The 57,671-nt window shown below is 59.9% G+C and carries 48 protein-coding genes, 1 tRNA gene and 1 pseudogene (1 of these 50 running past the window's edge); 19 read left to right on the forward strand and 31 right to left on the reverse strand.

The features are described from left to right. Window positions 1-331 precede the first annotated feature (331 nt). Complete coding sequence (locus tag C8K66_RS08490) at window positions 332-1,513, reverse strand: PD-(D/E)XK nuclease family protein (protein WP_046382618.1); 1,182 nt, start codon at window positions 1,511-1,513, stop codon at window positions 332-334. A 134-nt stretch (window positions 1,514-1,647) separates the two neighbouring features. Between C8K66_RS08490 and C8K66_RS08495 the strand changes: the two genes are divergently transcribed. Further along, window positions 1,648-1,794, forward strand: coding sequence for a DUF2986 domain-containing protein (locus C8K66_RS08495; RefSeq protein WP_017849362.1), 147 nt, complete (start codon window positions 1,648-1,650; stop codon window positions 1,792-1,794). A 24-nt stretch (window positions 1,795-1,818) separates the two neighbouring features. Here C8K66_RS08495 and C8K66_RS08500 read toward each other — a convergent pair whose 3' ends face one another. The 9 genes from C8K66_RS08500 to C8K66_RS08540 form a co-directional block, all read right to left on the reverse strand. Further along, the gene (locus C8K66_RS08500) at window positions 1,819-3,876 is read right to left on the reverse strand and encodes a methyl-accepting chemotaxis protein (RefSeq protein WP_108524621.1); all 2,058 of its coding nucleotides are present in this window, start codon (window positions 3,874-3,876) and stop codon (window positions 1,819-1,821) included. 241 nt (window positions 3,877-4,117) lie between these two features. Next, window positions 4,118-4,813 (reverse strand): tRNA (adenine(22)-N(1))-methyltransferase TrmK, encoded by a 696-nt coding sequence (locus C8K66_RS08505; RefSeq protein WP_108524623.1) that lies wholly within the window; start codon window positions 4,811-4,813, stop codon window positions 4,118-4,120. A 38-nt stretch (window positions 4,814-4,851) separates the two neighbouring features. Beyond that, window positions 4,852-6,003: an acetylornithine deacetylase gene (gene argE / locus C8K66_RS08510; protein ID WP_108524625.1), complete on the reverse strand. Its 1,152-nt coding sequence runs from the start codon at window positions 6,001-6,003 to the stop codon at window positions 4,852-4,854. Further along, entirely contained in the window at window positions 6,000-6,677 is a 678-nt protein-coding gene (locus C8K66_RS08515; RefSeq protein WP_108524627.1) for a DUF1028 domain-containing protein, read from the reverse strand. The genes argE and C8K66_RS08515 overlap by 4 nt, the downstream gene beginning before the upstream one ends. 9 nt (window positions 6,678-6,686) lie before the next feature. Then, window positions 6,687-7,418, reverse strand: a complete 732-nt coding sequence (locus C8K66_RS08520; RefSeq protein WP_046382614.1) for a class II aldolase and adducin N-terminal domain-containing protein — start codon at window positions 7,416-7,418, stop codon at window positions 6,687-6,689. A gap of 50 nt (window positions 7,419-7,468) precedes the next feature. After that, on the reverse strand, window positions 7,469-8,299 hold the full coding sequence (locus C8K66_RS08525; RefSeq protein ID WP_057005960.1) for an ABC transporter substrate-binding protein: 831 nt from the start codon (window positions 8,297-8,299) through the stop codon (window positions 7,469-7,471). 28 nt (window positions 8,300-8,327) lie between these two features. Then, entirely contained in the window at window positions 8,328-9,200 is an 873-nt protein-coding gene (locus C8K66_RS08530) for a phytanoyl-CoA dioxygenase family protein (protein ID WP_017849369.1), read from the reverse strand. A gap of 25 nt (window positions 9,201-9,225) precedes the next feature. Then, the gene (locus C8K66_RS08535) at window positions 9,226-10,743 is read right to left on the reverse strand and encodes an amino acid ABC transporter permease/ATP-binding protein (protein WP_108524629.1); all 1,518 of its coding nucleotides are present in this window, start codon (window positions 10,741-10,743) and stop codon (window positions 9,226-9,228) included. Window positions 10,744-11,065: 322 nt separating this feature from the next. Continuing rightward, the gene (locus C8K66_RS08540; protein ID WP_017849371.1) at window positions 11,066-12,040 is read right to left on the reverse strand and encodes a LysR family transcriptional regulator; all 975 of its coding nucleotides are present in this window, start codon (window positions 12,038-12,040) and stop codon (window positions 11,066-11,068) included. Window positions 12,041-12,236: 196 nt separating this feature from the next. On the opposite strand from C8K66_RS08540, the gene C8K66_RS08545 reads away from it, so the two are divergent. From C8K66_RS08545 to C8K66_RS08570, 6 genes are all read left to right on the forward strand, one after another. Next, window positions 12,237-12,659 carry a RidA family protein gene (locus tag C8K66_RS08545; protein WP_017849372.1) on the forward strand — a complete coding sequence of 141 codons (423 nt, stop codon included), beginning with the start codon at window positions 12,237-12,239 and terminating at the stop codon, window positions 12,657-12,659. A gap of 54 nt (window positions 12,660-12,713) precedes the next feature. After that, window positions 12,714-13,163 (forward strand): type II 3-dehydroquinate dehydratase, encoded by a 450-nt coding sequence (locus tag C8K66_RS08550; protein ID WP_046382611.1) that lies wholly within the window; start codon window positions 12,714-12,716, stop codon window positions 13,161-13,163. Between the two features lie 88 nt (window positions 13,164-13,251). Next, entirely contained in the window at window positions 13,252-14,502 is a 1,251-nt protein-coding gene (locus C8K66_RS08555) for an NAD(P)/FAD-dependent oxidoreductase (protein ID WP_046382610.1), read from the forward strand. 75 nt (window positions 14,503-14,577) lie between these two features. Continuing rightward, a complete protein-coding gene (locus C8K66_RS08560; RefSeq protein WP_017849375.1) occupies window positions 14,578-14,934 on the forward strand; it encodes a VOC family protein in 357 nt (118 codons plus the stop codon). Window positions 14,935-15,275: 341 nt separating this feature from the next. Next, complete coding sequence (locus C8K66_RS08565; RefSeq protein WP_057005958.1) at window positions 15,276-17,297, forward strand: FIST N-terminal domain-containing protein; 2,022 nt, start codon at window positions 15,276-15,278, stop codon at window positions 17,295-17,297. 145 nt (window positions 17,298-17,442) lie between these two features. Next, complete coding sequence (locus C8K66_RS08570; protein WP_108524631.1) at window positions 17,443-18,483, forward strand: alpha/beta fold hydrolase; 1,041 nt, start codon at window positions 17,443-17,445, stop codon at window positions 18,481-18,483. A 54-nt stretch (window positions 18,484-18,537) separates the two neighbouring features. Here C8K66_RS08570 and C8K66_RS08575 read toward each other — a convergent pair whose 3' ends face one another. Then, window positions 18,538-19,749 carry a YeeE/YedE family protein gene (locus C8K66_RS08575; RefSeq protein WP_046486823.1) on the reverse strand — a complete coding sequence of 404 codons (1,212 nt, stop codon included), beginning with the start codon at window positions 19,747-19,749 and terminating at the stop codon, window positions 18,538-18,540. 139 nt (window positions 19,750-19,888) lie between these two features. Here C8K66_RS08575 and C8K66_RS08580 point away from each other — a divergent pair, with 139 nt between their 5' ends. Together C8K66_RS08580 and dmeF are read left to right on the forward strand one after the other, a co-directional pair. Continuing rightward, window positions 19,889-20,164 carry a metal/formaldehyde-sensitive transcriptional repressor gene (locus tag C8K66_RS08580; RefSeq protein WP_017849380.1) on the forward strand — a complete coding sequence of 92 codons (276 nt, stop codon included), beginning with the start codon at window positions 19,889-19,891 and terminating at the stop codon, window positions 20,162-20,164. After that, complete coding sequence (gene dmeF, locus C8K66_RS08585; RefSeq protein ID WP_017849381.1) at window positions 20,161-21,081, forward strand: CDF family Co(II)/Ni(II) efflux transporter DmeF; 921 nt, start codon at window positions 20,161-20,163, stop codon at window positions 21,079-21,081. Before C8K66_RS08580 ends, dmeF begins: the two co-directional genes overlap by 4 nt. Window positions 21,082-21,105: 24 nt before the next feature. Here dmeF and C8K66_RS08590 read toward each other — a convergent pair whose 3' ends face one another. From C8K66_RS08590 to C8K66_RS08610, 5 genes are all read right to left on the reverse strand, one after another. Further along, window positions 21,106-21,903, reverse strand: coding sequence for a DNA/RNA non-specific endonuclease (locus tag C8K66_RS08590; protein WP_046382606.1), 798 nt, complete (start codon window positions 21,901-21,903; stop codon window positions 21,106-21,108). A gap of 168 nt (window positions 21,904-22,071) precedes the next feature. Next, window positions 22,072-23,037, reverse strand: coding sequence for a fimbrial protein (locus C8K66_RS08595; protein ID WP_108524633.1), 966 nt, complete (start codon window positions 23,035-23,037; stop codon window positions 22,072-22,074). A 13-nt stretch (window positions 23,038-23,050) separates the two neighbouring features. Continuing rightward, complete coding sequence (locus tag C8K66_RS08600) at window positions 23,051-25,579, reverse strand: fimbria/pilus outer membrane usher protein (RefSeq protein ID WP_256590915.1); 2,529 nt, start codon at window positions 25,577-25,579, stop codon at window positions 23,051-23,053. Window positions 25,580-25,712: 133 nt separating this feature from the next. Next, window positions 25,713-26,393, reverse strand: a complete 681-nt coding sequence (locus tag C8K66_RS08605) for a molecular chaperone (RefSeq protein WP_057005953.1) — start codon at window positions 26,391-26,393, stop codon at window positions 25,713-25,715. A 94-nt stretch (window positions 26,394-26,487) separates the two neighbouring features. Then, window positions 26,488-27,009: a fimbrial protein gene (locus tag C8K66_RS08610; RefSeq protein WP_017845895.1), complete on the reverse strand. Its 522-nt coding sequence runs from the start codon at window positions 27,007-27,009 to the stop codon at window positions 26,488-26,490. Window positions 27,010-27,471: 462 nt separating this feature from the next. Between C8K66_RS08610 and arsA the strand changes: the two genes are divergently transcribed. Then, window positions 27,472-29,232 (forward strand): arsenical pump-driving ATPase, encoded by a 1,761-nt coding sequence (gene arsA / locus C8K66_RS08615; protein WP_108524635.1) that lies wholly within the window; start codon window positions 27,472-27,474, stop codon window positions 29,230-29,232. A 147-nt stretch (window positions 29,233-29,379) separates the two neighbouring features. Here the strand turns inward: arsA and C8K66_RS08620 are convergent, their stop codons facing one another. Beyond that, window positions 29,380-29,655, reverse strand: a complete 276-nt coding sequence (locus tag C8K66_RS08620) for a hypothetical protein (protein WP_046382602.1) — start codon at window positions 29,653-29,655, stop codon at window positions 29,380-29,382. A gap of 299 nt (window positions 29,656-29,954) precedes the next feature. On the opposite strand from C8K66_RS08620, the gene C8K66_RS08625 reads away from it, so the two are divergent. Further along, a complete protein-coding gene (locus C8K66_RS08625; RefSeq protein ID WP_017845892.1) occupies window positions 29,955-30,185 on the forward strand; it encodes a hypothetical protein in 231 nt (76 codons plus the stop codon). Between the two features lie 221 nt (window positions 30,186-30,406). Here C8K66_RS08625 and C8K66_RS08630 read toward each other — a convergent pair whose 3' ends face one another. From C8K66_RS08630 to C8K66_RS08640, 3 genes are all read right to left on the reverse strand, one after another. Further along, window positions 30,407-31,420 carry an isocitrate dehydrogenase gene (locus C8K66_RS08630; RefSeq protein ID WP_079444408.1) on the reverse strand — a complete coding sequence of 338 codons (1,014 nt, stop codon included), beginning with the start codon at window positions 31,418-31,420 and terminating at the stop codon, window positions 30,407-30,409. 548 nt (window positions 31,421-31,968) lie between these two features. Further along, window positions 31,969-33,213: a malic enzyme-like NAD(P)-binding protein gene (locus tag C8K66_RS08635; RefSeq protein ID WP_046382600.1), complete on the reverse strand. Its 1,245-nt coding sequence runs from the start codon at window positions 33,211-33,213 to the stop codon at window positions 31,969-31,971. Between the two features lie 485 nt (window positions 33,214-33,698). Beyond that, window positions 33,699-33,929, reverse strand: coding sequence for a hypothetical protein (locus tag C8K66_RS08640; protein WP_017845889.1), 231 nt, complete (start codon window positions 33,927-33,929; stop codon window positions 33,699-33,701). Window positions 33,930-34,070: 141 nt separating this feature from the next. On the opposite strand from C8K66_RS08640, the gene C8K66_RS08645 reads away from it, so the two are divergent. Continuing rightward, window positions 34,071-35,732: a SulP family inorganic anion transporter gene (locus C8K66_RS08645; protein WP_108524637.1), complete on the forward strand. Its 1,662-nt coding sequence runs from the start codon at window positions 34,071-34,073 to the stop codon at window positions 35,730-35,732. A gap of 60 nt (window positions 35,733-35,792) precedes the next feature. On the opposite strand, the gene C8K66_RS08650 is transcribed toward C8K66_RS08645, so the two are convergent. From C8K66_RS08650 to C8K66_RS08660, 3 genes are all read right to left on the reverse strand, one after another. Further along, window positions 35,793-35,978 (reverse strand): ribbon-helix-helix protein, CopG family, encoded by a 186-nt coding sequence (locus C8K66_RS08650; protein WP_017845887.1) that lies wholly within the window; start codon window positions 35,976-35,978, stop codon window positions 35,793-35,795. Window positions 35,979-36,109: 131 nt separating this feature from the next. Continuing rightward, on the reverse strand, window positions 36,110-36,424 hold the full coding sequence (locus C8K66_RS08655) for a hypothetical protein (protein WP_108524639.1): 315 nt from the start codon (window positions 36,422-36,424) through the stop codon (window positions 36,110-36,112). 147 nt (window positions 36,425-36,571) lie between these two features. After that, window positions 36,572-37,957 carry a PLP-dependent aminotransferase family protein gene (locus C8K66_RS08660; protein ID WP_108524641.1) on the reverse strand — a complete coding sequence of 462 codons (1,386 nt, stop codon included), beginning with the start codon at window positions 37,955-37,957 and terminating at the stop codon, window positions 36,572-36,574. A 521-nt stretch (window positions 37,958-38,478) separates the two neighbouring features. Here C8K66_RS08660 and C8K66_RS08665 point away from each other — a divergent pair. Both C8K66_RS08665 and C8K66_RS08670 read left to right on the forward strand, forming a co-directional pair. Continuing rightward, window positions 38,479-39,265 (forward strand): annotated as a pseudogene (locus C8K66_RS08665) (sulfite exporter TauE/SafE family protein). A 22-nt stretch (window positions 39,266-39,287) separates the two neighbouring features. Beyond that, entirely contained in the window at window positions 39,288-40,040 is a 753-nt protein-coding gene (locus C8K66_RS08670) for an SDR family NAD(P)-dependent oxidoreductase (RefSeq protein WP_017845883.1), read from the forward strand. 435 nt (window positions 40,041-40,475) lie between these two features. Here the strand turns inward: C8K66_RS08670 and C8K66_RS08675 are convergent, their stop codons facing one another. Further along, a complete protein-coding gene (locus C8K66_RS08675; protein ID WP_108524643.1) occupies window positions 40,476-41,993 on the reverse strand; it encodes an efflux transporter outer membrane subunit in 1,518 nt (505 codons plus the stop codon). 87 nt (window positions 41,994-42,080) lie between these two features. On the opposite strand from C8K66_RS08675, the gene C8K66_RS08680 reads away from it, so the two are divergent. From C8K66_RS08680 to C8K66_RS08690, 3 genes are all read left to right on the forward strand, one after another. After that, on the forward strand, window positions 42,081-42,701 hold the full coding sequence (locus tag C8K66_RS08680; RefSeq protein ID WP_108524645.1) for a TetR/AcrR family transcriptional regulator: 621 nt from the start codon (window positions 42,081-42,083) through the stop codon (window positions 42,699-42,701). 177 nt (window positions 42,702-42,878) lie between these two features. Next, the gene (locus C8K66_RS08685) at window positions 42,879-44,000 is read left to right on the forward strand and encodes an efflux RND transporter periplasmic adaptor subunit (RefSeq protein ID WP_108524647.1); all 1,122 of its coding nucleotides are present in this window, start codon (window positions 42,879-42,881) and stop codon (window positions 43,998-44,000) included. Continuing rightward, window positions 43,997-47,083, forward strand: coding sequence for an efflux RND transporter permease subunit (locus tag C8K66_RS08690; RefSeq protein ID WP_057005945.1), 3,087 nt, complete (start codon window positions 43,997-43,999; stop codon window positions 47,081-47,083). Before C8K66_RS08685 ends, C8K66_RS08690 begins: the two co-directional genes overlap by 4 nt. Window positions 47,084-47,571: 488 nt before the next feature. On the opposite strand, the gene C8K66_RS08700 is transcribed toward C8K66_RS08690, so the two are convergent. After that, window positions 47,572-47,647 (reverse strand) — tRNA-Asn (locus C8K66_RS08700). Between the two features lie 83 nt (window positions 47,648-47,730). Continuing rightward, window positions 47,731-48,615 carry a LysR family transcriptional regulator gene (locus C8K66_RS08705; RefSeq protein ID WP_046382593.1) on the reverse strand — a complete coding sequence of 295 codons (885 nt, stop codon included), beginning with the start codon at window positions 48,613-48,615 and terminating at the stop codon, window positions 47,731-47,733. Between the two features lie 101 nt (window positions 48,616-48,716). Here C8K66_RS08705 and lldD point away from each other — a divergent pair, with 101 nt between their 5' ends. After that, on the forward strand, window positions 48,717-49,859 hold the full coding sequence (gene lldD, locus C8K66_RS08710) for an FMN-dependent L-lactate dehydrogenase LldD (RefSeq protein ID WP_046382592.1): 1,143 nt from the start codon (window positions 48,717-48,719) through the stop codon (window positions 49,857-49,859). A 304-nt stretch (window positions 49,860-50,163) separates the two neighbouring features. Next, on the forward strand, window positions 50,164-51,090 hold the full coding sequence (locus tag C8K66_RS08715) for a GGDEF domain-containing protein (protein WP_046382591.1): 927 nt from the start codon (window positions 50,164-50,166) through the stop codon (window positions 51,088-51,090). A gap of 21 nt (window positions 51,091-51,111) precedes the next feature. Here C8K66_RS08715 and C8K66_RS08720 read toward each other — a convergent pair whose 3' ends face one another. The 5 genes from C8K66_RS08720 to C8K66_RS08740 form a co-directional block, all read right to left on the reverse strand. Further along, a complete protein-coding gene (locus tag C8K66_RS08720) occupies window positions 51,112-51,882 on the reverse strand; it encodes a TenA family transcriptional regulator (protein WP_186352193.1) in 771 nt (256 codons plus the stop codon). Between the two features lie 78 nt (window positions 51,883-51,960). After that, window positions 51,961-54,423, reverse strand: a complete 2,463-nt coding sequence (locus C8K66_RS08725; protein WP_046382589.1) for an EAL domain-containing protein — start codon at window positions 54,421-54,423, stop codon at window positions 51,961-51,963. Window positions 54,424-54,494: 71 nt separating this feature from the next. Next, a complete protein-coding gene (locus C8K66_RS08730; protein WP_046382588.1) occupies window positions 54,495-56,312 on the reverse strand; it encodes an ABC transporter ATP-binding protein in 1,818 nt (605 codons plus the stop codon). After that, on the reverse strand, window positions 56,305-56,907 hold the full coding sequence (locus C8K66_RS08735) for a DsbA family protein (protein ID WP_169881343.1): 603 nt from the start codon (window positions 56,905-56,907) through the stop codon (window positions 56,305-56,307). The genes C8K66_RS08730 and C8K66_RS08735 overlap by 8 nt, the downstream gene beginning before the upstream one ends. Window positions 56,908-56,943: 36 nt before the next feature. Beyond that, window positions 56,944-57,671, reverse strand: the 3' portion of a protein-coding gene (locus C8K66_RS08740) for a rhodanese-related sulfurtransferase (protein WP_017845867.1). Its footprint extends 214 nt past the window's final position; only the last 728 of its 942 coding nucleotides appear in the window; the start codon falls outside the window, past its right edge; it ends in the stop codon at window positions 56,944-56,946.

The following is a 57,671-nucleotide window of genomic DNA, read 5'->3' on the forward strand; positions in this document are numbered from 1 at the left end:
TGCTGATAATCTTGTTGACTATCAGTCTGACTCCACAAGCACCCACACGAATTGCTTGATTCAGTTGTTAAAGAGCGGTTGGTTAAGATCTTTCGCCTCAACCGAGGAGCGCACTCTACAGCACACTCTTCGAAGTAGCAACCCTAAAAGTTTTTAATTTTATCAACAAAATCAATTACTTAAGCCAGACTAGCAGCGAACTGCTCGTTAGCGGGAGGCAAATAATACAGGATTAAATTACGTGGTCAACCCCCGCCTGAAAATTCTTTTCCCTACTCAGGCTCGGGAGTCTGAGTAGGGCAAGTAGCTGTCCAGCGGCGCGGCCCCAAGCCTAGCCTGGCTGATCGGCCGTCATGCGGCCCGCGCCCGACGCTGCTGCGCCGTAGAGTTCATGCGCCTTGTACCAGAGGTCATAAAGGTCGTCTGCCATGCGCTCTGCCGCTTGCGCTCGCGTCCCCGATGCAAGCAGTGTCATCAGGTGCTCGTCGCTGGGGTGTTTCATATTGAGTTCGGTGGTGAAGCGCCAGAGCAAGCCATTTTCGCTGACGCCATCGTTCTCCAACAACAGCGTCAACATTTCCAGTTGCCCGAAATCGCGAGGATGGGATTCGGCATCGCAGCAATAGCCACAATAGAAGCGATGATTGAGCTCGATGTAGACCGAGCCCGCCATAAAGCCCAGCTCGTAGTGAAGGCCGTAATAACGGTTATCCCTGGCCGCGCTGTAGTAACGGTCGATAACCGCCGCAGTGGGCGCTTCAGAGGGCTTGGGCAGCGTGGGGTATTTATCTTCGACGCACTTGGCAACGGCTTGCCAGAGTTCCAGTTGCAGGTCTTTGAGCGTCTCGGTGAAGGCTCTCTGCAGGTCCTTGACCACGAGCAGGTTGTTGTCCTGGCGTAACGTCTGCTTGAGCGCGTCCATGTAGGCGTGTCCTTGGTTCTGGAAAGTCAGTTTTGCGATGAGGTCGATGTACTGCAGCAGGCTTTCTCGCACGCCCGCTTCGCGGATCACCCAAGGTTGGCATTGCGCAAGCCAAGGCAGGATGTCGGCGGCGTAGCTGATGCGTTGGTAGTCGATGCCCAGGCAACTGCGCGTGTCGGCATCGCGCCCGTCCAGGGTGAGGTACAACGGCGGGAACGTCTGGTAGCCCTCGCCCTGGAGCGCTTCCAGGTAACGGTGCAACTGGGCGTCCTGGTCCTCGGCGTTGAGCTTGTTCTCAATGATGATCGCCTGGCGCTTGCCGTTGCGGATCAGGATGTCGACATTGCGGTACTCGACATCCACCGTGACAGCGCGACAATCGAAGCCTTCTATATTCAACGCCGCGAGCCACAGCTCCAGCAGTTTCCCGCCCGCGGCGTGGGCGCCCTTGGGGTTGAGCAAAAAAGCCAGGTAGCGAGAGTGCAGGCGGACCTCGTCCGAAGCACTGCGCAACAGCGTGAACAGGTTGAAGGGTTCAGGGCGATGAAGCGTGGCCCTGAGTGAGGCGGCGCGAGTGATCAATAGGTGCAAGGCTCATCTCCTTGTGCTTGCGATGCCTGAGAATGAGGCATTGTGCCACTATTTTATGACACCGCACCGTCAAAATCGGGCCCATTGTTTTTAGCTGATATCATTCGAGAATTGACCAGGTGGGTGAGACCAACATGAACCGTCGTAAAAAGATCAATCAGCTATTAAAGGCCAACGCGAAAAAGGCCAGTGCCAAATTGGCGCCGAAAACCAAGGACAAGTACATCAGCAAGGCTGACCGATTGAAACTCGAAGTAGAGTCCAGTCAGGACACAAACTAGACCGGCTTACACCCGGCGGCCTATTCAGCTCAGGCGGAAACGTGCGGTGTTGTCACTCAGCGCACGGCTGCCCTTGCTCAACGTATCCGCTGCCTGATTCACCGCCCGCGCGCCATCGAGCAAGCGCCCTGCCGCCTGATCCACTTGCTGGATATTGCCGCTCACCTCGTCCGCCGTCGTCGCTTGTTCTTCCACCGCCGCCGCGATATGCGCCAGGGTGTCGGTGACGTTCTGCACGGCTCCGGCGATCTCGCCCAGCCGCGCGCCCAGCCCGGTAACGGATTCGGCGTCGGTCAGCGCCTGGGCACAGGCGACGCTCATCAGTGTGACGGCCTGGCTGACCGTGGCGCGCAGGCTGTCGACGGTGCCGGCGATTTGCGCGGTGGAGGCCTGGGTGCGTTGCGACAGGCTGCGCACTTCATCGGCGACCACGGCAAACCCCCTGCCCTGTTCGCCGGCCCGCGCGGCTTCGATGGCGGCGTTGAGTGCCAACAGGTTGGTTTGCTCGGCAATGCCTCGAATGGTGTCGACCACCGACTGAATCTGCTGGCCCTGTTGACTCACTTGCTCCAGGGCGTTGGCGGTGTCGGTCAGGCGCTGGTTGAGTTGCTGGATGCTCGCCGTAGTGCGCTGGCTGTCGCGGCTGCTGTCTTCAGCGATGCGGCGGGTGTGTTGGGCACTGCCGGAGGCTTGCTCACAACTTTTGGCGACGCCCATGGAGGTGGCGGCCAATTGCGTCGCCGCCGCAGCGATCTGGCTGATCTGGTGTTGCTGGTCTTCGACGTCGCTGAGGGTACTGCCCGACTGCGAATTGAGCGTAAGCACCGCCGACCCGAGTTGCTGAGTCTCGTGATTGACCCCCAGCAGGCTGGTACGCAGTTGCACCACCGCCACGTTGAGCGCCGCGCTGATCGCCGCCAGCTCATCGCGACCGTCCACCGCCACTTCCACACACAGGTTGCCGTCGCGCAACGACTCAGCCAGCGTGGTGATACCGCTGGCACTGCGGCGGATCGAGGCTTGCAGGCACATGAACAGGTACAGCGCCGCCAGGGCCAGCAGGCTGAAAATGGCCGCTACGGGGATGAATTGCTGCAAGGAGCGGTCGTGGTAATGGGTCAGGCGCGCATCCAGCGAGCCGAGCGATTGCTTGCGCAACGCGCCCAGGCTGCCGAGCATGGTGTCGACACTGCGCTCGAAACTGGCAGGGTCAAGCTTGATGGTGCCGCCAAACACGCCGTCGTCGAGCACTTTGAGCTCGCTGTCCAGTTGTTGCAGGCTGTTGTCGTACTGCGCGGTCCAGGGTTCCAGGCCGGCATATGGCTTGGCCTTGAGCGATGCCGCAGCCTTGATCAACTGGTCCCGCGCATCGCCGATACGGCCGCGCAGGTCGCGCATCTGCAAGCGGCTTTGCAAGGTGAACTGGCCCGAGGCGATGGACGACTGACCAATACTGGCCATGCGCCCGATACGCTCGATCAGGTCCGGCGTGTGCTGGCTGGAAATCTGCATCAGCAGGTAAGTCTCCAGCCAGGGGTCGAGGATCAGGCCGGCGTCGAGGGTGATCTGTTCACGCAGGGTTTGCATGGCGCTCAGCGCCGAGGTGAAGCGGTCGTAGCCGTCTGGCCACCAGCCGACGGTGCGCAGGGATTGCACATCCATCCCCTTGACCGCTGCCTGCAACGCATCGAAGCGGGCCAGGGTATCGGCGCTCGCGCCCTGTTTCTTGAGCGCGTCGCCCAGGGCTTGCAGGCTTTGCAGGATGAGCGGGTTGTTCGCATCCACCTGGTCCATCGCCGCCTTGGCTGCAGGAGTCGGTTCACGCAGCAGGTCCAGCGCTTTCCAGCGCGACGCCAGGTTGCGTTGGGCCGTTAATTGGCCATCTAGCGCGTCCAGGGTCAGCAGTTGAGAAACGCCGGACTTTTCGCTGGAAATCACCGCGAGTTTGTCGCGATAGTCCAGCCCGATCATCCAGAGGCTCCCGGCCAAGGGCAGAATGAACAGAATGAACAGAATCTGGAATTTGCGTGCGAAGCCGAAACGTCCGAGCAGGCGGATACCGGGTGACAAAAGACTGTGCATGGCCGACTACTCCCTAAAACCACCCACACGCGGCAACGATGGGTGACGCCTTGAAATGACTAACGGCAAAGTGCCATGTCATTGATTGGGAAGGCTCAAGCAAGATACGGGCCGCAGAGAGCGGCCCCCTGAACAGGCGGTGCGACACCCGAAAAATCGTGTGCCGTGCGCGAAGATGGGGCGAAAGCACTCAGCGTCGGGAACGACCGCGTAGCGAGTGGGTTCGATCAACCCGCTGCGGTCACGCCAGCAACGCGGTGATCCACTGCACTTGCTGGGCGACCTCTTGCACCTTGGCCGGCGGTAACGCCTGGCGGGCCTGTTCGAAACCGGCCAGGGTTTTCTGCTTTTGCCGCAGCAGGCGTTGCCACTTGGCCAGGAAGTCCGGGCTGCGGGCCTGCAGGTGCAGCGGGCCGAAGTACAACTCCTCGGCACTGTACACCCGCGGTTCGGCGCGCTCGGCGACGATGATCTCGTAGTAGAAGCGGTTTTCCCGCAACAACTCTTCGACCAGGATGCGGTAACCGTTGTCCATCAGCCATTGGCGCAACGGTTGTTCACCGCCGTTGGGTTGCAGGATCAGGCGCTCCTGGCCGGTGAGATAGGCCTTGCCGCTGTCGAGGATGTCGCGGATGGTCTCGCCGCCCATGCCGCAGACGCTGATCGCACTGATCGCGTCGCCGGGTTCGATGGCTGCCAGGCCATCGGCCAGGCGCACGCTGACATGTCGCTCCAGGCCATTTTCACGCACGGTGCGTTCGGCGGCCTGGAATGGCGTCGCGGCCACCTCCCCCGCCACCGCCGCCGCGATCAGGCCGCGGCGCAACAACGCCACCGGCAGGTAGCCATGGTCGGAGCCGATATCCGCCAACCGCGCGCCGGCCGGCACATGCGCCGCCACGCGTTCCAGGCGCATGGACAATGTGTGTTCGTTCAACTGGGGCCCCTTCTTCACCACGAGTGTCAGTGCGAGGGCTATTGACGCACAAACTCCACCACCCGCTCCAGCATTCGATCACAGGCATCCAGTTGTTGCAGGCTGATGAATTCATCCGCCTTGTGCCCCTGCTCCATGCTGCCCGGCCCGCACACCACGGTGGGAATCCCCGCCTGATCGAACAACCCGCCTTCGCTGCCGAAGGCGACGGTACCGAAGTCCCGCGAACCGCAAAACTGCGCGACCCACTCAGCGGCCTGGCTTTGCGACGAAGTCGCCAACCCCGGATAGCTGGACAACTCACTGAAACCGATCGCGCACTGCGCACTCACCGCCTGCATCGCCGGTAGCAGGGTGTGCTCGGCATACAACCGTAACTGGTGCGCCACCTGCCACGGGTCCTGGGCCGGCAGCGAGCGTACTTCGAAATCGAAGCTGCACTGCTGCGGCACGATATTCAGCGCCTTGCCGCCGCTCATCACCCCGGTTTGCACCGTGGAAAACGGCGGATCGAACGCCGCGTTCAGGTGTTGCGGCGCCTTGAGTTCTTCACCGAGCCGCACCAGTTCCCGGATCAAGCAGGCCGCGTATTCGATGGCGTTGACGCCCGACGGCGCATAGGCCGAATGACACGCCGCGCCATGCACATCGCAACGCATGGCCAATTTGCCTTTGTGCCCCAGCACCGGCTTGAGCTCGGTGGGCTCGCCGATCACGCACAACAGCGGCTTGACCGGCTGCGCGCGAAACCGTTCGATCAATGAACGCACGCCCAGGCACCCCACCTCCTCGTCATAGGACAGCGCGATGTGCACCGGCATGCGCAACGACGCCCGCACCAGCGCCGGCACACAGGCCAACACACAGGCGATATAGCCCTTCATGTCGGCGGTGCCACGCCCGTACAACTTGCCGTCTTGTTCGGTGAGGTCGAACGGCGCCACGCTCCAGCGCTGGCCGTCCACCGGCACCCCATCGGTATGCCCGGACAACACGATGCCGGGCACATCCGCCGGGCCGATGGTCGCCAGCAGGTTGGCCTTGTTCTTGTGTTCGTTGAACACCAGTTCACAGGCGACGCCGTGGCCCTGCAAATAAGTACGCACGAAGTCGATCAACGCGAGGTTGGATTCGCGGCTGGTGGTGTCAAAGCGCACCAGTTGCGCCAGCAGGTCACGGCTGTGGCTCATCGGTCATCTCCCGGCACCGCATAGCCCGGCGCGATGTGCGGGTGGAGGGCGCGGTCGAGGTAGTCTTGCAGTTGCCCGCGATAGGCCTGCCACAACTGATCGAGGGCGCCGATCGGCTCGGCATCGACCCAGTCCACGCGCAGATTGACGATGGGCCAGAGCAGATCGTCGACCACCATCAGGGCCGCCGAATGCACCGGCCCCGCTTCGCCGCCGAGGGCCTGGCCTGCGTGCATCGCGGCGAGCAGCCGGTCAGCCAGATGCCCCGAGGCGTTTTCGAACGCGCCGACCATCGCGGCGATCACACCGGGATTGGCCAGCATGTTCCCGGCCGCGACGCATTGCTCGCCGCTCTGCGCGGCATGCAGGCCGAGAGTCTGCGCGCCGCTGAAGTGCGCTGTGCGGCCCAGCCGATCGATCACCGTCACCTGCCGATAGTCGCGGTGGTCCTGCCCGGCGAACACTGCCGCCACGGCCTCACTCGGCGTCATGCCCTGCTCCAGCAGGTCGAGAATCTGCGGGCCCAGGCTCGGCAAAGTGATGTTCTGCGATGCCACCGCGCCCACACCGGGGCGCAGCCACGGGCAACGCGCGCCCACGGCGATGCTCGACGAACTGATGGCGATCCCCAACTGGCCCGTCTCGGCACAGCGGGCAACAACGGAAAAGGTCATAGCGCTTCCTCAGTCGAGCACCGACGCATCGGCATCGATCATCATTTGCTTCATTTCTTCAAAATGCTGGCGCGAGAAATCGGTAATGCCTTCCCAGCCCCGCGCGGTTTTTTCCGCCACTTCATCGGACAACACCCGCAGCGGCTGCCCGGTGGACCACGCCGTGACGAGGATCTGGCAGGCGCGCTCCAGGGTCCAGATATCGTCGAACGCTTCACCGATGGACGAAGCGGTCACCATCACGCCGTGGTTGCCCATCAATAGGCGGCTCTTGCCGTCGAGCAGGCCGACCAGGCGCGCGCCTTCGGCTTCGGTATCGGCCATGCCGCCGTAGAGCTCGTCCACCGCCACGCGGTTGAAATAGCGCGCGGTGTTCTGGTCGATCGCCGGGATGTGCGGCTTGGCCAGGCACGCCACCGCCGTGGTGTAGACCGGGTGCAGGTGCAGCACGGCGCGGGTGTGCGGCAGCAGTCGGTGGATCTGCCCGTGGATCGACCAGGCGGTGGCGTCCACGTTCGGGTGGTCGGCACAGCTGGGGTCATCGGCGTTCAATAGCAGCAGGTCGCTGGCGCGAATGCGCGAGAAGTGCTTCCACCTCGGGTTGAGCAAAAACTGTTTGCCATCGGCCGACACGGCAGCGCTGAAGTGGTTGGCCACCGCTTCGTGCATACCCAGGTGGGCGACGATGCGAAAGGTCGCTGCCAGGTCAATGCGCGTCTGTTCTTCGAGGGATAACGCCATGGATCGGTCTCCGCAGGGCGCGACCGCAAGACGGCGGCCGCGCAATAGGCTTACTTGGGCATCAGCGCCGCAAGGTCGGCATCGGTGGGGGCCTCGAAGTTGTACTTCTTGAGCAAGGCCGCGTATTCCGGCGTGGCGCGGTACTTCTCCAGGCCGTCGAGCAAGGCTTTTTTCACCGTGTCATTGCCCTTCTTCACGCCGAAGCCGTTCAGCACCGGGTAGATCAAGGCGTCGGAGGAAATCACCACGCGGCTGCCCAGCTTGTCGATCACGCCACGGGCCACGGCCGCGTCGGTGATCTGCGCTTCGACCGCATGGGCCAGCAACGCCTGGGTGGTTTGCGGGTCGGTGCTGTACTCGCTGATCTGGATCGGCTTCAAGCCCTTGGCCACGCAGTACTCGGCCGACAGTTTGTTCATCTGCGCGAGCCAGGACGTAGCGCCCATGGAACCGATCTTGTGGCCGCAGAATTCTTCCGGGGTCTTGGGTTGGAAAGCACTATCCTTGAGGGTCAGGATCGACTCACCGCTTTTCAGGTAGGGGATCATGTCGATGACCTTGACCCGCTCGGCGGTGATGTACATCGACGAGTTGGTCACATCGAAACGCCCGGCCTGCAGGCCGGTGATCAGGTTGGGGAAACGCGTGTCGAGGGTCTCGACCTTGCGCCCCATGACCTTGCCCAGGCCGTCCATGAACTCGATATCGAAGCCCGCTGGCTTGTTGTTATCCATGTACTCATAGGGGAAGAACGTCACATCGGAACCGGCGATGATCTTGCCGTCCTGCTGGAACGCCGAAGCCGCCAACGAGGTCATCGCAACCGCTGCGCCCAGCAGGCACACGGCAAGGGGACGAACACTTTTACGAAACGCTGTCATGGTCAATACCTGCAAGGGGGTTGGGAGGTTAGGCAGTGGCAGAATCTTGTCCGGCCTGTTGCACGAAGAAAGACGCGCCACGGGGTTTCTGCGGCAAGCGCAGTTGGTTGTCCGTGGAACGTATCAAGCCACTTTCTTCACCGGCCACCAGCAGGCCGGCATGTGCGCTGGGCAGAGGGTTTTCGCCGAATGGCAGCGCGTCTTCAGCGGCGTAGACGCTGATAAACAGGGTGCGCGGCAGTTCGGTCTCGTTAGGGCTGGAGGCATGCAAAAGCCGGGTGTGCATGAAGCACACGGAGCCGGCCGGGCCGTAGCAGGCGACCGGTTGCCGACAGTGTTGCGCGACCACGGCATCGTCCACCGCGCCGGTGAAACGCTGGTTCTGCCAGTGCGACCACAACGGGCCTTTATGGCTGCCGGGGATCACATTCAGCGGGCCGTTTTGCGGGGTCACTTCGCTGACCATCAGCAAGGCGGTGATGATGTCGTCGTTGCTGTGGGGCGTGAATAAAAAGTCCTGGTGCCACTTCACCTGGGTCGCGGTGCGGGGCAGCTTCGAGTTGATCTTGCTGTGGTGAAAGCGCGTGCCACTGGCGCCGATCAACTGCGCGGAAATCGCCGCCATGCGTGAATGCAACGCCACGCGCTCATACACCGGGGAAATCTCGGTGGGCGAACTGACCCGCCGCAGCGACGGGTGATCGGCGCGATGGTCGCCCTCCAGATCGAAGCGTGCGCGGCCATCCACGGTGGTGCCCCAGCCCTGGTCATGGCGGCGACTTTCTTCTACCCATTGGTCGAAGTCGTGCTGCAACGCGGCCACTTCGTCCATCGACAACACGCCTTCCACCACCAGGTAGCCGTCGCGCTGGAACTGCTCGATTTGATGTTGCTCGATCATTTTGTTTTTCCTGAACGTTAGAGGGTCACGCCAGCGAGACGTCCTTGAGGAACGCCTCCACGCGTGGGTTCTGGCCGCTGCGCAATACCGCAGGCGTGTCGTCGCAGACCACACGCCCCTTCTCCATGAACACGATCCGATCGGAGACCTTGAACGCGAAATTCATCTCGTGGGTGACGATCACCATGGTGATGCCCTCCTCGGCCAAGGCTTCGATGACTTGCAGCACTTCGTTGACTTTCTCCGGGTCGAGCGCCGAGGTGGGCTCGTCGAACAGCATGATTTGCGGGCGCATCATCAACGCGCGGGCGATCGCCACGCGTTGTTGCTGGCCGCCGGAGAGTTGGTGCGGGTACTTCCAGGCGTGGTCGAGCATGCCAACCTTGTGCAGCAGCGCGTAGGCCTGTTGCTTGAGCGCGTCGGTACGCCCCAGGCCGTGGTATTTCGGCGCCATCAGCAGGTTGTCGAGCACGCTCAAATGCGGGAACAGGTTGAAGCTCTGGAACACCATGCCGATGTTCAGGCGATGCTCGGCGTGTTCGACGTACTGCGGTTTCTGCGCGCCGGTTTTGTTCAGGTGGATGAACGGCTGACCATTGATCTTGATCTCGCCGTTGTCCAGTTGCTCCAGGCCGTTGAGCAGGCGAATCAAGGTGGTTTTGCCCGACCCCGACGGCCCGATCACCGACACCACTTCACCGGACTGGACCTGCAGGTTGACCGAGCCCAGCACCTCGATGTCGTTGTAGGCCTTGTGCAGCCGCGTGGCTTGCAGCGCCGGGGCCCCGGTGGTTGCCGGGCGTTGCAGCGCAACCCGTTGTTGCGTGGCCAGCGCCAGCACCGCCGCATCGGGAACCCGCGACACATTGCGTTGGTTGACGTCGAGAAAGCGCTCCAGGCGTTTGAGCAGGAAGTCGAACACGGTGACGATAAACACGTAGAAAAACGCCACCGCCGCCATGGTTTCGATCACCAGGAAGTTCTGCGAATACAGGCGCTGGCCGACCATCAGGATTTCCGTCAGCGAGATCACCGACACCAGCGAGGTGAGCTTGACGATGGAGATGTATTCGTTGGCCAGGGACGGCAGCGCCACCCGCACAGCCTGGGGGATCACCACGCGCCATTGGGTGCCGAAAAACTTCAAGCCCAACGCCCGCGCTGCCTCGCCCTGGCCTTTGGGGATCGAGAGCAGACCGCCGCGATGGATCTCGGCCACATACGCCGTTTCGCAGATCACCAGGGCCAACAGGCCGGACCAGAACGGGTCGGCCAGAATCGCCGACGTGCCGGGCAGCGCTTGCGGCAGGTTGTAGATAAAGATCAACAGCACCAACAACGGCAGGCTGCGGAACAGCCAGATATAGCCACGCGCAGGAACGCTGAGCAGCCCATGTCTGGATTGCTTGGCCAGCGCCAGCAGAAAGCCCAGACCGATACTCAAGACCCAGGTCAGGGTGCTGAGCTTGATCACCGTCCACGTTGCGCGCCAGAACTCGGCGTCACCCAGCAGACCCAACATATAATTCCAGTCGAATGTCATCGTCGCGCTGCCCTGCCCCAAAAAAGAAGTTGATCTGCGTCAATGAATTCAGAGTCGTGGCGGGAGGCACTTGGGGTCAATTCGTAAAACCCGGTCCACTAGGTAGGCAGAACCTACGCAGCCCCCCGCCACCCTCGAAACCACCAAAAATCAATGTGGGAGGGGGCTTGCCCCCGATAGCGGCGCATCAGCAACACATCAGCAAGCTGACCCACTGCAATCGGGGGCAAGCCCCCTCCCACATTGGATAGGCTGTAGGCCCTGACCGAAAGGGTGCGCGCCTGAACTCACCGCGCCGAACACGCCACCTTTTGGTGCAAATTCAGCTCACACTGCTGAGCGAGCGCACCGCATGCGGGTCAAAAAAGCTCGGCGGGGCCATGCCGGGGATGTACTGGTCGGACACAAACATGCGGCAGCGCTCGGCAAACGCCGACACCACACGCGACAGCTGGGTGTTGCTCGCCGTGGCGTAGCCCAGCTTCATCGGCCGGTGCGCGCCCGCCAGGCGCAGGCGGATCACGCGTTTGCCGTCCTGGGACAGGTTCGATTTGGGCCGCGCATTCGCGAAGGAATAACCGATCCCGTTGCCGACCATGGCGCGCACCGTTTCGAGGTTGGTGGAGCGCATGATGATGTTCGGCGTGGTGCCTGCCTGCATAAACAGGCTGAGAAAATAGTCGCGGCTCCAGGGCGTGTCGAGCAGCACCACCGGGTACGCCTCCAGGTCCTGCATGCTGACTGCCGACAGACTCGCCAGCGGGTGGTACTCGCCGACCATCACATACGGCGGCAGGTGCGCCAGGGGTTGGAAATCGATGTCGGGGCTGGTCACCAGGTCGTAGGTCAGGGCGATGTCCAGCTCGCCACTGCGCAGTTTTTCCAGCAGTTCCTCGTGGTTGCCTTCGGCCTGGGTCAGGCGCACGCCGGGAAACGCACGACCGAAACCAAACACCAGCTCGGGGGTGATCATCGGCGCCAGCGACTCCAGGCAACCCACGCGCAGCGGCCCGCGCACGGTGTTCAACGACTCCGAGGCGATGGTGTAGAGGTTGCTCACCTGCTCCAGGATCTGTTTGGCTTCTTGCATCACCAGGCGCCCCACGGCCGTCAGCGAAATGCCCTGGGCGTGATGCCGGATAAACAGCTGGATGCCCAGCTCGGCCTCCATGTGAGTGATCGCCGCCGAGATCGACGGCGACGAGACATGGATGCGTTCAGCCGCGGCACTGATGCTGCCGGCCTCGCCCGACGCGACGAAATATTCCAGTTGGCGCTGAGTGATACGACTGAGCATCAGGCCTGTACCTCGGTAATGACTGTATGCCCAGCGCGTTGCAGGGTTCATGCCGGGATAGGCGCGGGCCCTGCGCAGGGCGATGACCTGCACGGGCTTCGGTTTTTCCTAAGCACTACCCCGCACAAATGCTGGTTTCGTCCGGCGACCGGCGATGTGAAGCTGATTGCATCCCGCTGCCGACGAGTCGCTCGCCATGCCCACCCATACCCGTATCCGCATGTTCAATACCAAACAGACCTATCCCAACCAGGCGCTGGACAACGACCTGTGCCAGGCCGTGCGCGCCGGCAACACCATCTATGTGCGCGGCCAGATCGGCACCGATTTCGACGGCAACCTGGTCGGCCTCGGCGACCCGCGTGCCCAGGCCGAACAGGCCATGAAAAACGTCAAGCAACTGCTTGAGGAGGCGGGTTCCGACCTGTCCCATATCGTCAAGACCACCACCTATCTGATCGACCCGCGCTACCGCGAGCCGGTGTACCAGGAGGTCGGCAAATGGCTCAAGGGCGTGTTCCCGATTTCCACCGGGCTGGTGATTTCCGGCCTCGGTCAACCGGAGTGGTTGATGGAGATCGATGTGATCGCCGTGGTGCCGGACGACTGGAGCGTATGAAGGCGGCCGACGCCCACCTCGTGCTGCACCTCGCCGAATAAGCCGGAGAACCTCATGCCCCACACCGTGTACTTCCTCAATGGCCCCAACGCTAACCTCTATGGGCTGGGCAAGGACGGCACCTACGGCAGTGCCAGCTTCGCCAGCATCGAAGCGCGTTGCCAGGGCCACGCCGCGGAGTTGGGCCTGACCCTGGACTTTCGCCAGAGCAACCATGAAGGCGTGCTGGTGGACTGGATTCAAGAGGCCCGCCTGAACGCCGACGCCATCGTGATCAACGCCGCCGGGCTGAGCTACAGCTCGGTGCCGATCCTCGATGCGCTGCTGGCGTTCGACGGCCCGATCATCGAAGCGCACATGAGCAATATCTGGAAGCGCGAAAGCTTCCGGCATCACTCCTACGTGTCCAAAGCCGCCACCGGCGTGGTCGCCGGGTTGGGCGCGCTGGGTTACCAACTGGCACTCACGGCGGTGGCCGAACTGCTCGCAGAGCCGCCGCAGTGAACGGTATCACCCACGCGTCCACATTGGCGGTCCACCGCGACCGCGCCCGTTCTTTTCAGACAGACTTCTTACTATTCAGGCCCTTCCTATGTCAGTAGAAACCATCAACACCCTGGTAGTCGGCGCTGGCCAGGCCGGCGTCGCCATGAGCGAACACCTGTCCCTGATGGGCGTGCCGCATATCGTGCTGGAGCGCAGCCGCATCGCCGAGCGCTGGCGTTCGGAGCGCTGGGACTCGCTGGTCGCCAACGGCCCGGCCTGGCACGACCGCTTCCCCGGCCTGAAATTCGACGGCATCTCCCCCGAAGCCTTCCCGCCCAAGGAGCGCATGGCCGACTACTTCCAAGCCTATGTCGAAATGCTCAACGCCCCGGTGCGTACCGGCGTCGAAGTGCAGCAAGTGGAGCGCCATGTCGGGCGCCCCGGCTTCAAGGTGACCACCTCGGCGGGCGTGATCGAGGCCGCTAACGTGGTGGCCGCCACCGGCCCGTTCCAACGCCCCTCGATCCCGGACATCGTCCCCGCCACCGCGCCGCTGCATCAGTTGCATTCCTGCGCCTACAAGAACCCCGGCCAACTGCCCGAAGGCGCCGTGCTGGTGGTCGGCGCCGGGGCCTCCGGCGCGCAAATCGCCGAAGAACTGCAAAAGGCCGGCAAAACCGTGTACCTCTCGGTCGGCGAACACTACCGCCCTCCCCGCGCCTACCGCGGCCGCGACTACTGCTGGTGGCTCGGCGCCCTGGGCCTGTGGGACGAAGTCAAAATCCAGCCGAAGAAAAAACACGTGGCCTTTGCCGTCAGCGGCTACGAAGGCGGCAAGACCGTCGACTTCCGCCGCCTCGCGCATCAAGGGATCAACCTGGTGGGCGTCACCGAACAGTGGAACGCTGGCGTCATGACCTTCGCCCCCGGCCTGGCCGCCAACGTGGCGCAGGGCGATCGGGCGTACTTCGACGTACTGCGCGACGCCGATGCGTACATCGAGGCAAACGGCTTGCCGTTCCCCGAAGAACCGCAAGCCTGGGAACTGCTGCCCGACCCGCAATGCCTGCTGAACCCGACCCTCAGCCTGGACCTGGCCGAAGCCGGCGTGACCACGATCCTATGGGCCACCGGCTTCAAGTTCGACTTCAGTTGGTTGAAGGTGGATGCGTTCGACGAGAACGGCGAACCGTTCCACAAACGCGGGATTTCGGCGCAGAGCGGGATCTATTTCCTGGGCCTGCCAAACCTGGTGAACCGGGCGTCGTCGTTTATCTATGGGGTTTGGCATGATGCGAAGTACGTGGCGGATCACATCGTGTTGCAGAACGAGTACATGGCGTATGGCAAGGCTTAGCGCCTTGTTCCCAGCGACATTTCAACGCTCGAACCGTTACAATCGCCGCTTTGGACATTCGCCAAGGAGGCAACCATGAGCGTTCGTGGTCAAGATCGACAGATCGACAATATCGAGTTCAATGTCAGCGACATTGCCCGCAGCAAAGCCTTCTACGGCAACGCCTTCGGCTGGACGTTCGTCGACTACGGCCCGACCTATACCGAGTTCAGCGATGGCCGGCTGACCGGTGGTTTCACCACCGGGGAGCCGGTTCGACCGGGCGGCCCTTTAATCATCTTGTATTCGGACAATCTGGCAGACGCGCAACAGCGGCTCAAGGCTCTGGGCGCGGTGATCTCCCGCGAAACCTTTGCGTTCCCCGGTGGAAGCAGGTTCCACTTCATTGATCCCGACGGCTATGAACTGGCCGTGTGGACCGCGCAACCGTAGATCCAGTTGGAATACCAGCGGCTTCGACACTTTATGTTTGCCGACCTTGAGTTCAATGGCGCCCGCGACCAAAAGACAATTGCGCGCGCAAAGTATATTGGCCTCAATCAATGGGAAATCTGGCTGGAAGGTGTCAAGACCGGTGAAGTTGTCAGTCAACGCCTACACTGATCCGCGATAAAGGGGGCACACTTATTCGCCAGTTAAATGGCGGCAATAAATTGTCCTGTTCACTTTGTCGCACCCCCTCTGTTACTGCTCCAGCCCCCGCCATATCGGCCGATAACTTGATTAACCGCAAGCCCAACGCATGCGCCCCTCACTGGATCGAGCCCGCCGCCATGAACCCACTCAACCTTCTAAAAAAAGCCCGGGCCGATCGACAAGGCACCGCCACCCTCACCTGCACCGCCAATGAACTGGAATCCTCATTGGCCAACCTGCGCATCACGCCCGTGCTGATCACCGGTTTCATCTCTCCGCACCTGGACATCGACCAGATTGCCGCCAAGCTCAAGCGTCGCTTTCCCCACACCAGCATCAGCCTGTGTACCACCGCTGGCGAGTTGTGCAACGCGGCGAATTCGCTGTATTGCACCACCGGCGAGCGCTGGGACCGGATTGTCCTGCAGTTGTTCGACGACAGCCTGATCGCTTCGGCCGAGGTGGTGATGGTGCCGCTGGAGTGTGAGGACATCCGCAGCGGCGGCAAGCGCATGGGGATGAAGGAGCGGATTGCCAAGCTGACGAGCAATATCAAGCGGGTACAGGCACACACGCCGATCGACCATCGCGACACCCTGGCCTATGTGGTGTTCGATGGGCTGTCCGCGTCGGAGTCGTTTTTCATGGAGGCGCTGTATGAGTCGGGGCGCTTCCCCTGCCTGTTTGTCGGCGGTTCGGCCGGGGGTAAGTTGGATTTCCAGAAAACCCTGATCCATGACGGCCAGCGCAGTTATCAGAACCACGCACAGATCGTGTTCCTGAAAACCGCCGCGAATGTGCGTTTTGGCGTATTTAAAAGCCAGAATTTCAAACCGGCTGACTTGACCTTCAGCGTGCTGACCGCCTCCGAAGAAGACCGCACGATTGACCAGGTGATCGACAGCGCGGGCAATATCAAGAGCATGGTGCAGGCGCTGTGTGACGCGTTCAGTTGCGCGCCCCAGGCGCTGGAAGCGAAGTTGGCGGATTTCTCGTTTGCCATCCGCGTGGGCAATGAATTGTTCGTGCGCTCCATCGCACGGATCGACTATGAACAGCAGATCGTCCAGCTGTATTGCGACGTGGCCCCCGGCGAGGAGCTGGTGATGGTGCGGCGCACGCCGTTGCGTGAGGCCACCCGCACGGACTACGCGCAGTTCCTGCGCGGCAAGGGCGGCCAGCCGGTGGCGGGCATTCTCAATGACTGCATTTTGCGCAGGCTGAACAACCCCAGCGAATTGGGCAGCATGGCCGGGACGTTTGGCGATGTGCCGCTGGCGGGGCTGTCGACCTTCGGTGAAATCCTTGGCCTGAACCTGAACCAGACCCTGACCGCGATTTTCTTCTTTCGAGTGGCCAAGGGCGCCAGCTACAGCGACGAATACCTGGACAACTTCATTGCGCACTACGGCGAGTTCAAAGCCTTCTTCCTACGCCGCCAGGTAAATAAGCTGGCCGGATTGAACCATGTGGTGGTCAAGCAGATTGCCGCGTTCAAAAACAATGACTTCAGCGGCGCCCTGAATACCCGCGGGCTGGACAGCAATATCCTGCCGGTGTTCGAGGGCCTGGCAGACCTCGGCCAAGTGCTGGCCCAGGCCGAACGTCAACAGGCGGAAATCGCCTCGCAGATCAAGCATTACTCCGGCGAATTGCACGCCTCGATGGACGAACTGGTGGGCACCATCGACCAGCAGAACAGCGTGTCTGCAAAGGCCGGGGCGACGGTCGAGGGCTTGTCCAGCCAGGCGGATGATGCCGTGGTCGGCGCGCGGACCCTGGCCGGTTCGAGTTTGCGTATCCAGTCGATTGTGCAGGTGATTCAGCAAATCGCCGGCCAGACCAACCTGCTGGCGCTCAACGCCGCCATCGAAGCCGCGCGCGCAGGCGACCTGGGCCGCGGTTTTGCGGTAGTGGCGGATGAGGTGCGCAAGCTGGCGGAAATCACCCGCAAGAATGCGGCGGAAATCGGTGTGGATATCGACCTGCTGTCCGGCGAAATCCAGCGTGTTGCCCAGCAGATTGAAGACCAGTCCAGCGGCGTCGGCGCCTTGCGCGAAATGCTCGATGCGCTGGAGGCGTCAAGCCGCGCCACCGAGGGGACCGCGCAACGGACCAAGACGATTGCGGATACGCTGACTGGGCTTACGCATGCGTAGGTCCCCACGGGGTCGATGTCGGATGTTCGAGTAGCGGGAACAGAGTGTTCAGCCAGAGGGCGCGCGTGTTGGGCCGCTCGCGAGTATCTGGCTGGGCCGCCTTTCAGGCTATGATGCGGCGCTCACATCAAGGACGATAGAAACCGTGAAAACCGCCCTCGCCGCTCTGCTCCTGATCTGCCTGACCACGCCCGCGCTCGCGGTCGACAACGCCATCGGCTTCCAAACCGCTACGCTGGCCGATGCTCACCATGAGCGTCCGCTAGAGATGGTCGTCTGGTACCCCGCCACCACCACCGCAACCGCCGAACCGATCGCCGACAGCGTGGCTTTTATCGGCGCCCTCGCGGTGCCCAACGCGCCGCCGGCGAGCGGCGAGCATCCGCTGGTTGTGCTCTCCCACGGTTACGGCGGTAATTGGGGCAATCAGGCGTGGCTGGCCAGTGCATTGGCGCACCGGGGTTACATCGTCGCAGCGGTCAATCACCCGGGCACCACCACCAGGGATCGCAGCCCGCAAGCCGCCGCGCAGTTATGGCAACGGCCCAAAGACGTGAGCCGGGCCATCGATGCGGTGCTGGCGCAGCCGAAGCAATTTGGCGCGGTCGCCAAAAACCGGATCGCTGCGGCGGGCCATTCCCTCGGTGGCTGGACCGTGATGGAACTCGCCGGGGCGCGGTTCGACCCCGACCTTTTCGCCCAGGACTGCGACGCACACCCGAAGTTGGGCGGTTGCATCGTCTACCACCAGATCAACCCCGCCAACACGCCAGCCGCAAAGGCCCAACTGGCCGCGGACCTGCGCGACAAGCGCGTCAGCGCCGTGGTGTCATTGGACCTGGGCCTGTCACGCGGTATGACCGACGCCAGCCTGGCCGCATTGTCAGTGCCGACGCTGGTGATCGCGGGAGCGGTGCCCTCGGAGGATATGCCCGCCGAGTTGGAGTCCGCCGACTTGGCCAGGCGCCTACCAACAGCCTCGACGCGCTACGTAGCGATCAGCGACGCCACCCACTTCAGCTTTATGTCGAGCTGCAAGCCCGGCGCGGTGGCGTTGATTGAGGAAGATTCGCCAGGCGATGGCGTGATCTGCCGGGATGGCGACGGCGCGCGGCCACGGCAGGTGATCCAGCAGCAGGTCGTTGCGCTGATCACACAGTTTCTGCAGCCGACACCCCACAATTAAAACAAAGGGCGGCTCAAGACAAAGCGCATCGGGGCAGCATGTGTGCGGGCATTCTCAGCACCCGCTCAACGCCACCTGCGGCCGCTCGCCGGCAAAGAAGAACGGGCGCAACCGCACGCCGACGCTGTTGCCGATGAACGCCGCCACCAGCCACACCCAGCCATGCAGGCTGCCGGAGGCGATGCCGCTGAAGTACGCGCCGATGTTGCAACCGTAGGCCAGGCGCGAGCCGTAACCGAGCAGCAGGCCACCGATCACCGCCGCCATCAGCGAGCGCGCAGGAATGTTCAGGTTGGGGGCGAAACGCCCGGCCAGGCCGGCGGCCAGGAGCGCACCGAGGACGATGCCGATGTCCATCACGCTGGTGATGTCTTCCCACACCGGCGCGGCCAGGGCCTTGGCGTTGCCCGGCATTTGCCAGAACGCCCAACTGCCCACCTCCACACCCAGGCCACTCGCCACCTTGGCGCCCCACAGCGCGAACGCCGAGGTGATGCCCCACGGTCGCCCGGCCAGGGCCAGGGTTGCGTAATTGAGCAGGGCCAGGCCAATCGCGCCCCACACCAAGGGCCAGGGGCCACGCAGGAAGCGGCGCAAGCCTTGATGCTCGCTGGTCACGCCGGCTTCCAGTTGACCATGACGGGCCTTTTCCAGGCGCACGCTGACGGCTGCGATAAGGCCGAACACTGCCAGGTTCAGAAGCAGCGCCGGCATGACGCCGACACTTTTGACGATCGACGTCGCCGGGAACGCCGGCAGTGCAAACCACCAGCCCACATGGTGCGTGGCGATCAACGAACCACAGATAAAGAAGAACAGCGTCACCAACATGCGCGCATTACCGCCGCCCACAGTGAACAGGGTGCCCGACGCACAGCCGCCGCCCAACTGCATGCCGATGCCGAAAATAAATGCGCCGAACACCACCGATACCCCGGCCGGCGCTACCAGCCCGACCACCGGCTGGCCGAACAACGTGCCCGCCCCCAGCGCCGGGAAGAACAGCAATACCGCTATCGCCAGCATCACCATTTGCGCACGTAAACCGGCGCCGCGCCGGTCATTGATAAACACGCGCCAGGCCGAGGTGAAACCGAAGGCGGCGTGGTACAGGGTCAAGCCCAGCGCCGCGCCGACGACCAGCAACAGCACCTGGCGCATGCCGACAAGGTTGTGCAGGAACACGGCGCCCAGCACCAGGAGCACAAAGGCCACCAGGGGCGCGACAGGCTTGCGCGCAGAGGTTGTTGAAAGAGAGGTGCTCATGAGGTATCTCAATTCATTTGAAGGGGGTTGATGACCAGACCGTCGAGTATAAACCGAGAGGGTCTGTCTCTCGGCGGAAGATTGCATAGGGGGGCGGGGTATGCCATGCTCCGCGCCTCATAGGTAGGGGGGGTATATTTTGAGCCATATAGCGGCCAATAAAGACAGTCTGATCAAGCGCGTCAAGCGCATTGCCGGTCAGATTCAAGCGGTGGAAAGAGCGTTGGAATCGGACAGCGATTGCGCCAAGACCCTGCACCTGGTCGCCGCCACACGCGGCGCCATCAACGGCTTGATGGAAGAAATCATCGAAGAACATGCCCGGGCGCATGTGGCGGACCCATCCCTCAGCGAGGAAGAACGCAACCAGGGCGTCGAAGAGTTGCTTGAAGCCATTCGGCGGTACTCCAAATGAGCCTTGATCATACCCACGAGCATGTCTTCCTCGGCTCGGCCCACGAAGAAAACGCCAAGCGCACCTTATGGGTGGTGATGTTGACGGTGGTGATGATGGTCGCGGAAATCGCCGCCGGCGCCCTCACCGGTTCGATGGCCCTGCTGGCCGACGGTTTTCATATGGCCACCCACGCGGGTGCGTTGGGCATCGCCGCCGCGGCCTACGCCTATGCCCGACGCCATGCGTCGAGCCCGCGTTTCAGCTTCGGCACCGGCAAGGTCGGTGATCTGGGCGGCTTTGCCTCGGCGCTGATCCTGGCGCTGGTGTCCCTGGGCATTGGCATCGAGTCGGTCATGCGCCTGTTGCAACCGACCGACGTGCAGTTCGGCACCGCGACGTTGATTGCCGTGGTGGGGCTGGTGGTCAATATCGTCAGTGCGCTGTTGCTCGGCCACGGTCATAGCCACGGGCATGACCACGAACACGAACATGCCCACGGCCACCATGGCCACGATAACAACCTGAGATCCGCCTATGTGCATGTGCTCGCCGATGCACTGACCTCGGTGCTGGCAATCGCTGCGCTGCTCGCGGGGCGGTACCTGGGTTGGGTCTGGCTCGACCCGTTGATGGGTATCGTCGGCGCCATCGTGATCGCACGCTGGGCCTGGAGCTTGATGGGCGTGACTGCCGGCGTACTACTCGATCAGACCCATGAGCATGTTGCTGCGGAGATCCGGGAGCTGGTGGAACAACCGGGCGACGCGACGATTACCGACTTGCACGTCTGGCAGGTAGGGCCCGGTGTGCATGCGGCAATCGTGAGCGTTGTCGGCCGCTCCACAGCGGATGCCGACAGCATTCGCGAGCGCCTCAAACCGGTGCATGAAGTGAGTCACCTCACCGTCGAGTTTCGCACGCTCGATGTGGCGTAGCGCGACGCTGGGTGACTCCCCCTCTTACGTGCGCCCTACTGACCCGGAGACCGGAAGATTACCGAGCAACTTCAGCCCGGTACTCTTCACGAACGCGTCATAGTCCATTGGCCGCTGGATGCGCGTCTGCGCGTTGGGCAGCACGTAAGCCCAGGCGCGTTTCGACGAAGCGTCGTACACCAGCTTGAACAGGCGCGTCGGCACCCAGACCTGGTTGTCGCCGATGGTGCCGTAGCCGGGGTCAAACAACGGGCCGGTGAACACAAACACATCACCGCCAGCGCGCTTGGCGAACTTGCGCACATCCGCCTCGACCTTGCTCCAGATCTTACGGTTGTTGGTAGGGTCTTGCGGCACCATGTTCGACAGTGCAAACGACTGCGCCATGGCATGGGCGTTCGGTGCGTCGGCGGCCGGCGACTGGTGGCCACGGTCGACGGCCGGATGCTGGCTGTGGTAGTCACTCAACTCTGCACGGCCATCCTTGGGGATGCGCGGGTCGGGGTAGAACAGGTTGGTGCGCTCCTCGCCTTTGGCATCCTGCAATTGCTCGGCGTTCAGGCGCTCGACCACCACCAGCGGCGTCTTGCTGGTCTGCGAATAGAGCACCGCAAAATTGTCCGAACACAGGGCCAGGGGCCGCATGCTGGCGGGCACGGTGGCAGTGTTGATGGGTTTGGCGGCGGGGAAAAGATCGGCACAGCCATCAAAGGAGGCACGTTGTTCGGTGGCCGTGTAGAGGTCAGGCAGACTGCGGGCATGGGCCGCGGTCGAGAGTAAAACAAGGGCCGACAGCCCGACTGCAATGTTGCGTAGGTACATGTTCTAGATCTTTTGGCTGAGGATAAACCGACAACCATCAACGATGGTGCGGGGGCTGTTGACCGTGAAAAACCAGGTTAGTGCCGCAGGGCCGCGCCTGCTCTAGCCCCGGCATTACAGCAGAAAATTCCCACACCCCGCAGCGCTACGTCCGACCTCCGGGTTTGGTCAGTTGTAGGTCATGGTAAACGTCGCGGTGCTGTTGGCCTGGCCGGCGGTAACGTTGGCATCGGTCTGGTAGTAACGTGCCACCAACGGGATTGCATAGGGGCCGTCGCTGACCGTAGTGCCCGCGGCAATCGGCGTTCTAAGCGTGACGGGGGTATTGTTGTAGTAGAGCCTTACGCCAACCCCGGTTGCGGCGGTAGGAGACGCATTCAGTGCCAGCACCCCAGCAATCCCGGAGCTGTGGGCGTTGCCATCCAGGGCAACTTTGACCCGTGTATTGGCATCGCAATCGAGCGGGATGGAAAAGTTGATTTCATCTCCCGCGCTTCCCGGGCCGGTGAACTGGCTTCGCGGCACATTGCCCATGGGCACAGGGATGGACGTATTGGAGACCGAACAAGCGACGGGAATGATGGTATTGCTGCCGGACAGGCTGGCGTAAGCAGCATAAAAATAATTAACGATACTGCCTGAGGCGAGTCTTCCATTCGTCAGAACACCGGCCCCAACTGCCCCCGAAGTGGTTTTTACCAACTGCACGGTAATTCCGGGTTCAGGCAGCGCAACAGTGCTGGGCCCGTTGAAGTTGACATCGTAAGGCATAGCGCCGCCGAAGAATAATACACGAATCCCCACACCCGCTATATTGGTGTTGTATACGTTATTCCCATATGCACTGATGACTCTGAACTGTTCCATTGCAAAGCGATGCACATAATTCACACTGCAGCCGTAAAAATACCGGCCACCATTGTAGGCGCCGGTATTGGCGGTTGCCAAAACCGTGCCGATGGGAGTATCACGCTGGACAATCAACGTTCCAAAATTTACCGTTCGCGTCAACGCCGACGACACGCCATTGTAAAAACGGCACGATGCCAATGCGTTATTCGATAACACCGTTAAAACCCATGCCGCACTGCCAAAACAGAACAACCTAATCAGCGTCCGTTGTACACCCAGCATAAAAAGCCCTCGATTAATTGCATGACACCGATAACGTCCTGATGATTGAAAACGGCTGCGACCCTTCAATGGATATCGGTAAAACAAAAGCTGCCGTGCATTGTTGGTCCGCTTGCTCGCCCCACTGAACCTTCACTTCACCCTGTTCCGGCATGCCGCTTAGATAAACCTCCCCTTCCAGGCCGACAATGCCGCTGCTGGCAAACGTCGTCGACTCTTGCACCAGCGTTGCGCTGGCGCCGAACGTGACGGGTTTTCCCTGATATGTGAGGGCCATCAGTACCCGGCTGCCGACGCGGGTCTGGAAATCCGCGAGCACCAAGGCGCCACGGGTCGGGATGACCGATTGGGTATTGGCCTCGATGTCGATGTCATCGGCCAGTGTTTCGGTGCTCAACGCAATGCGGTTGCGACGATAGGTACTGACATGAGGAACCAGCGCATAACCGCGCCAATCGGTATTGACCCCGGTGTTGTTTTGCACTTTGACCCCGGCAGCACCAGGCGCGCGCACCAGCGCCATGGTTTCGCCCTGGGGTTGGGAGAAAGTAATGCCGAACGGGTGCGCAACGACGCCACCCTGTGCGCCATAGTTGAGTTGTCGGGAGTGTCGCTCGTAGTTGTAACCGAGCTTGGTTTCCGCGTAAGAGCCTTTATAAGTCGCGTGAGCATTGCCGCTGTTGCCTTGCCCTGGGCTGGCATAACCCTGGCTGACGCTGTAGATCAGATTATCGTCCGGCAGCGTCGCGCCACTGAGCCCCAGTTCGTGGGCGGTCTTTCCCTGTGCATCGGTATTCAGGTTGTAATTCACCCAGCTATTACGCAGAGCACTCCCCAACGGCAACTGGATATTGAATGCCAGTTGCTGGTCATTGCGCTTGCGCCCGTTATACGCGGGGGTCTGCGTGTAGGCATAACTCAAACCGTAGGTCACGCCGCCCCGGCTCAGGTTATAACCGGCACTCAGGCTCCGTTCGTAACCGGTTTGTCGCCAGAAGTCCTGCTGATAACCATTGATATAAAAGTTGCCGTATTCGCCCAGGGACTGATTGATATTGAGTTGCGCACGGCTGCGCCGGTTATACAGGCGTCGCCAGTCATTGAAGTTGCCGGGGTCGATCTCATTGGCTTCCTGGAAATCGTAATAACCGCTGGTGGAATAACGGTAACCGGCCAGGGTGAACGTGGTGTTGGTGGCCGCGATATCCTTCGCATATTGAAAGCGCACCGACTGACCATCGTGCCGGGAACCCTGGCGCAACTCGGTGCGGGCCTGGCTCACATCCATGGAAAGCGAGCCCCATTCGCCAAACCCGTGGCCGACACCCAAGGACGTCGCCGAATACTTCGCCGAGGCAAGGACACCCGCGTACACGGTGGTGTCGCCGGGCAACCCGTAAATCAGCGTACCCTGGGCAAATGCGGGGGTGCTGCTCTTGCTCGCCGTCGAACGGTATTCGCCCGCGACCAGCGAATACTTGAAGCGCCCTTCCCGGACCATCACCGGCACCGCCGAAAAAGGCTGAATCGAGCTGCGCACGCTGCCATCGGCCTCGGTGATGGTGACTTCCATATCGCCGCTGGAAGACGTGGGGTACAAATCCGTGATTTCGAATGCGCCGGCGGGCACATAAGTCTGATAGATGATGTAGCCGTTCTGGCGCACCGTCACCTGGGCGTTGCTGCGGGCGATGCCTCTCACCACCGGGGCGAACCCACGCAGGCTGTCGGGGTACATGTTGTCGTCCGAGGCCAATTGAATGCCCTGATACTGCACGCTGTTGAACAACTCCCCCGGCGTGAAGCTGTCCCCCACGACCAACTGGCTCTTCAACGAATGCACATCACGCTGAAGGTACGTATTGAGGCTGGCCCATTGGGCTCGGCGGTCACCCTGGGTGTAAGTCGAGTAGTTACGTAGCCGCCAGGCGCCCAGGTTCAACCCGCTGCGCAGGTTCAGGTAGTAATTGTCATCGCTGCCGGAACGCCCTTCGCGCCGAGTGTTCGCGCCGCTGAAACTGTAATTGAGCAGCGCGGCCGGCAGGCCTTGGTCCCACTGTTCAGGATCAATCTGCCCGCGTGCTTCACGGGTGAGCGCCGCTTGGGGAATGCTGATGTCCAGACGGCGCTGATGAAAGTTGAACACGCTGCCCGCATCTGGAATATATGCCTGCAGGTTGCTGATGGGGGTTTCCTGGGGCAGTTCGCGCAACGCAGGAAACGCCTGCAACTTGACGCCCATCTCCTGTAATTGTCGTGGGGTAAGTTCAGGTTGCAACAGACCGTCCAGCGCAACGAAGTTAATATCGCGACTGGCTATTCGTCGGTCGTTCAAGTAGAGGTCCACTGAATAACTTCCAGGCAACTGCCCGCCCTGATTGGAGAATGCGTCGAGGTCGACCCACGTTTGTTCTGCATTGTCGATCTCCAAGGCACTGGCATTGAAATACTCGCGCGCCAGCGCATTGGACGCACACAGCGTAATGCCTATCATGCATTTGAGTGCATGCGCGGCCAGCACCTTTAGTTTCAGGCGTAGCATTCCATTATTTATAGCGTTCATATAAGAAGCCCCGCAATCCGGGCAACACAGTGCCCGCCACCCCAACACCAAAGGGCGGTTGATCCAACGCATTAACGAAACAGGAAGCCGTTAAAATAACAGCCCTTATGAATTAGAGTGGCGCACTGGCCTGCGGCGTAATACCGCCATAATCATTGATGGCTTGCCAACTGACGGCTCCACTTGCACCTTCCGGCATCGGCCAGGCCAATGTACTTTTGGGAGCAACCATACCGGCATCGTTAATAACCTGGTCACCCACGCTCACGCGAAAAAAAGACACGTGATACGCCGTAGGGTTGTTGACCTGCAACGCTTTACCTACCCGCGTAAAGACCAGTGCCTTATAAGCATTCAGCGACTCTCCTGGCATTCCCGGCGGGCGATAGAAGAGCTTTATCCGACTCTTCACAGAAATCAGCAGTTGGTTTTCTTCGGTTTTTTCCGAGGCGGGAATCGACTTGATATTCACCCAGAACACCGACTCTCTGTCCTGCGGAAAATCCCCTCCGGTGCGAATGATGCGCAGTACATTCTCCTGCTCGGCATCCAGCCGAAACAGCGGCGGCGTCATGATAAACGGCGCCTTGCCAAGTGCAGTCTGCGCCCCGTCATCGACCCATGACTGAATCAGATACGGCTTGGTCTTCTCGGTGTTTTTCACCGAAATCGAGGCTTCTTTCCTTGAGCCGTCGTACACCACCCGCGTGCCCCCCACCACCACACCCGCAATAGCTGTATGCACCGTACCGACCAGCAGGCCGGCGGTTAACATGTATTTCAGCCACCCCATCGACGTATCTCCTACCGACGCTTTGCTCAAGCCTGCACGTGAGCAAACCCACTTGTTGAGAAGGCCGAGCAGCGTGCCCGGCCTGTCTTAGTGATCAGTTATAAATAACTGTGAAATCACTGACGGCGTTGCCGGAACCGGCCACCACTGGAGCGGTTGCCACATATTTGGCGAAGAAGTTGAAGGTGGTGTCGGCTACCGGAGAAAGAGGCTTGCTGACGGACGGGGAGCCCACGGGAATCAACGTAGCGGCATCCCCCTCATACACACCGATCGCCACACCCTCGGCGGTTCCAGCCCCACTCGTCAGGGCAATCAAACTGCTGTTATTCCCGTCGGTCGGGCCATCAAACTTTACGACCGCGCTGGTGGCCGTGGCCGGGCAGTTAGTCAGGACGATATCGAACCGAGTCGGGGCCGCGGTATCGCCGACATTGGCCAATGCCGTTGAACTGACCGTCCCCATTGTCACCGTCTGATTGGCAGTACCGGGTGTAACAGTACACGCGGCATCGGTGATCGTACCGGTGAAGTTAATAGTGCCGTCCGCCGCATGGCTGAGCGCCGAAAATGCAGAGCACGCCAACAATGTGCATACGATTAATTTTTTATTCACACGACTATTCCTTATCACGTCAAGTTATGCAGGCATTCAACTAACTACTGGGGAGCAAGTCTCAATGCCAACCTTTTTCTAGAGCAAACAACTCCACAGGCGGATGACTGTCAGCCAGCTCGTCTTTGCTTTTCAGATTTGCCCTCTTGTTGTGAGAGAGCGGCGTCGATGATCAAGGCTTTTTAAAGAAATACCTACGTCGAAAAATCGGCGTGTGCTGTGGGGCTTTTCTCTGTTTTCCAATTATTTGAATTGCAGCACGCTCGACGATGTGATCCGCAGGGCAAAAACCAGCCAAACAGGCTGTTCACTTGGGTTATGGATTACTGCCCTCTTCCGACAGAACACTCCTCTATCAGGACGGTAAAAATTACCGTTTGATTGATATGACCCCATTGGCGATTCTGAACATCGGTCTAAACTGCAAAACCCAGTCATGCTCCGCAAGGGAGTCAGCGTGCCATGCAGCCCACCCTCAAATTGCTCGATCAACCCACCCGATATATGTTCTTCACCGGCAAGGGCGGTGTCGGCAAAACGTCGGTCTCAACCGCGGTATCACTCGCACTGGCCGAGGCCGGCAAGAAGGTACTGCTGGTCAGCACGGACGCCGCCTCGAACCTTGACGAGATGCTCGGCGTCGAGCTGAGCAATCAGCCTGTCGCGGTGCCGCACGTGCCTGGAATGTTCGTGCTCAATATCGACCCAGGGACCGCAGCAATTGACTATCGGGCCCGGGTAATCGAGCAAATGGGCGACCAGGCCCGCGATGAAGACATCGCCTTGGTGCGTGAGCAACTCTCCGGGGCATGCACGACCGAAATCGCAACCTTCGACGAGTTCTCCCACCTGCTGTCGCAGGGCAGCGCGGCGTATGACCACATCGTGTTCGATACCGCGCCCACGGGGCACACGCTCAGATTGTTGAGCCTGCCAAAAGCGTGGAGCGGTTTTCTAAAAGGCAACGATCGTGGCGCATCATGCCTGGGGCCGCATTCGGGCTTGAAAATGCAGGAGCAGTTGTTCAATCAGGCATTGGTGGCGCTCAATGATCCAGCCCTGACTACCGTTGTTCTGGTGACGCGCCCTGATAAAGGCGCCCTCAGCGAGGCTGCACGCTCCAGCGACGAACTCCGTGAACTGGGCTTGAACCACCAGCGCCTGGTGGTCAATGCTGTATTTAAACGCAGCGACTTGAATGACCCGATCGCCGCCGCGATCGAAGCTATGGGCCAGCAGGCGCTCGACGAGATGCCCGCGTCACTGCGCCAGCTTTCAGCCGACTACATCCCACTCAAGGCCGTGGATTCGGTTGGCTTGCCCGCGCTTCGCGCACTGCTGACACCCGAGCTTGCTGTCCCAGCCAGCATTACAAGCCCAGTACCGTCGCGCCTGGAATATCACGCACTCGCGGAATTGGTCGCCGAGTTAGCCCACGACCAGCGCGGCCTGATCATGGTCATGGGCAAAGGCGGCGTGGGCAAAACCACCATTGCCGCCGCCATCGCCCTGGGACTGGTACAGCATGGCAAGTCCGTACACCTGAGTACGACAGATCCTGCGGCGCATCTGGCGGTAACCCTCAATGCCGACGTGCAGGGACTCAGCGTCGGCCGCATCGACCCTAAGGTCGAGACCCAAAAATACGTGGACAAGATCGTCGCCTCCCGCGCGCCAAGCCTGACGGAAGACGAAACCGCCTTGCTCATCGAGGATCTGCAATCCCCGTGTACCGAAGAGGTCGCGGTGTTCCACGCATTTTCCCGTGTGGTTGCGCAAGCCAGAAGTGCATTCGTGGTACTCGACACGGCCCCCACAGGTCACTCCCTGCTCCTGATGGACGCCACAGGCGCCTATCACCGCCAGATGGTTCGCGAATTCAAAGGCAAAGCCTCGGACCACATCGTCACGCCGTTGATGCGCCTGCAAGATGCGGACTACACCAAGATCATCCTCGTCACGCTGCCCGAAGCCACCCCGGTGTCGCAGGCGGCAGCGCTGCAGGATGACTTGCGCAGGGCCGACATCGAACCGTTTGCCTGGGTGGTCAATAAGTCGTTGCTGGCCACCGATACGACAGACCCGCTGCTACGAGCGCGCCTGGATAGCGAGCGCAAACAAATGGCGAGAGTGGCCGAAGAAACCAACCATGCTGTCATCGTAGTGCCGTGGACAGTGGAGCCGCCGGTTGGCGTCGCCGGGTTGAAGCGCTTGCTGGATTGAAGTGTCGCTCGGCTTGCTCACACCGTGCGCCTGGATGACTGGAACGACACCAGCAAAAAAGCCTGCATGGCTGCAGGCTTTTCTCTATCTGGCACGACCTGGCTGCGCTCAGCCAAGCGTACTGTCGATCAGAGCCGTGACTGCCTATCAGTCTTCAGACCCTGCTCTCAGCACCGAGACAAAGCGTTCCAATGAAGGATCTTGCTCAGCGTGCCGCTTAATCCGGCCGATGAACATCCACTCATATTCCGCCCAAAAAACCCGAGCAGTCTTGGGGGCTTTGCAGTCGAATACAACTTGATGGATCCCTGTTTCTCGCTGCCGAACGACGACACATTGCTCAAGGCCAACCAACAGTCGTTGCCCTGGCTCCAGGGGCGGAGCATTCAGCGCAAGGCGTTTCTCAATTGCTGTTTTGCGCATGATGACTGTCGTCCTTAAAATTCAGAAACCTTATGCATTGAATCAAAAGCAAAGCCAGCCGCATGGCGGTGTGCCTTGAACGCCAGGGCATCGGGCGGACCCGCGTGGCTCAGGCGCTTCGACAGCTCTGCACACGACTATCCTCCACTGGATCATATGTGCATAATATTATCATGCAGTGATAATAGAAAGGCAATCGACGTCGCCCTGGCCTCAGGCCCGGACGAGGTCTTTTGATTGATTGCCAGGAGGCAGAGACATGCATGAAAGCAGCACTACGTGAGCGCTTGGAGACCCGTATGAAACGTGAAGACGTAAAAACCAAATACGCTGAAGGCATTCAGTTTGATACCCATTTGATTGCCAACCCGGCCAACACCCAGGAGTGGATCGTCTTCTTTAAAAAGGATGCCGGAAGAAGCTTCTTCCTAGTCAATGACAACGAAGAAATCGAACCTTTTCGGTACCTTGATGATTTGATTCATGAGCTGCGCGAAATCGGTATCAAGGTAGCTGAAATTCATTTCTGAATTGTTTCCTTGGCACCTCGCGCATCTACAAGTGCGATCGCAGCAAATAATGATGTTGGATTAACGTCTATTAACGCCAACGTTACGGCAACAAAAGACTGCTGGAGGACTCGAGTATCGGAAGGTTTTCCAGCCAGCGGCCCTACGGGCAGGTCCGCGTGGAGCACACGTAGAAAGTCGCCAGCTCGCAGTGAGCTGGCGCGCGTTTCCTGACGCTCTACTCAGGCACGCAAGTAGGCCACCAAGGCATCGGCGAAGGACTCAGTGGTACCGGCCCCGCCCATATCGGGTGTCACTTGGTCACGGGAGTTTTCCAGAACAACGCGGATAGCAGTACGAATGCGCGTGCCCTTGTCCACCATGCCCAGGTAATCAAGCATGTCTGCGGCGGCCAATAACAATGCACACGGGTTCGCGATGTTCTTGCCGGCGATGTCCGGTGCCGAACCGTGGACCGCTTCGAAGATGGCTGCATCGGCACCGATGTTGGACCCCGGCGCCAAGCCCAACCCACCGACCAGGCCTGCGCACAGGTCTGAAAGGATGTCGCCAAACAGGTTGGTGGTGACGATGACATCGAATTGATGGGGATTCATCACCAACTGCATACAGGCATTGTCGACGATCATCTCGTGGAATTCGATTTCCGGATAATCCTCGGCGACCTCACGCGCCACGTCAAGGAACAGCCCGGAACACGACTTGATGATGTTGGCCTTGTGTACCGCGGTCACTTTTTTGCGGCCTTTGCTACGAGCCAGCTCGAACGCGTAGCGCACGATGCGTTCGGAGGCTGTGCGTGTTACGCGAATGCTTGCCAGAGCGACTTCGCCGTCTTCCGAAATACTTTGCCCTTCTGGCAGGTACGCCCCTTCGGTATTTTCACGCACCGTGATGATATCGATACCTTCAAAGCGCGAACGAGTGCCGGGGAAACTGATCGCCGGTCGGACGTTGGCGTAGAGATCGAAGTGGCGGCGAAGGTGGACGTTGATCGAGGAGAAGCCGCGGCCAATCGGCGTGGTCAGAGGGCCTTTGAGTGCGACGCCGTGTTTGGCGATCGTATCGATGGACGCGGGCGGCATCAGTTGCCCATGCTGCTGCAAGGCCTCCAAGCCGGCCTCAACGAAGTCGTACTGAAGATTGCAGTCAAGGGCATCGAGTACGCGTAGCGTCGCTTGCATGATCTCAGGGCCGATGCCGTCACCCTTGATGATTGCGATGGTTTTGCTCATGGTCTCTTCCTTAACAGCGCTGTGTCAGCCTGCTGTATTGATGGGGTCACTGAGACTGGTGTCACGAGTCTGCTGATAGGCATTGACTGTCTGACGGCTTTCACCGCGGCAGAGTGCTATGTTTCATCCTCCGCGCCGTGACCGCGCAGGTCATTGCGGATCAATTGACGAGCGACCTGAACGGGTGTCAGCTCTCGCTATGGATGCGGCGGTTACAGGTGAGCGCCCGGATCAAGCGTGCAGTCATTTGCTCCATCGATGACGCGCATAACATTAACATACAATGCTAATTCCACGTGGTAGAAAGCAGCGTTTTCCGGATGATACCAAGGTCTTAGAACGCCTGTGCGTGACAGGGTGAGGTCGCTTTTAGGCAGGCATAAAAGGAAGACGGGTTGTGGCTCGGATCATTCAAGAACGGATGATCTTGCAAATGGCGGGCTGTCGATGTTCAGGAGCTGCGGCGGCCGGATGTCCGCCGAGTGCGACAGCTGCCAACCGTGCAAAAGGTCGTGCAACTGCCGCACATCAGCCTGATTGACCTCCGCTTACAGCGGGTAGTGCGCCGGGTAATGCAGCTTCGCAACACCGGTGTCGATAGCGGCCTTGGCCACTGCGCCGGCGATTGCACCGAGCAGGCGAGCATCGAGCGCTTTGGGGAGAATGTAATCGCGCCCAAACTCAAGCTTGTCGACGTTGAACGCTCGCAGCACTTCCACAGGGGTTGGCTCTTTGGCCAATTGGCGCAGTGCTTCCACTGCCGCAATTTTCATCGCTTCGTTGATCCGGGTTGCCCGAACATCCAGGGTTCCGCGGAAGATGAACGGAAAGCCCAGAACGTTATTGACCTGGTTCGGGTAGTCGGAGCGACCGGTCGCCATGATCAAGTCATCACGCGTGGCCATGGCCAACTCGTAGCTGATTTCAGGATCGGGGTTCGAGCAGGCAAACACGATCGGCTTGGGAGCCATCGCCGCCAACGCTTCAGCCGGAAGCAGATTGGCGCCAGACAACCCCACGAACACATCGGCACCGTTCATGGCTTCCATCAACGTGCGCGGGCCACCGTCGTTAACGAATTGTGCTTTGTATTGGTTGAGGTCTTTGCGCGCCGAGTGGATGACACCGGTACGATCGACCATGTACAGATTGCTTTTTTGCGCGCCAAGGCTGAGCAGCAGGCGCATGCACGCCGTGGCTGCGGCACCGGCGCCGAGGCAGACGATTCTCGCGTTCTCCAGCGTTTTGCCCTGAATCTCCAGCGCATTGAGCATGCCGGCCGCGGTGACGATGGCGGTGCCGTGCTGGTCGTCATGGAAGACCGGGATGTTGCACTGTTCGATCAGTGCGTCCTCGATTTCAAAGCACTCAGGGGCTTTGATGTCTTCCAGATTGATCCCACCAAAGGTGTCGGCGATACGCACGACGGTGTCGATAAAAGCCTGGGAACTCTCGGCATTGACTTCGATATCGATCGAGTCGATACCGGCAAAACGCTTGAACAGCAACGCTTTGCCTTCCATCACCGGCTTACTGGCCAAGGGGCCCAGATCGCCGAGGCCCAAAATGGCCGTACCGTTTGTGATCACGGCCACCAGATTGCCTTTTCCGGTAAAGCGATAGACGTTCTCCGGGTCCTTCGCGATTTCGCGAACGGGCTCGGCTACGCCAGGGCTGTACGCCAGTGCGAGTTGGGCGGCGGTATCGGCAGGCTTGGTCAGCGCAATGCCGATTTTTCCTGGGGTCGGGAATTCATGGTAATCCAGTGCAGCCTTCTTGAAGTCGGTAGTCATGCGAGCCCCTAATTAGACGTTGATTACAATATTATGTTAACACTATTATAATACAAGGCAACGAGGTCCTGAGCCACAGACCAGGATCGAGTTGCCGGCTTGAATGCTGCTGACGAAGGGGTTTGTCAGCCAGCAGACCAACGCTATTGGCCCTAAGACTTCAGGGCGGGCCTGTATTTTTTGGCCAATAGAGCCCTCCTATGCTTGAACCCGTTTAGGCCACCTTGCGTGGCCTTTTTTTTGCGCGCTCGAAAGCCCGGCGCGCCATGCACCAAGCACGACACACTAGGACTCGGGGTTTGCTTATCGCGTCTTGGAGCCGCCCTACGCACTTCGACAATCGCGTAAGGGCGTCGACGCGGCTCATGGGGCCGGATCAGCGTTGATCCGTGTCAGGCGATCGCGGAAAAGGATGGGGGGCGTCGATTCTTTCTTTAACAGAACTCAATCTTTACTGACCTGCTCAACCTTTCTGAGGGTGGCTGTCAGAAATGCACTTCGGCAGATTTGATACCCAGCTCGCGAAGCTCATGGATCAGATCATCGAGGCGTCCAAATGACTCCACTTCCTCGTTGTCATTGACCAGAAAATAGCTTCTCCCGGCATCCTTTTTGAAAAGAATGATCCACTCGTGCGTGTTGGCCGGGTTGGCTATCACATGCGTGTCGAAGTGCATGCCTTCCCCGTGTTTGGTTTTGACATCTTCGCGTTTCATGCGCGGTCTCCGAGCATAGGGCTCAGCTCTCTGAGCACTGAATCTAGAGCGTCGCCGGTGTTGTACCGAGGCTAGGCCAATTGCTTTGCTATTATCATAACGTGTGAATAGTATGCACATGCCACCAGAACGAGGCTAGTCATGATTGCGATACGAGAAGCTTGGAAAGCGGGCTTGTTAGGGCGCGAGCATTGGCTTGGAAATATCGTCTCAGGGATCATCGTCGGCGTCGTGGCGCTGCCCTTGGCCATGGCATTTGCCATCGCCTCCGGCGTCAAGCCGGAACAGGGGATCTACACGGCCATTGTGGGTGGTTTGCTGGTTTCGCTGTTCGGCGGAAGCCGGCTGCAGATTGCGGGCCCCACAGGCGCATTCATCGTCATTCTGGCCAGCGTGACAGCCAAGTACGGCGTTGATGGCTTGCAGGTCGCGACAATGATGGCCGGGGCAATTTTGTTGCTGCTCGGCATCACCAAACTTGGCGCACTCATCAAGTTCATCCCTGACCCGGTGATTGTGGGATTCACCGCCGGCATCGGGGTGATCATTTGGGTCGGGCAATGGAAAGACTTTCTGGGCTTGCCGAAAATCAGTGGCGAGCACTTCCACCAGCGGCTGTGGCACCTCATCCAGGCATTCCCCAACCTTCATGTACCCACGACACTGTTGGCCCTGCTGAGCCTGGCACTGGTGATCCTCGCGCCTAAACTGCCGGGTTTAAAGCGTGTTCCCGGCCCGCTGATCGCGATGGTCGTGGTGACGGCGTTGCATGCCTATTTTCAGTTCGACGGCGTGGCCACGATCGGCAGTGCATTTGGGGGCATTCCTCAAGGCCTTCCCCAAATCGGCCTTCCAGCAATAACGCTGCCCCAGGTCATTGAGTTGATTGGCCCTGCGTTTGCAATCGCGATGCTTGGGGCTATCGAGTCACTGTTGTCGGCGATTGTCGCCGACGGGATGGCCGGCACCAAACATGACTCCAATCAGGAGTTGATCGGACAAGGCATTGCCAACCTGGTCACCCCTCTGTTCGGTGGCTTCGCTGCGACAGGGGCGATCGCTCGAACGGCCACCAACATCCGCAATGGCGGCAATAGCCCAATCGCGGGCATTGCCCACTCCCTCACGTTGATTTTGCTGATCTTCTTTCTGGCGCCGCTGGCTTCGGATATCCCGCTTTGCGCATTGGCGGCGATCTTGTTCGTGGTCGCTTACAACATGAGCGAACTGAAGCACTTCAAGCGCATGGTCAAACGCGCGCCCAAAGCCGACGTTGCCATCTTGCTAATCACCTTCGGCCTGACCGTATTCAGTGACCTGACGATCGCCGTGAACATTGGGGTGATTCTTGCCATGCTGCAATTCATGCGTCGCATGGCGTCCTCTGTCGAGGTACAGCTAATGGTCGAAGATGAGCTGGAGGCAGAGTTGCGTACAAATGGACATGCACATCTTCCTCCCGGTGTTTTGGTCTACACCATCGAGGGGCCTCTGTTCTTTGGCGCCGCAGAAACCTTTGAACGTGTTTTGGCGCAAACGCACACCGATCCCAGAACGTTGATTATTCGCCTGAAGCGCGTGCCGTTCATGGACATCACGGGCTTGCAAACGCTGCTCGAAGTCATTGAGCAACTGCACAAGCGCGGCATTGTCGTAAAGCTGTGTGAAGCCAATGAGAAAGTGCTTGGCAAACTCGACCGGGCCGGGATTCTTCAGGTGCTCGGTTCACCGCATTATCATGCCGACTTCAATGGCGCACTGGTCAGTCATACCCAGATCAACGAGAGTCAGGGCGAGACGTAGGAGACAGTGAATGACGCGCGATGAGCAGGCACTTGTCGTGCCCGCTCATACAGGGATGAATTACTTGGCATTGGCCGCAATTTTGCTTTTGGTCGCGTAGGACACGCCATGCGTCTCGAGGTAGTCCCGAATCAGCTGACGAACGACCTGAGAAGGTGTCAGGTCCTGAGACGCGCAAAGCTCCTCAAGGGCTTTTTTCTTGACGGGATCAATGAGCACAGTCAGTCGTGCAGTCTTGTTTTCCATGGAATTGCCTGTCGCCTAAATCGATCAATGATAATCAAATTATAATAGCAGGGCATTCATTTGTCACCGCTTAGGTTCGCCGCTGCACTGTTCGATCCGAAAGCCCGAGCACCTTCGAAAACACATGGTGGTCACGTAGCGGGGGCGATTACCAACTCCGACGGAAATCCTTTCTCCATCATCGAATGAAGCTCAAATGCGCTGGTGATCTTGAGTTTCGTGCCTTCACCAAACAGCAGCGGTAAAGGCCTGGCCGGATCGTATGCTGTTGCTTGTAGGGTTTTGCTCGCCGGAATCATGCCCTCCCTCCTCCGCCATATGGCTAAAAAAAACGCCAACAGCAAAGAAAGCCATCCGACGATGGGCAGCCAGATCACACGAACCCTAAAAAACCGCGAGGCCGAATGGGTGACAGGCTGCGCAAGGTTTTGGGCGAGTCGTATCATGAAAGGACTAGGCTGACATCCGGCTTGCCAACTCTCGCGGCAGAGAAGGTGAGCCGAGGAACGTCGCACGAGCGGCGCTCAATCTTGAGAGCGCAAAAGACCTCAAGACAATCGCCTTCAGGCCTCCCGCCGACCGCCCCACAACAATCAATAAAACAACCGCGGCTCCGGCGCAGCCAGCAGGCTGACCAACTTGGTCAACGCAAACCCCAACTCCGCGCGGCTAGGGCCCATCAGGGCGATGCGTACCCCACGGGTGCTGGCGCTGCGCTGGGCCAGGAACTGGCTGCCACTGACCACGATCACGCCGTTGGCGCGCGCGAGGTTGGCGAACTCGTCGCTGGTCCAGGGCTCGGGCAATTCGAGCCACACATGGAAGCTGTTGGGTTGGGTGCGAATGTCGTACGAGCCCAGTAGCTGCCGCGCCAGGCGCTGGCGCTCCGCAGCTTCCTCCTGTTGCACCCGCACCAATTGCGCCCCACGGCCACTGGTGATCAGGTTGCTGGCCAATTGAGCCATCAACGGCGACGGCATCCACACACTGCTGCGCACCATGGACGACAGCCGCGATAGGGTTTGCGGCGGCGCGTACAGGTAACCGATGCGCAGGGCCGGTAACAAGCTCTTGGACAGGCTGGTCAGGTATACCGAGCGCTCCGGGGCATAGGCCGACAACGGCTTGTGCGCGGGGCGTGTCTCAAGAAAGCCGTAGATATCATCATCGATGATGTACAGGTCAAACTCGCGGGCGATCTCGGCGATTTCCAGGCGACGCGATTCGGGCATGATCGAGTTGGTGGGGTTCTGGTGCGTGGCCACCGTCACCAGCAGCGTGGGCCGGTGCTCGATGCACGCGGCCCGCAGCGCCGCCGGTACCAGGCCGTACTCATCGACCTGCACCCCGTGCAGGCGACGGCCTAGGCTGTGGGCCAGGGAGATGATCCCCGGATAGCAATATTCCTCACACAGAATCATATCGCCGACGCTGGACAGGCCGCCGATGGCCACCAGCAAGCCGTGTTGGGCACCAGCCGTCAACACGATCTGTTGGGCATTGGCGTCCGGCAGGCAGCGCTGCACCCACAACGCGCCGGCCTCCTTATGCACGGAATGGCCGCCGTCGGTGACGTAATCCAGGATCGATCCCAACTCCGGCGCCTGCGCCAACTCCTCGATTGCTCCTCGCAGCCAGTCGCTCATGCAGGCGTCGCAGGGCTTGATGATCGACAGGTCTATCTGCCCGGTATCTACCTTGGAGGCAACGCCGAGTCTGGCCACCGGCGCCAAGACAGCGCGGGTCGGCAGCACGAATGTGCCTCGTCCCACTTCCCCGATCACCAGGCCGCGCTTGGCCGCCTCGTCGTAGGAGCGGCCGATGGTGCCCGGCGTCACTTTCAACGCCTCAGCCAGCTCCTTGAGGGTGGGCAGGCGCTCGCCCGCGGCCAAGTGCCCGGAAGCGATGTCACGCGCCAGTGCGTCGGCGATCATCAAGTAAACCGGCTGGCCATGGCCGCTGTATTCAGGAACCCACATAGGAACGACACCAGAAACAACTGAAGCGCGAAATCCTACCATGAAATTTTTCATAAGCGTAATCGCACAACAATCGACTCAATATTAGTCGATTCAAAACATTACACCGATCAAATACATGTCATTAATTTTCTACCGAAACACAAGACTTCAGCCGTCACCGCAAGGCAACGCGACCGAATTTTGCACGGAGCATCTGCGCCATAGCGGAGGGAAAGTGCAGTCCGGCAGCAGCTGCTGCAGATTTTATTTCCAATTAAAATCAATAAAATCATTAGGTTATGATCAGTCAAGCGAAACAATGTCAATTTAGGTATCAAAAACATATTGAGTCGATTTATTTCAAGGAATTAGAATGATTACATCGATTCAATATTTTTTACCCATCCACATCAAAATATGGAACTTCACCTGAAATGGAAAGCGCAAACCTCAAGACCGCAGTCGACGCCGCCACAGCCGCGCCGACCACCTTTACGAAGTCCTTTCCTGATCGCCACATTGACTAAACAGGTACCACCATGGAATTACTCGGATCGTTCTGGGCCCAGCACTGGATACTGGCCATCATGCTGCTGGGCACAATCGCTTTTGTCGCCGGCTTCGTAGACAGCATTGCCGGGGGGGGGCGGGCTGTTCCTAGTGCCTGGTTTCCTGCTGGTGGGGCTGCCGCCGCAGGTAGCGCTGGGCCAGGAAAAGCTGGTCAGCACCCTAGGCACTCTGGCCGCCATCCGCAACTTCTTCGCCAACAGCAAGATGGTGTGGAAAGTGGCGCTGGTGGGCGTGCCGTTCGCGCTGCTGGGCGCTTACATGGGCGCCCACCTGATCGTGTCGATTTCCCCGGAAACCGTGGGCAAGATCATCCTGGCGCTTATCCCTCTTGGCATCTTGATCTTTCTCACGCCCAAGGATCGGCCGGTACAAGAGCACACACTCAGCAACCGCATGCTCTTCACCGTAGTGCCCCTGACCTGCTTGGTCATCGGTTTCTACGACGGCTTTTTCGGGCCGGGCACTGGCAGCATGTTCATCATCGCCTTCCACTACCTGCTGAAGATGGACCTGGTGTCCAGCTCGGCCAACTCGAAAAGCTTCAACTTCGCCTCCAACATTGGCGCGCTGGTCGCCTTCATTGTGGCCGGCAAGGTGGTGTACCTGCTGGCCCTGCCACTAGTGGCCTGCAACATCCTGGGCAACCACATAGGCAGCGCCCTGGCCATCCGTAAAGGCAACGATGTTGTGCGCAAGGTGCTGGTGCTTTCGATGCTTTGCCTGTTCGCCAGCCTTGGCGTGAAGTACCTGGCTTGATTCAACCCTCAAGGAGAACCTGATGAAAACTGCATTTGTGACCGGCGCTTCGGCTGGCTTCGGCAAGGCCATCTGCCGCGCATTGATCGCTGACAATTACCGCGTGATCGGCGGCGCCCGCCGCGCAGATAAATTGGCGGAACTGAAGCGCGAACTGGGCGAGCACTTCATTGCCCTGCCCCTGGACGTGACAGACGCCGCCTCGCTGGACGCGGCTTGCGAATCGATTCGCGACTCGTCGCTGCACATCGACCTGCTGGTGAACAACGCCGGCCTGGCACTGGGTATCGACCGCGCCCAGAGCGCCGATGCCAAGAACTGGGAACGCATGATCGCCACGAACGTCACCGGCCTGGCCATGGTCACCCACAAGCTGCTGCCGGCCATGGTGGAAGCTAACAACGGGCTGATCATCAACATCGGCTCCATTGCCGGCACGTATCCCTACCCGGGCGGCAACGTATATGGCGCCAGCAAGGCCTTCGTTAAACAGTTCAGCCTGAACCTGCGCGCAGACCTCGCAGGCACCAGGGTACGGGTCAGCAACATCGAGCCGGGGCTGTGCTCGGGCACGGAATTTTCACTGGTACGCCTGGCCGGTGACCAGGACGCGGTGAACGCGCTGTACCGCGACGTGGAGGCAATCCGCCCTGAGGATCTGGCCAACACAGTAGTGTGGATCGCAGGCCAGCCGCCGCACGTGAACATCAACTCGGTGGAAATCATGCCGGTAGCCCAGAGTTACGCCGCGCTGAACATCGCCCGCAACCTGTAGCCCGGGCATGCCGGTGGCTGGCACCAGGGCAGGGATTTATGCCGGGCCAAGCGTTCCAAGCGTTGCTATAACGCGCCACTACCCATGAAGGAGTCTTATGGATACCGCGCGACACCGCCAATACCCTGCTCGCTTTCCGGTAGTCGCCCGTGAATGCAGCTTTACCTAGGCCGTGGCTAAGTGAAACGACTGCAGTGACTTTCATGGGGCTTACCTCTGAATCGAAGGATCAGAGACGCATTCATGCTGTTCACGCTGTGCGCTTTGATCGCCCTGGCGAAATCCAAGGCAAAAAAAGCCTGCATCGCTGCAGGCTTTTCTCTATCTGGCTCCACGACCTGGACTCGAACAGAAAAATAAACATTTGTTCTACAATGAAATTATTCTGTTTTTTAGTCTATACATCCCTACGATCATCCTGATCCAGCCCGTATTTTATTGGAGTTCTTTCGATATCCCTGGATCAGAAAAAAACATTCGAGTTTCCGCTCTTTTTGAGACAACGCGAGCATCTGAGTCATCTCGCTGCCAACCGCCGCCCAATGCTTTGAACGTGGCCACTGCAGCGCGAGCCGATTCAGTTTGTGCCTGGGCTCTGCCATCAGATGCCGCTAGGAGATGCTCATCGGCATCCAGCACTTCGATCAAGCTGACCACGCCTTTTTCATAGGCGGCAAACGATGTCGCTCTGGCTTTCGCATACGCCGACTCGCCCTGGGCGAGCTGGGTCGATTGTTGCTCGCGGTTGATCCGTGCCGAAACAGCGCTTTCCACATCTTCGCAGGCCCGCAGAACGGACTGGCGGTAAGCGGCCAAGGCTTCGGCTTCCTGGCCCTTTGCCAAATCAATCTGGGCGTTGATGCGGCCAAAATCGAACAGCCGCCAGCGTAATCCCTGTGCCGCCGAAGCCTGACTGGCGCCGTTGCTGAACAGGTTCGCGCTGGATACCGATGTAGCACTGCCGAGCAGCGCAGCCACAGACAGTTTGGGGTAGTACTCGGACATGGCTTCGCCGATACGCGCGCTGGATGCCGCAAGACGGCGCTCCGCGACGATCAAGTCTGGACGCCGACGCAGCAGGTCGGCAGGAGCGCCCATGTCCGAGAGGCCTGGCACCTCAGGGATGGGCGCCAGCTTAGTCAACTGCGCGCTGTAAGTGCCGGGCGCCTTGCCCAACATGACATCCAGCGCATTCATTGCCGTGTCAATGCCTGCTTGCAGTACCGGCACGGTGGCCTGCGCTTGGTTCAGCGCGCCTTGGGCCTGGTTCAACTGCAGTTCAGCCGCCAGGCCTTTTGCGTAAAGATGTTCGATGGTGGTGAGCAGTTGTTGTCGTGTGTCGACTTGCCGCCGGGCAATTTCCAGGCGTGCTTGCAGGCCACGGATGCTGATGTAAAGGTCGGCTGTTTGCGCGACCACTGCCAGGCGTGTGGCAATCGCTCCGGCTTGCGAGGCCTGATAATCGGCGAAGGCCGCTTCTTTACCTCGGCGCAGCCCGCCAAACACATCCAGCTCCCAGCCGGCATTCACGTTCGCCTCATAAGCACTGCCGTAGCGATTATAGGAAGGGTCTGAATTCAGCACTTGGCCCAACGGCGTCTCCAATGACTGACGGGCTCGGGCCGCTTGACCGTTGACGGTAGCCGACGGCAGGAGGGCTGCGTTAGCTGCGCCCAAACCGGCGCGAGCCTGCTCGATCCTTGCGCTTGCCTGGGCTAAATCGAGGTTCTGTTCAAGTGCTCGATTTATCAGCTGACTGAGTATCGGGTCATTAAATGCATTCCACCAAGCAGCGAGATCGGCATTTGCGGCGTCCACTTGTCGTGCCTTGGACGTTTGCGCCGAGAAATGCTCGGGCAATTCCACACTGGGTTTTGAGTAGTCGGGGCCCACTGCGCAACCTGCAACCATACCCAAACACAGTAAGACGGCGAAACGAAGAGGAGGATGCATGGGGTACCTGCGAAAGGGTCGACTTGTGACGATATTACAATTTAGTCACAAGTTGTCAACCACCGTTGGGATGAGTAAGCTGCTCGCATGAATCAGCCATCAGTTTCTTCGCCCAGCGCCCGTGGCCCAGCCGATCACGACATTCGAGACCAGATTGTTGCGGCGGCCAACGAACATTTCAGTCAATACGGTTATGGCAAAACAACGGTTTCTGACCTAGCCAAGGCCATCGGCTTTTCCAAGGCTTACATCTACAAATTCTTTGAATCCAAGCAGGCGATTGGTGAAGCAATCTGTACAAATTGCCTGACTGAAATCGTTACGGCAGTGGAGCAAGCCATCAATGTAGACGGCATCTCGCCGACCGAACGTTTTCGGCGCCTGGTCAAAACCTTAATCGCTACAGGTGTGAGCCTGTTCTTTAACGACCGTAAACTCTACGATATCGCAGCGTTCTCCGCGTCGGAGCGATGGCCCAGCTCACAAGTCTATGACGCTCGGATCAAGAGCTTCGTGTTGCAAATCGTGCGTGAGGGGCGAGTGCTCGGCGAGTTTGAACGCAAGACTCCGCTGGACGAGACGGTAGAGGCGATTCATCTCGCTCTGCGGCCCTTCATCAATCCTCTGCTACTGCAGTACAACCTCGATTTTGTTGAAGAAGCCCCTTCTCTCATCTCCAATCTGGTTCTGCGCAGCCTGATGCCTTAAACCTCTGCTGACGGATGCGCTGCGCATCCGTATCAGCGTGTGCGCCTGAAAAAACTAGCTATCGAGCCTCTTTGCTTTGCTCTGATCAAGTGGGCGACGTTCATTCATCTCGGTAGTGACTATTGACAGAAATGGTCACTTGAATAAGCATGGTGCATCCGCTACCGAGAGGTCTTTATGATCCAGCGCCACCGCATGTCACTCATTTTCATTGTCTTGTTGCCGTTTGCCCTAGCGGCCTGCAACGAGGCCACGCCCGCCGATCCTCGCCTTCAAGTGCCCTTGGTACGCATCGGCGTGGTTCAACCCTCCGCGCCTGCAGCACGGGTATTCACCGGTATCGTCGCGGCTCGAGTTCAGAGCGATCTCGGTTTTCGGGTGCCAGGGAAAGTCTTGGAGCGCTTGGTGGACTCTGGGCAGAGTGTCAAACGTGGGCAGCCACTCATGCGTATCGATGCCAACGACCTGACGCTGACCGCGAGGGCGCAGCAGGAAGCGGTGCTGGCCGCTATGGCTCGAGCCCGGCAGGCCTCCGATGATGAGCTTCGCTACCGTGATTTGGTGTCCGTCGGTGCGGTATCTGCCTCAGCTTACGCAGGGATCAAAGCGGCTGCCGACTCGGCGAAAGCTCAGCTAAACGCTGCCCAGGCTCAGGCTGATGTGGCGAAAAACGCGACCGGTTATTCGACGTTGGTGGCGGATGCTGACGGGGTGGTAGTGGATACCTTGGCGGAGCCGGGACAGGTAGTTGGCGCAGGACAGAGGGTGGTACGCGTTGCCCATTCAGGGCAGCGCGAGGCCGTGATCCAGTTACCCGAGACGCTACGTCCTGCGCTGGGCTCGGCGGCGACGGTTGAGCTCTACGGGCAGAACCAGCGTGCAGGCAGCGCCCATTTACGTCAGCTGTCCGACTCTGCGGACCAACAGACCCGAACGTATGAAGCGCGTTATGTGCTGGAGGGGGCGCTCTCCAACGCCACCCTGGGTTCGACTATCTCAGTGTCTATCGCTGACACGGATGTTGCTGATGCCAAGGAATTACAGGTGCCCATGGGGGCCCTCTACGACGCGGGTAAAGGCCCGGGTGTCTGGCTGGTTGAGGGAGAACCGGAGCATGTGGTGTGGCGCCCGATCAAGGTTCGCAGCTTGAATAACGAGGCCAGTGTGCGCGTGACGGGTGATCTCCAGGTGGGTGATCGTGTCGTCGCATTGGGTGCACACCTATTGAATGAGGGAGAGAAGGTCAGGACTGAACTTGCCGGTGCCACGCAAAAAACGGTGGTTGAGGTGAGTCGATGAGCGGCTTCAATCTTTCGGCGCTGGCAGTACGCGAGCGCTCAATCACCCTGTTTTTGATCCTGCTGATTTCTGTGGGTGGGTTGTACGCCTTCTTCAAACTGGGGCGTGCGGAAGACCCGGCATTCACCATTAAACAAATGACGGTGGTCACAGCCTGGCCTGGAGCGACGGCCCAGGAGATGCAGGACCAGGTGGTAGAAAAGCTGGAAAAACGCATGCAGGAACTGCGTTGGTACGATAGGACCGAGACCTTTACCCGGCCCGGCTTGGCATTCACCACGGTTTATCTGCTCGATAGCACGCCACCCTCAGCCGTCCAGGAGGAGTTTTACCAGGCGCGCAAGAAAGTCCTGGATGAGCAGAAGGGGTTGCCGTCTGGGGTGATCGGCCCGATGGTCAATGATGAGTATTCCGATGTCACCTTCGCGCTCTATGCGCTCAAGGCCAAGGGCGAGCCGCAACGTCTGTTGGTGCGCGAAGCCGAGAGCTTGCGTCAGCGTTTGCTGCATGTAGCGGGTGTGAAGAAGGTCAACATCATCGGTGAACAGGCCGAGCGCGTTTTTGTCGAGCTGTCCTACGAGCGCCTGGCGACGCTGGGCATTTCTGCACGAGACATCTTCAGTGCGTTGAACACGCAAAACATGATAACGCCGGCCGGTTCGGTAGAAGCGAAGGGGCCCCAGGTTTTCATCCGCCTGGATGGCGCGTTTGATGACCTGCAGAAGATTCGCAATACCCCGCTGACAGTGCAGGGCAGAACCCTCAAGTTGTCCGACGTGGCTGAGGTCAAGCGCGGTTATGAGGACCCCGCGACATTCCTGGTACGCAACAACGGCGAGCCAGCACTGTTGCTCGGCGTGGTCATGCGCGATGGCTGGAACGGCCTGGATTTGGGGAAGTCGCTGGACACTGAGGCAACAGCGATCAATGAGCAGATGCCTTTGGGCATGAGCCTGACCAAGGTCACGGATCAGGCGGTGAATATTGATGCATCCGTCAACGAGTTCATGGTGAAGTTTTTTGCTGCCTTGGGCGTGGTGCTGCTGGTGTGTTTTCTCAGCATGGGCTGGCGTGTCGGCGTTGTGGTTGCCGCAGCGGTGCCGCTGACCCTGGCGGCCGTGTTCATTGTCATGGCGGCCACGGGCAAAGACTTCGATCGAATTACCCTGGGCTCGTTGATTCTGGCGCTGGGACTGCTGGTGGACGATGCCATCATTGCCATTGAAATGATGGTGGTGAAGATGGAGGAAGGCTACGACCGAATCAAGGCCTCCGCTTATGCCTGGAGCCACACGGCCGCGCCGATGTTGTCGGGGACGTTGGTGACGGCGATCGGCTTTATGCCCAACGGTTTTGCCAAGTCGACCGCTGGTGAGTACACCGCGAACATGTTCTGGATCGTTGGCATTGCGCTGATCACTTCCTGGGTGGTGGCCGTGGTGTTTACCCCTTACCTGGGCGTCAAACTGCTGCCGCAGATCAAGGTGCCTGAAGGTGGGCATACGGCGATTTACGGTACACCGAACTACCAGCGTTTCAGGCGCCTGCTGGGCAGTGTGATCCGCCGCAATGGCCTGGTGGCGACATCCGTCGTGGGCTTGTTTGTTGTTGCGATTATGGGCATGGGCGTGGTCAAGAAGCAGTTCTTTCCAACATCCGACCGACCTGAGGTGCTGGTTGAGGTGCAGATGCCTTACGGCACCTCTATCGAACAGACTGATATGGCGGCGGCCAAGGTCGAGGCGTGGTTGACTCAGCAGCCGGAAGCCAAGATCGTCACCGCCTACATTGGCCAGGGCGCGCCGCGCTTCTATTTGGCGATGGCCCCTGAGCTACCCGATCCATCCTTCGCAAAAATCGTCGTCCTGACGGCGAATCAGCAAGAGCGTGAAGCGCTCAAGATTCGGCTCAGGCAAGCCACGACCGATGGTTTGGCGCCCGAAGCCCGCGTGCGGGTGACGCAGTTGGTATTCGGTCCTTACTCACCGTATCCGGTGGCCTTTCGGGTGATGGGCGCCGACCCCGCAGTGTTGCGGGATATCGCCGCGCAGGTGCGTGAGGTCATGACCGCCAGCCCCATGATGAGGACCGTCAACACCGACTTGGGCGAGCGCGTGCCGGCACTTCATCTCACGCTGGATCAGGATCGCCTGCAAGCATTCGGCTTGACCTCGACCGATGTCGCGCAACAGCTGCAATTTCTGCTCACGGGGGTGCCTGTCACCGAGGTGCGTGAGGACATTCGTTCGGTTCAGGTGGTCGCTCGCTCCGCTGGTGAGACGCGTCTTGATCCATCGAAAATTGCCGCCTTCACGCTGACCGGCGCCCAAGGCCAGCGCGTGTCGCTGTCCCAGGTAGGAGCGGTAGATGTGCACATGGAGGAGCCCATCCTGCGGCGGCGCGATCGGACGCCGACCATCACCGTGCGCGGTGACGTGGCTGAAGGTCTTCAGCCTCCCGATGTCTCCAACGCCTTGATAACGCAGCTGCAGCCCATCATCGAAAAACTGCCGGCGGGCTACCGCATTGAGTTTGCCGGCTCGATCGAAGAGTCGGGTAAAGCGAACAAGGCATTGCTGCCGTTGTTCCCGATCATGATTGCGCTGATGTTGCTGACCATCATCATTCAGGTGCGCTCGATGTCGGCAATGATGATGGTGTTCGCCACCGCGCCTTTGGGCCTGATTGGTGTGGTGCCAATTCTGCTGTTGTTCCAGCAGCCGTTCGGGATCAACGCCTTGGTGGGATTGATTGCCTTGTCAGGGATTCTGATGCGCAACACGCTGATCCTCATTGGCCAGATCCACTCTAATAAGCAAGCCGGTCTGTCGCCTTATGACGCAGTGGTCGAAGCCACTGTGCAGCGTGCACGGCCAGTAATTCTCACGGCGTTGGCGGCGATGCTGGCGTTCATTCCGCTGACCCATTCGGTGTTCTGGGGAACGCTGGCGTACACCCTGATTGGCGGTACGTTTGCCGGCACAGTACTGACCTTGGTGTTCCTGCCAGCGATGTACACCCTCTGGTTCAAGATCAAGCCTGAGCCCGCGCATGAGCTTGCAGCGAACACTCATGTTGCTTGATACCTGCGAGCCTGGGCTGCGGCACCATCATCTGCATCGCTGTGACCGTGCGAGCCGCCGGACGCTAATCAAACTTTGGGAGAACCACCACGGTGTGGCGTAGCCTTAAAGGTTCTGGCTACCGGGGTTGCTGTCAACGACAGCGCTCTGCCCGACCTTTTCTACGCCTGGGGAGAATTCGGCTCAAGGCTCGAATTGTTGGGCGTTCTGCGGCTGCGGATGAAATTATCCACCGATGAAAATCAGAAGCGCAGCTCGCTGGAGCGTACAAACACGTGCAGCGACAGCAAGACCGTCAGCCGAGTAAGCGCGCGGCCTTTATAGGTGTCGATCCGTTCCTGCAATTCAGGCAAGCGCGATAAGGGTTCTACCCTTGAAATGGCTGGCACCCACCGGGGTCCGACAGAACGCCAAAACGAAAAAACCCGCCAGAAGGCGGGTTTTTCGGGGTGCTCAGAGATTTTAAAAGCTTTCTCTGAAACCTTGTCTGGCTCCACGACCTGGACTCGAACCAGGGACCCAATGATTAACAGTCATTTGCTCTACCAACTGAGCTATCGCGGAATTCACCGTATGTTACTGATTAAAAAGGACAAGTCAAGCACTACCTGGCATTGCCGAACGCAATCGGATAACCCGTTCGGCTTTTACCCTGCGTGGGCCATTTCCTTGGCCAGGTCCAGCCAGGCGCGCGCTGCGGGTGGCAGGTGGGCGCTGGCGCGCCAGGCCAGGGCGATGTGCCAGTCGGTGTGGGGTTCGTCCAAGGGGATCAGGGCGATGCCGGCGTGCTGGTGCTTGTGCGCGAGCATGCGTGGCAGGAAGGCGACGCCCAGCCCTGCCGCCACCAGGTCGACGATGAAGTCGATCTGCCCACTACGGGCGGTGACGCGGGGCGTCACGCCCTTGCGTTCGCAGGCGGCGAGGATTAATGCGTTCAGGGCAAAACCGGCTTCGAACAGGATGAACGGTGAATCCGCGAGGTCGGTGAAGTCGATGCGCTTGCGCCGCGCGAGCGCATGGCTCATGGGCAGCACGGCCATCAGCGGCTCATTGCGCACGGGCTGGTAGTCGAAGCCATCGTCTACCGGCAGCAACAGGGCCGCCAGGTCGACCTCCCCGGCTTCCAGGCATTCGTGCAGTTTTTTGCTGCCGTGCTCGGTGAGTTCGATATCGATGTCCGGGTAGCGGTTGCGGTAGGTGGCGAACATAGACGCGAACAACACGCCGCATCCCACCGGCGGCAGGCCGATGCGCAGCACGCCGCGCTTGAGGTCGCGCAGGTCGTTGATCTCGGCGACCAGATCGCTGCGCTCGGCGAGCAGCACCAGGGCGCGGCGGTAGGCAATTTCGCCTGCGGCGGTAAGTTCGTTCTTATGCCCAAGACGATTAAGCAGCGGCGCGCCCAGTTCTTCTTCCAGGGTCTTGACGGCCTTGCTCACCGTCGACTGGGTCAGCGACACCACCTGCGCCGCCTGGGAAAACCCGCCTTGGCGCACCACCTCAACGAAGACACGCAGTGTTCTCAGGTTCATCGGTATTCCTTTTGCGACTGGGCACTAGCGATAAAAGTTGTTTTTATCATGCCAGAAGTTTGCTTACCGTAACCCCCCTTTGCCCTGTGGAGTCACTGCTCATGATCATTTCGTCGGCATCCGATTACCGTGCCGCCGCCAAGCGCAAGCTGCCGCGCTTCCTGTTCGACTACATCGACGGTGGCGCCTACGCCGAACACACGATGCGTGCCAACAGTTCGGACCTGGCCGAGATCAGCCTGCGCCAACGCATTCTGCGCAACGTGGATAGCCTGAGCTTGAAGACCACGCTGTTCGGTCAGGAACATGCCATGCCGATCATCCTCAGCCCCGTTGGCTTGACCGGTATGTACGCGCGGCGCGGCGAGGTGCAGGCGGCCAAGGCGGCGGCCAACAAGGGGATTCCCTTCTGTCTGTCGACGGTGTCGGTGTGTTCGATCGAGGAAGTGGCGTCGCAAAGCGCGCAGTCGATCTGGTTCCAGCTCTATGTGCTCAAGGACCGCGGCTTTATGCGTAACGCGCTGGAACGGGCGCAGGCCGCCGGGGTGACGACGCTGGTGTTCACCGTCGATATGCCGACGCCGGGCGCGCGTTACCGTGATGCACACTCGGGCATGTCCGGGCCGTATGCCTCGGCGCGCCGGATGCTGCAGGCCGTCACCAAGCCACAATGGGCCTGGGATGTCGGCGTGCTGGGCCGCCCGCACGACCTGGGCAATATCTCCAAGTACCTGGGCAAGCCCACCACCCTCGAAGATTACGTCGGTTGGCTGGCCAACAACTTCGACCCGTCGATCAGTTGGAAAGACTTGGAGTGGATACGCGAGTTCTGGAAAGGCCCGATGATCATCAAGGGCATCCTCGACCCGCAGGACGCCAAGGACGCAGTGAGCTTCGGCGCCGATGGCATCGTGGTCTCCAACCATGGCGGCCGCCAGTTGGACGGCGTGCTCTCCACCGCCAAGGCACTGCCGCCCATTGCCCAGGCAGTCGGCGATGACCTGACGGTGCTGGTGGACTCCGGCATCCGCTCCGGGCTCGACGTGGTACGCATGCTCGCCCTGGGCGCCAAGGCATGCCTGTTGGGACGTTCGACCGCCTATGCGTTGGCCGCCGATGGCCAGCACGGGGTGGAAAACCTGTTGGATATCTTCGCCAAGGAAATGCGTGTGGCCATGACGCTGACCGGCGTGACGTCGATCGAGCAGATCGACGCCACCACGCTGGTTCAGTACGGCGGGTAAAACCGCCGTCACCTGCCAAATAACTGACATCCTTTCGCCATGGCTGTTTTTGACCCCATAAACAGCCTTTGATTTATAAGGATTTTATTCAAAATAAAACAAAGTGGCATGAATCTCGCTCTAGCCCTTTCAAGCAGGTTAAGCGATGACAAGACGTGTGGCAGTGCCCAAGGGTTATAACCCCTGGCAAAGCGGTTTAAACTGTTTCCAATGTTTTACGGAACTGAAGGAACAGTAAGACGCTTGGCACTCGCCACTCTCATCGAGCCTGTAAGACAGCTAAGTGCTTAGAGGCCGACTGCTTATGAAAAACCCGCCCCAGCTCCACGCAATTGACTTCGACAGTGCCAAATTGCAACGCCTGGGCTTTAGTCAGTCATCCCCTCTCTCGCACCGCCCCACCACGGTCGCTCAACTGCGCCAACAACTGGGCCTGCAACTGCAGACCAGCCTGGAACCGCAATGCATCCTCGGTCTGTTCTTTCGCGAGATCCAGCGCCTGGTGCCCCTGGACGCTCTGCACTACAGCCATCAGGCCAGTGACCTGCGCCTGGAATTCGGCCATCGCGGCCATCATTCGGTGAGCTACGCCTTGAGCCATGAAGGCGAACATCTGGGCGAGCTGGTATTCCGTCGCAACCAACGTTTGATGGAAGAAGAACTGAGTCAACTCGAATCACTGCTGGCCACCCTGCTCTACCCGATGCGTAACGCCCTGCTCTATCGCGCCGCGACCCGCAGCGCCCTGCGTGACCCGTTGACCGAAACCGGCAACCGCATCGCCATGGACCAGACCCTGCAGCGGGAAATCGACATGGCGCGGCGACACTCGACCCCGTTGTCCCTGCTGATGCTCGACATCGATCACTTCAAACGCATCAACGACACTCACGGCCACGCGGCCGGCGACAAGGTACTGCGCGCCGTGGCTGCGTCGATCAAGGGCCAGTTGCGCAATGTGGACATGGTGTTCCGCTTTGGCGGGGAAGAGTTCCTGATCCTGCTCTCCAACACCGGCCGGGATGCGGCGGCGGTCGTCGGCGAGCGCCTGCGCCAGGCGACACAGGCCCAGGAATATTGGGCGGATGACATACGCATCGATCTGACGGTGAGCCTGGGCTGCTCGACGTTGTTGCCTGCCGAGTCTGCCGAAAGCCTGTTGCGTCGGGCCGACAGCGCCTTGTATGTGGCCAAGCGCGAAGGTCGCAACCGCTTGGCAATGGCGGGGTAAACCCCCGCCACGCGTTTCACATCACGCTTCGCTGGCGACGCGCACCAGGCGCTCGCGAACAGGCGCGGCCGCCGGTTTGTCTTTCTCCAGGCGCATGCAGTTTTCCAGGAACAGGTACATGTAGTTGTAGCTCTTGCACACGGCCTGGCGCAGCTCTGCCTGCAGTTGTCGGCTGGGGTTCGTACCGGCCAGGGTGCAGACGATTTCCAGCGCTTCCCAAGGGTGGGCATCGTCGTACTGGGCATGCATCTTCAGCCACTTCATCGCGCGCTTGCGGTCTTCCTCGGGGAAGGCTGCCGCATAAACGCCGGTGGAGCACACCAACGCGGACCACTCCCCCGTCGCGCCCTCGATGGCGTAGTTGGTGGCGGCGATCGCAACGATCAACGAATCGGCCGAACTGGTGTGCCAGCACCAATGGCTCAGTGCATGCAATTCCGGGGGTACGTTCTGTGCTTGCAGGTCTTCGAGGCTGACGCCGTGGGCGCGGGCCCAATGCAGCCAGTAATCGGCGTGGTTCAATTCCACCCGAATATTGCGCATCAGCCAACGCCGCGCCATATCCTCGCCAGGATGACGGGCAAACTTGGTCTTGGTGAGGTTCTGTGCCATATACAAGGCAAACTGTTCGACCACCGGCCAGCCACCGATCAGGTATTGGCGCATGGTCTTGGCGCTCAGCGTGTTATCACGCATGCGCTGATACAGTTCGTGTTCGACAACTCGGCGCTTGCTCTCGCTACAGTCCTGGATCAATTGCTGAGCCCAGGTGGGGTAACTCGAGGCTTCCATAAGCGGGCCGGTTCGGTTGAAGGTGTCGATCACTGTAAGGCTCCTTTTTAAGTGTGATTGTACAGACCAGCAAATGTTTCAGCGGAATGTGCCGGGCGCCTTGAATAACAGAGGCTGCGGCCGCACAGGTCGACACTGCAAACTATCAAAGGTAAACAATTGCGGGCGTTCAATCACATAGCCCTGAGCGTAATCCACACCAATCTCAAGCAATGCCTGTTCGATGTGCGGCGTTTCAACAAACTCAGCAATTGTGCGCTTACCCATGACGTGGCCGATGTGGTTGATCACTTCGACCATGGCGCGGTTAATCGGGTCGTCCAGCATATCCTTTACGAAACTTCCATCGATCTTCAGGAAGTCTACAGGTAAATGTTTCAGATAAGCGAATGAGGACATTCCGGCGCAGAAGTCATCCAGTGAGAAATGGCAACCTAAGGCTTTGAGTTCATTAATAAAGCGAATCGCACTGCCCAAATTGGCAATAGCGCAGGTCTCAGTTATTTCAAAACAAATCATTTCTGGCGGAACACTGTAAGCCGCGAACTTCTCGCGTAAAAAACCGAGAAAAGCGTCATCACCAATCGTTATGCCTGACAGATTAATCGCACACATTGCCATGGGCCGGCCCGGACGCTCATGCATGCAACGGGCAATCAGGTTGAACACGTTGTCCACCACCCAGCGATCCAGGGAACTCATCAACCCGTAACGTTCGGCGGCCGGAATGAAACTGTCGGGCAGAATGATGCGGCCGGCCTCGTCATGCAGGCGCAGGAGGATTTCAATGTGTCCATTGTCGGCGTCGGTGTGCCCCAGGGGCGCGATTTCCTGGGAGTACAGGCAAAAACGGTTTTCTTCCAGGGCCATGTGCAGGCGCTGCACCCAGGCCATCTCGCCAAAGCGCAAGGACAGCTCGGAGTCGTCCGCGTGGTAGACCTGCACGCGGTTGCGGCCCTTTTCCTTGGCCATATAGCAGGCCATGTCGGCGGCGCGCAGCGACGTTTCCAGGGTGGTCGGCACCTGGGAGATATGCACCAGGCCAATGCTGACTGTGGTCATGAACGGCCGGCCCTTCCACACGAAATGCAGGTTCTGCACCGTGTGGCGCAGGCTTTCGGCGATTTTTTCCGCCACCGACGCCGGGCAGTTCTCCAACAGGATGCCGAACTCGTCGCCCCCCAGTCGCGCCAGGGTGTCACCTTCACGCAGATCCGATTGCAGCAGTGCGCAGATATGCCGCAACAGCTCGTCGCCTGCCGCATGGCCGCAGGTGTCGTTGACCAGCTTGAACTGGTCCAGGTCTAGGAACATCAAGGCATGCCGCCCGCTGTGCTCACGCGCGACCTGTTGCAGCACCTGTTCCAGGCGGAACTCGAACTCGCGACGGTTGGCCAGCCCGGTCAACGCGTCATGGGTCGCTTGCCACGACAGGTTGGCGATGTACTGACGTTCCTGGGTCATGTCGTGCAGCACCAGCACCGCGCCGCTGACTTTGCCGGCGCTGCGGATCGGCGCGCCCACCAGGGTCACCGAAACGGTGCTGCCGTCCAGGCGCTGGATGGTTTTGGAGTGTTCGCTGCCGCCGCTCAAGCGGCCCTTGGTGATGTGCTCGATCAGCGCAAAACCATCGGGCTGAGCATTTTCATCCAGCAGGTTGAACAGTGCCGCCAGGGGCAGGCCCTGGGCATGGGCCGACGTCCAGCGCGTCAGGGCCTCGGCGGCCGGGTTCATGTAGGCAATGGCGCCATCGACATCGGTGGTGATCACCCCATCGCCGATCGACTCCAGGGTGATCTGTGCCCGCTCCTTCTCCACTTGCAGGGCATCGGCGAACGCGTGCCGCTGCGCCAACAACTTGTGGGTACGCAGCAGCGCCAGGGCGATCAGGCACAAGGCCGTGGCCAGGTTGGTGATCAGCAACAGCCGCAGGACGACGCGCGAGCCTTCACCCAAGGCATCGCTGAACGCCTTGGCCGCCGGCGTCACGCCGTCGTTGATGGCAAAGATATGCGCCTTCCATTGCCGCACATCGTCGTCATGGACCTGACCCGCGGTGATCGCCCGGTGCATCGACCGGGCCAGATCATCCAGCTGGACCAGGTAGCCATCGCCCACGGTCCACAGTTCGATGGCTTTTTCCAGGTAGCTGAAATGGCGAAAGTTGAGGTACAGCCAGATCACGCTGGAGACGTCGTCCGGGTGGTTGCCACCCTTGATGATCCCCTCGCGCGCCGCCTTGAGGTCGGGGGCAGGACGGTCCAGGGCGACACGCAGTTCATGCCCGCCCTGGGGCACGGCAATGGCTTGCTGGTATTTGAGGTAGGTGGCTTCGTCGCGATTATCGGCGTACAGCGTCAGATAGTAGATGGCGTCTTTCTGGCCCTTGGACCACAGGCTTTCGCCGCCCACATAGACGCGCACCGCTGAAAGCACATACAGACTGACACAGCCTAATAATGCCTGGAACAATACGACGGCAATAAAGGGCCAGACAATGCCCAACAACCTTGGCGTTCCGAGAGTCCGCTTCTGCTTCATGAAGTCCCTTGCACATGCACAGCTGAATACGCACGCGAACATCCGCTCCTAATAGCACAGCGTAGGCTAAATCAACGCACTTGTTGCAAGTGCCCGTAAAGTTTGGCGTACAAGCCACCCTCCGCGATCAGTTGCTGATGGTCGCCGTCCTCGGCGATATGCCCACCGTCGAACACCAGCACCCGATCAGCTTGTTTCACCGCCGAAAGCCGATGGGCAATAATCAGTGTAGTCCGCCCACTGAGAAACCGCGCCAACGCCTGGTGCAGGTTGTACTCGGTGGCGGCGTCCAGGGCCGAGGTTGCCTCATCCAGGATCACTACCTTCGGCTCGGCCAAGACCATGCGCGCAATCGCCAGGCGTTGGCGCTGGCCGCCGGAAAAGCGCACGCCAGAGCGTCCCACCACACTGTCCAGGCCCAGGGGCAACGCCTTGACGGTCGCCTCCAACTGGGCGATTTCCAGGGCCTGCCAACACGCCTGGTCACTGCGGTTGCGGCCCATGGTCAGGTTGGCACGCACGGTATCGTTGAACAGCGCGGGGTGTTGCAGCACCACCGCGACGTGCTCGCGGATAGTCTCCAGGCCGATTTCCTGCTGGGTTGCACCACCGAAACGAATACTGCCGGCCTGCGGTGTGTACAGCCCCAGCAGCAGTTGCACCAGGGTACTTTTACCGCCGCCGCTGGCGCCGACAATCGCGACCTTCTCACCAGGTTCGATGCTGAGGTTCAACTGGTCGAGCACCCGCTCTTCGCCATAGCCGAACGTCAGGCCACGCACGTCGATGCCGACCGTTTCGCGCCCAGTGAACGGGTCTGCGCCGCCGACATATTGCGGCTCATCGGCACGGGCGAGCAGCTCGTTGATCCGCGTCAGCGCCCCGCCCGCCGCGTAGTAGGCATATTGCAGGTTCAACAACTGCTCCACCGGGCCGATCATGAACCACAGGTAGCTGAACACGGCGAGCATCTGGCCGATGGACAGGTCGGAAAACAGCACGGTGAGCATGGCCGCCGCGCGAAAAATATCGATGCCGAACTGGAACAGCAAACCGCTGGCGCGGCTGGAGGCGTCGGTTTTCCATTGGGAGTGGATAGCATAGTCACGCACTTCCTGGGCGCGCTGGCCGAGGCGCCCGAGGAAAAAGCCCTGGCGATTGCCGGCACGCACTTCCTGGATGGCGTCGAGGGTTTCGGTCAACGCCTGGGTGAAGCGCGAAGTGCTGTCGTTTTCCAGTTTTTTCAGGTGTTTGACGCGCTTGCCCAACTGCACCGTGGCATAGATCACCAGTGGGTTGAACAGCAGGATCAGCAACGCCAGTTGCCAGTGCATCCACACCAGAATCGCCGAGGTGCCGACCAGGGTCAGCATGGCCACCAGGAAACGGCTGAGGGTTTCGCCGACGAATTTGTCCAGCGTGTCCAGGTCGGTGACCAGGTGCGTGGTGACGGTGCCGCTGCCGAGGCTTTCGTACTCGCCGAGGGAAATACGCTTGAGCCGCTCGATCAGGCGCACGCGGATGCGGTAGACGATGTCCTTGGCCAGCCGCGCAAACAAGCGCGCCTGCACCACGTTGAACACCAGCGCACCACAGCGCAGGGCCAGCGTCACCAGCAGCATCAGGCCGATATAACCGGCGGCTTTCTGCCAGCCCAGGGGCAGCGCGTGGTTCATTACCTTGAGCGCGGCATCGCCATGGCCCAGCAGCACTTCGTCGACCAGCAAGGGCAACAACAGGGGGATGGGCACGCTGCAGAGGGTCGCCAGTACGGCGACACCATTGGCGATCCACAGGGATTTCTTGTGACGCAAGGCCAGGCGGCGGATTTCCGCCCAGGTCAGTCGATCGACGCGGTGGGAGGGCTCTGTGTCAGGCTGATCAGGCACAGGCGGCTCGCTCCAGCCAGCGGCCGAGCAGCGGCGACAGCTCGGACAGCGGCTGGTAGCCATTGGTCAGCAAGGCCAACTGGCCATTGCGCTCGGCCAGCAACGTCGGAAAACCGGCGATCCCCAAATCCTGCACCCAGGTGAAATCGGCGGCGGTGGCGGCGTGCTGCTCAGCGCGGTCAAACGCCCCGGCGAACTCGATACGCGGTATGCCGGCTTTTTCCGCCAGCTCCACCAGAATACTGGCGAGGGTCACGTCGCGCCCCTCGACATAAAACGCATGCTGGATCAGCCCCAGCAGCTTCCACGCGCAATCCGGCGCCAGGCTGCGCGCGGTGACGATGGCGCGGCACGCCGGCTCAGTGTCGTAGACAAAACCGTCGGGCAGCGCGCCTTCATGCTTGAACGTCTGCCCGGTGGCGTCGGTGACCGCCTGCCAGTGTTCCAGGATATAGCGCCGGGTCGACGGGTCCAGCGCCGCGCCGCTGCCGGTGCGCAAGCCGCCCACCACCAGGTGCAACTCCACGCCGGCCGCCTGGGCCTGCTCGACCAACGCCTCGGCTACCGGAGCAAAGCCCCAGCACCAGGAACACATCGGGTCCATTATGTAGAGCAGGCGCGCGGACATGGTTCAGGCCTCGGAAGGGGTTTGCTTGTAGTTGTAGCCAATCGGGTGCGGCATATTGCGAGCCTTGGCCAATTCAATCTGCTTTTGCCGGTCGATCGCGCTGCGACGGGTTTTCTCCGGCAGCTTATCCCAGCAATGCGGGCAACTGATGCCCGCCACGTAGTGCTCGGATGCGCGGTCTTCCACACTAACCGGTGTGCGACAGGCATGACATTGATCGTAGTCGCCTTCGCTCAAGTCGTGGCGCACAGTGACGCGGTTGTCGAACACAAAGCAGTCGCCCTGCCATTTGGTCTCGGCCTGCGGCACCTCTTCGAGGTACTTCAGGATGCCGCCCTTGAGGTGGTAAACCTCATCGAAGCCTTCGCTGAGCATATAGCTGGAGGCCTTCTCGCAACGAATGCCGCCGGTGCAGAACATGGCGACTTTCTTGTGCTTGGCCGGGTCGAAGTTGGCTTTGATGTAGTCGGGAAATTCGCGAAAACTGGTGGTTTTCGGGTCGATCGCGCCTTCAAAGGTGCCGATGGACACTTCATAGTCGTTACGCGTATCGATCAACAGCACTTGCGGGTCGCTGATCAGCGCGTTCCAGTCCTGCGGCTCGACATAGGTACCGACTTTTTTGTTCGGGTCGACGCCTTCGACGCCCAGGGTCACGATCTCTTTCTTGAGCTTGACCTTGGTGCGATAGAACGGCTGCTCGTCGCAGTACGACTCTTTGTGGTCGATAT

The organism is Pseudomonas sp. GV105 (genome assembly GCF_003058185.1).
GTDB classification, from domain to species: domain Bacteria; phylum Pseudomonadota; class Gammaproteobacteria; order Pseudomonadales; family Pseudomonadaceae; genus Aquipseudomonas; species Aquipseudomonas veronii.

Bases quoted from the DNA above. Each gene is read 5' to 3' on its own strand.
- C8K66_RS08495 (WP_017849362.1), top strand. From the start codon at position 1,648: ATGAACCGTCGTAAAAAGATCAATCAGCTATTAAAGGCCAACGCGAAA.
- C8K66_RS08500 (WP_108524621.1), bottom strand. From the start codon at position 3,876: ATGCACAGTCTTTTGTCACCCGGTATCCGCCTGCTCGGACGTTTCGGC.
- argE (WP_108524625.1), bottom strand. From the start codon at position 6,003: ATGAGCCACAGCCGTGACCTGCTGGCGCAACTGGTGCGCTTTGACACC.
- C8K66_RS08515 (WP_108524627.1), bottom strand. From the start codon at position 6,677: ATGACCTTTTCCGTTGTTGCCCGCTGTGCCGAGACGGGCCAGTTGGGG.
- C8K66_RS08520 (WP_046382614.1), bottom strand. From the start codon at position 7,418: ATGGCGTTATCCCTCGAAGAACAGACGCGCATTGACCTGGCAGCGACC.
- C8K66_RS08525 (WP_057005960.1), bottom strand. From the start codon at position 8,299: ATGACAGCGTTTCGTAAAAGTGTTCGTCCCCTTGCCGTGTGCCTGCTG.
- C8K66_RS08530 (WP_017849369.1), bottom strand. From the start codon at position 9,200: ATGATCGAGCAACATCAAATCGAGCAGTTCCAGCGCGACGGCTACCTG.
- C8K66_RS08535 (WP_108524629.1), bottom strand. From the start codon at position 10,743: ATGACATTCGACTGGAATTATATGTTGGGTCTGCTGGGTGACGCCGAG.
- C8K66_RS08540 (WP_017849371.1), bottom strand. From the start codon at position 12,040: ATGCTCAGTCGTATCACTCAGCGCCAACTGGAATATTTCGTCGCGTCG.
- C8K66_RS08545 (WP_017849372.1), top strand. From the start codon at position 12,237: ATGCCCACCCATACCCGTATCCGCATGTTCAATACCAAACAGACCTAT.
- C8K66_RS08550 (WP_046382611.1), top strand. From the start codon at position 12,714: ATGCCCCACACCGTGTACTTCCTCAATGGCCCCAACGCTAACCTCTAT.
- C8K66_RS08555 (WP_046382610.1), top strand. From the start codon at position 13,252: ATGTCAGTAGAAACCATCAACACCCTGGTAGTCGGCGCTGGCCAGGCC.
- C8K66_RS08560 (WP_017849375.1), top strand. From the start codon at position 14,578: ATGAGCGTTCGTGGTCAAGATCGACAGATCGACAATATCGAGTTCAAT.
- C8K66_RS08565 (WP_057005958.1), top strand. From the start codon at position 15,276: ATGAACCCACTCAACCTTCTAAAAAAAGCCCGGGCCGATCGACAAGGC.
- C8K66_RS08575 (WP_046486823.1), bottom strand. From the start codon at position 19,749: ATGAGCACCTCTCTTTCAACAACCTCTGCGCGCAAGCCTGTCGCGCCC.
- dmeF (WP_017849381.1), top strand. From the start codon at position 20,161: ATGAGCCTTGATCATACCCACGAGCATGTCTTCCTCGGCTCGGCCCAC.
- C8K66_RS08590 (WP_046382606.1), bottom strand. From the start codon at position 21,903: ATGTACCTACGCAACATTGCAGTCGGGCTGTCGGCCCTTGTTTTACTC.
- C8K66_RS08595 (WP_108524633.1), bottom strand. From the start codon at position 23,037: ATGCTGGGTGTACAACGGACGCTGATTAGGTTGTTCTGTTTTGGCAGT.
- C8K66_RS08600 (WP_256590915.1), bottom strand. From the start codon at position 25,579: ATGCTACGCCTGAAACTAAAGGTGCTGGCCGCGCATGCACTCAAATGC.
- C8K66_RS08605 (WP_057005953.1), bottom strand. From the start codon at position 26,393: ATGGGGTGGCTGAAATACATGTTAACCGCCGGCCTGCTGGTCGGTACG.
- arsA (WP_108524635.1), top strand. From the start codon at position 27,472: ATGCAGCCCACCCTCAAATTGCTCGATCAACCCACCCGATATATGTTC.
- C8K66_RS08620 (WP_046382602.1), bottom strand. From the start codon at position 29,655: ATGCGCAAAACAGCAATTGAGAAACGCCTTGCGCTGAATGCTCCGCCC.
- C8K66_RS08625 (WP_017845892.1), top strand. From the start codon at position 29,955: ATGAAACGTGAAGACGTAAAAACCAAATACGCTGAAGGCATTCAGTTT.
- C8K66_RS08630 (WP_079444408.1), bottom strand. From the start codon at position 31,420: ATGAGCAAAACCATCGCAATCATCAAGGGTGACGGCATCGGCCCTGAG.
- C8K66_RS08635 (WP_046382600.1), bottom strand. From the start codon at position 33,213: ATGACTACCGACTTCAAGAAGGCTGCACTGGATTACCATGAATTCCCG.
- C8K66_RS08640 (WP_017845889.1), bottom strand. From the start codon at position 33,929: ATGAAACGCGAAGATGTCAAAACCAAACACGGGGAAGGCATGCACTTC.
- C8K66_RS08645 (WP_108524637.1), top strand. From the start codon at position 34,071: ATGATTGCGATACGAGAAGCTTGGAAAGCGGGCTTGTTAGGGCGCGAG.
- C8K66_RS08650 (WP_017845887.1), bottom strand. From the start codon at position 35,978: ATGGAAAACAAGACTGCACGACTGACTGTGCTCATTGATCCCGTCAAG.
- C8K66_RS08655 (WP_108524639.1), bottom strand. From the start codon at position 36,424: ATGATACGACTCGCCCAAAACCTTGCGCAGCCTGTCACCCATTCGGCC.
- C8K66_RS08660 (WP_108524641.1), bottom strand. From the start codon at position 37,957: ATGTGGGTTCCTGAATACAGCGGCCATGGCCAGCCGGTTTACTTGATG.
- C8K66_RS08670 (WP_017845883.1), top strand. From the start codon at position 39,288: ATGAAAACTGCATTTGTGACCGGCGCTTCGGCTGGCTTCGGCAAGGCC.
- C8K66_RS08675 (WP_108524643.1), bottom strand. From the start codon at position 41,993: ATGCATCCTCCTCTTCGTTTCGCCGTCTTACTGTGTTTGGGTATGGTT.
- C8K66_RS08680 (WP_108524645.1), top strand. From the start codon at position 42,081: ATGAATCAGCCATCAGTTTCTTCGCCCAGCGCCCGTGGCCCAGCCGAT.
- C8K66_RS08685 (WP_108524647.1), top strand. From the start codon at position 42,879: ATGATCCAGCGCCACCGCATGTCACTCATTTTCATTGTCTTGTTGCCG.
- C8K66_RS08690 (WP_057005945.1), top strand. From the start codon at position 43,997: ATGAGCGGCTTCAATCTTTCGGCGCTGGCAGTACGCGAGCGCTCAATC.
- C8K66_RS08705 (WP_046382593.1), bottom strand. From the start codon at position 48,615: ATGAACCTGAGAACACTGCGTGTCTTCGTTGAGGTGGTGCGCCAAGGC.
- lldD (WP_046382592.1), top strand. From the start codon at position 48,717: ATGATCATTTCGTCGGCATCCGATTACCGTGCCGCCGCCAAGCGCAAG.
- C8K66_RS08715 (WP_046382591.1), top strand. From the start codon at position 50,164: ATGAAAAACCCGCCCCAGCTCCACGCAATTGACTTCGACAGTGCCAAA.
- C8K66_RS08720 (WP_186352193.1), bottom strand. From the start codon at position 51,882: ATGGAAGCCTCGAGTTACCCCACCTGGGCTCAGCAATTGATCCAGGAC.
- C8K66_RS08725 (WP_046382589.1), bottom strand. From the start codon at position 54,423: ATGAAGCAGAAGCGGACTCTCGGAACGCCAAGGTTGTTGGGCATTGTC.
- C8K66_RS08735 (WP_169881343.1), bottom strand. From the start codon at position 56,907: ATGTGTTCCTGGTGCTGGGGCTTTGCTCCGGTAGCCGAGGCGTTGGTC.